This is a genomic window from Clostridium sp. (genome assembly GCF_050717545.1).
In the GTDB taxonomy this organism is placed as follows: Bacteria; Bacillota; Clostridia; order Clostridiales; family Clostridiaceae; genus Clostridium_AD.
Window position 1 is genome coordinate 57,672 of record NZ_JBOITN010000037.1, and the last position, 48,958, is coordinate 106,629.

At 33.4% G+C, this 48,958-nt stretch carries 64 protein-coding genes, 3 tRNA genes, 1 rRNA gene, 1 pseudogene and 1 other annotated feature (1 of these 70 running past the window's edge); of the genes and pseudogenes, 1 reads left to right on the forward strand and 68 read right to left on the reverse strand.

What is annotated here, in order from left to right; genetic code table 11:
* From rplM to ACREVX_RS13320, 61 genes are all read right to left on the reverse strand, one after another.
* A protein-coding gene (gene rplM, locus ACREVX_RS13020; RefSeq protein ID WP_431544622.1) for a 50S ribosomal protein L13 crosses the window boundary here: on the reverse strand, positions 1-99 show its 5' portion. It extends 336 nt beyond the left edge of the window; only the first 99 of its 435 coding nucleotides appear in the window; its start codon is at positions 97-99; its stop codon lies beyond the left edge, outside the window.
* 162 nt (positions 100-261) lie between these two features.
* Positions 262-996: a tRNA pseudouridine(38-40) synthase TruA gene (gene truA / locus ACREVX_RS13025; RefSeq protein ID WP_431544623.1), complete on the reverse strand. Its 735-nt coding sequence runs from the start codon at positions 994-996 to the stop codon at positions 262-264.
* A 62-nt stretch (positions 997-1,058) separates the two neighbouring features.
* Positions 1,059-1,862 (reverse strand): energy-coupling factor transporter transmembrane component T family protein, encoded by an 804-nt coding sequence (locus ACREVX_RS13030; protein WP_431544624.1) that lies wholly within the window; start codon positions 1,860-1,862, stop codon positions 1,059-1,061.
* 78 nt (positions 1,863-1,940) lie between these two features.
* On the reverse strand, positions 1,941-2,795 hold the full coding sequence (locus ACREVX_RS13035; RefSeq protein ID WP_431544625.1) for an energy-coupling factor transporter ATPase: 855 nt from the start codon (positions 2,793-2,795) through the stop codon (positions 1,941-1,943).
* Complete coding sequence (locus ACREVX_RS13040; protein ID WP_431544626.1) at positions 2,780-3,625, reverse strand: energy-coupling factor transporter ATPase; 846 nt, start codon at positions 3,623-3,625, stop codon at positions 2,780-2,782. The genes ACREVX_RS13035 and ACREVX_RS13040 overlap by 16 nt, the downstream gene beginning before the upstream one ends.
* A 79-nt stretch (positions 3,626-3,704) precedes the next feature.
* Positions 3,705-4,046 (reverse strand): 50S ribosomal protein L17, encoded by a 342-nt coding sequence (gene rplQ, locus ACREVX_RS13045; protein WP_216149136.1) that lies wholly within the window; start codon positions 4,044-4,046, stop codon positions 3,705-3,707.
* Positions 4,047-4,058: 12 nt separating this feature from the next.
* Positions 4,059-5,006, reverse strand: a complete 948-nt coding sequence (locus ACREVX_RS13050) for a DNA-directed RNA polymerase subunit alpha (RefSeq protein ID WP_431544627.1) — start codon at positions 5,004-5,006, stop codon at positions 4,059-4,061.
* A 62-nt stretch (positions 5,007-5,068) separates the two neighbouring features.
* Positions 5,069-5,689: a 30S ribosomal protein S4 gene (gene rpsD / locus ACREVX_RS13055; protein WP_431544628.1), complete on the reverse strand. Its 621-nt coding sequence runs from the start codon at positions 5,687-5,689 to the stop codon at positions 5,069-5,071.
* A gap of 33 nt (positions 5,690-5,722) precedes the next feature.
* On the reverse strand, positions 5,723-6,115 hold the full coding sequence (rpsK, locus tag ACREVX_RS13060) for a 30S ribosomal protein S11 (RefSeq protein WP_431544629.1): 393 nt from the start codon (positions 6,113-6,115) through the stop codon (positions 5,723-5,725).
* Positions 6,116-6,130: 15 nt separating this feature from the next.
* Positions 6,131-6,499: a 30S ribosomal protein S13 gene (gene rpsM, locus ACREVX_RS13065; protein WP_431544630.1), complete on the reverse strand. Its 369-nt coding sequence runs from the start codon at positions 6,497-6,499 to the stop codon at positions 6,131-6,133.
* Between the two features lie 148 nt (positions 6,500-6,647).
* On the reverse strand, positions 6,648-6,761 hold the full coding sequence (rpmJ, locus tag ACREVX_RS13070; protein WP_007062395.1) for a 50S ribosomal protein L36: 114 nt from the start codon (positions 6,759-6,761) through the stop codon (positions 6,648-6,650).
* Positions 6,762-6,776: 15 nt separating this feature from the next.
* Positions 6,777-6,995, reverse strand: coding sequence for a translation initiation factor IF-1 (infA, locus tag ACREVX_RS13075; protein WP_431544631.1), 219 nt, complete (start codon positions 6,993-6,995; stop codon positions 6,777-6,779).
* A 7-nt stretch (positions 6,996-7,002) separates the two neighbouring features.
* Positions 7,003-7,284, reverse strand: coding sequence for an RNA-binding protein (locus ACREVX_RS13080; RefSeq protein WP_431544632.1), 282 nt, complete (start codon positions 7,282-7,284; stop codon positions 7,003-7,005).
* 14 nt (positions 7,285-7,298) lie between these two features.
* A complete protein-coding gene (gene map / locus ACREVX_RS13085) occupies positions 7,299-8,045 on the reverse strand; it encodes a type I methionyl aminopeptidase (RefSeq protein ID WP_431544633.1) in 747 nt (248 codons plus the stop codon).
* Positions 8,042-8,695 (reverse strand): adenylate kinase, encoded by a 654-nt coding sequence (locus ACREVX_RS13090; RefSeq protein ID WP_431544634.1) that lies wholly within the window; start codon positions 8,693-8,695, stop codon positions 8,042-8,044. The genes map and ACREVX_RS13090 overlap by 4 nt, the downstream gene beginning before the upstream one ends.
* Before the next feature lie 22 nt (positions 8,696-8,717).
* Complete coding sequence (gene secY, locus ACREVX_RS13095) at positions 8,718-9,998, reverse strand: preprotein translocase subunit SecY (RefSeq protein WP_431544635.1); 1,281 nt, start codon at positions 9,996-9,998, stop codon at positions 8,718-8,720.
* Positions 9,999-10,439: a 50S ribosomal protein L15 gene (gene rplO, locus ACREVX_RS13100; RefSeq protein WP_431544636.1), complete on the reverse strand. Its 441-nt coding sequence runs from the start codon at positions 10,437-10,439 to the stop codon at positions 9,999-10,001.
* Positions 10,440-10,455: 16 nt separating this feature from the next.
* Entirely contained in the window at positions 10,456-10,635 is a 180-nt protein-coding gene (gene rpmD, locus ACREVX_RS13105; protein WP_431544637.1) for a 50S ribosomal protein L30, read from the reverse strand.
* 12 nt (positions 10,636-10,647) lie between these two features.
* The gene (gene rpsE / locus ACREVX_RS13110; protein WP_431544638.1) at positions 10,648-11,145 is read right to left on the reverse strand and encodes a 30S ribosomal protein S5; all 498 of its coding nucleotides are present in this window, start codon (positions 11,143-11,145) and stop codon (positions 10,648-10,650) included.
* A gap of 17 nt (positions 11,146-11,162) precedes the next feature.
* The gene (gene rplR, locus ACREVX_RS13115) at positions 11,163-11,525 is read right to left on the reverse strand and encodes a 50S ribosomal protein L18 (protein WP_431544639.1); all 363 of its coding nucleotides are present in this window, start codon (positions 11,523-11,525) and stop codon (positions 11,163-11,165) included.
* A 20-nt stretch (positions 11,526-11,545) separates the two neighbouring features.
* The gene (rplF, locus tag ACREVX_RS13120) at positions 11,546-12,085 is read right to left on the reverse strand and encodes a 50S ribosomal protein L6 (RefSeq protein ID WP_431544640.1); all 540 of its coding nucleotides are present in this window, start codon (positions 12,083-12,085) and stop codon (positions 11,546-11,548) included.
* 196 nt (positions 12,086-12,281) lie between these two features.
* Entirely contained in the window at positions 12,282-12,680 is a 399-nt protein-coding gene (rpsH, locus tag ACREVX_RS13125) for a 30S ribosomal protein S8 (RefSeq protein ID WP_431544641.1), read from the reverse strand.
* A gap of 32 nt (positions 12,681-12,712) precedes the next feature.
* Positions 12,713-12,898, reverse strand: a complete 186-nt coding sequence (locus tag ACREVX_RS13130; RefSeq protein WP_431544642.1) for a type Z 30S ribosomal protein S14 — start codon at positions 12,896-12,898, stop codon at positions 12,713-12,715.
* 15 nt (positions 12,899-12,913) lie between these two features.
* Positions 12,914-13,456 carry a 50S ribosomal protein L5 gene (rplE, locus tag ACREVX_RS13135; RefSeq protein WP_431544643.1) on the reverse strand — a complete coding sequence of 181 codons (543 nt, stop codon included), beginning with the start codon at positions 13,454-13,456 and terminating at the stop codon, positions 12,914-12,916.
* A 22-nt stretch (positions 13,457-13,478) separates the two neighbouring features.
* Positions 13,479-13,802, reverse strand: a complete 324-nt coding sequence (gene rplX / locus ACREVX_RS13140; protein WP_431544644.1) for a 50S ribosomal protein L24 — start codon at positions 13,800-13,802, stop codon at positions 13,479-13,481.
* 17 nt (positions 13,803-13,819) lie between these two features.
* Positions 13,820-14,188 carry a 50S ribosomal protein L14 gene (gene rplN, locus ACREVX_RS13145; protein WP_431544645.1) on the reverse strand — a complete coding sequence of 123 codons (369 nt, stop codon included), beginning with the start codon at positions 14,186-14,188 and terminating at the stop codon, positions 13,820-13,822.
* Positions 14,189-14,224: 36 nt separating this feature from the next.
* Positions 14,225-14,479 carry a 30S ribosomal protein S17 gene (rpsQ, locus tag ACREVX_RS13150; protein ID WP_431544646.1) on the reverse strand — a complete coding sequence of 85 codons (255 nt, stop codon included), beginning with the start codon at positions 14,477-14,479 and terminating at the stop codon, positions 14,225-14,227.
* A 21-nt stretch (positions 14,480-14,500) separates the two neighbouring features.
* The gene (gene rpmC / locus ACREVX_RS13155) at positions 14,501-14,713 is read right to left on the reverse strand and encodes a 50S ribosomal protein L29 (protein ID WP_216306415.1); all 213 of its coding nucleotides are present in this window, start codon (positions 14,711-14,713) and stop codon (positions 14,501-14,503) included.
* A complete protein-coding gene (gene rplP, locus ACREVX_RS13160) occupies positions 14,703-15,146 on the reverse strand; it encodes a 50S ribosomal protein L16 (protein ID WP_431544647.1) in 444 nt (147 codons plus the stop codon). Before rplP ends, rpmC begins: the two co-directional genes overlap by 11 nt.
* A 25-nt stretch (positions 15,147-15,171) precedes the next feature.
* Complete coding sequence (rpsC, locus tag ACREVX_RS13165) at positions 15,172-15,837, reverse strand: 30S ribosomal protein S3 (RefSeq protein ID WP_431544648.1); 666 nt, start codon at positions 15,835-15,837, stop codon at positions 15,172-15,174.
* Between the two features lie 16 nt (positions 15,838-15,853).
* On the reverse strand, positions 15,854-16,189 hold the full coding sequence (gene rplV / locus ACREVX_RS13170; RefSeq protein WP_431544649.1) for a 50S ribosomal protein L22: 336 nt from the start codon (positions 16,187-16,189) through the stop codon (positions 15,854-15,856).
* A 21-nt stretch (positions 16,190-16,210) separates the two neighbouring features.
* Entirely contained in the window at positions 16,211-16,492 is a 282-nt protein-coding gene (rpsS, locus tag ACREVX_RS13175) for a 30S ribosomal protein S19 (protein WP_216306419.1), read from the reverse strand.
* Between the two features lie 63 nt (positions 16,493-16,555).
* Positions 16,556-17,389 (reverse strand): 50S ribosomal protein L2, encoded by an 834-nt coding sequence (gene rplB / locus ACREVX_RS13180; protein ID WP_431544650.1) that lies wholly within the window; start codon positions 17,387-17,389, stop codon positions 16,556-16,558.
* A 54-nt stretch (positions 17,390-17,443) separates the two neighbouring features.
* Positions 17,444-17,737: a 50S ribosomal protein L23 gene (rplW, locus tag ACREVX_RS13185; protein ID WP_216157302.1), complete on the reverse strand. Its 294-nt coding sequence runs from the start codon at positions 17,735-17,737 to the stop codon at positions 17,444-17,446.
* A complete protein-coding gene (rplD, locus tag ACREVX_RS13190; RefSeq protein ID WP_431544651.1) occupies positions 17,737-18,357 on the reverse strand; it encodes a 50S ribosomal protein L4 in 621 nt (206 codons plus the stop codon). Before rplD ends, rplW begins: the two co-directional genes overlap by 1 nt.
* A gap of 23 nt (positions 18,358-18,380) precedes the next feature.
* The gene (gene rplC / locus ACREVX_RS13195; RefSeq protein ID WP_431544652.1) at positions 18,381-19,010 is read right to left on the reverse strand and encodes a 50S ribosomal protein L3; all 630 of its coding nucleotides are present in this window, start codon (positions 19,008-19,010) and stop codon (positions 18,381-18,383) included.
* A gap of 120 nt (positions 19,011-19,130) precedes the next feature.
* The gene (rpsJ, locus tag ACREVX_RS13200) at positions 19,131-19,439 is read right to left on the reverse strand and encodes a 30S ribosomal protein S10 (RefSeq protein WP_500861857.1); all 309 of its coding nucleotides are present in this window, start codon (positions 19,437-19,439) and stop codon (positions 19,131-19,133) included.
* A 408-nt stretch (positions 19,440-19,847) separates the two neighbouring features.
* Positions 19,848-21,041 (reverse strand): elongation factor Tu, encoded by a 1,194-nt coding sequence (gene tuf, locus ACREVX_RS13205; RefSeq protein WP_431544653.1) that lies wholly within the window; start codon positions 21,039-21,041, stop codon positions 19,848-19,850.
* A 45-nt stretch (positions 21,042-21,086) separates the two neighbouring features.
* Positions 21,087-23,150, reverse strand: a complete 2,064-nt coding sequence (fusA, locus tag ACREVX_RS13210) for an elongation factor G (protein ID WP_431544654.1) — start codon at positions 23,148-23,150, stop codon at positions 21,087-21,089.
* Positions 23,151-23,223: 73 nt separating this feature from the next.
* A complete protein-coding gene (rpsG, locus tag ACREVX_RS13215) occupies positions 23,224-23,694 on the reverse strand; it encodes a 30S ribosomal protein S7 (RefSeq protein WP_431544655.1) in 471 nt (156 codons plus the stop codon).
* A 145-nt stretch (positions 23,695-23,839) separates the two neighbouring features.
* On the reverse strand, positions 23,840-24,220 hold the full coding sequence (gene rpsL / locus ACREVX_RS13220) for a 30S ribosomal protein S12 (RefSeq protein WP_431544656.1): 381 nt from the start codon (positions 24,218-24,220) through the stop codon (positions 23,840-23,842).
* A gap of 115 nt (positions 24,221-24,335) precedes the next feature.
* Positions 24,336-24,578 carry a ribosomal L7Ae/L30e/S12e/Gadd45 family protein gene (locus ACREVX_RS13225; RefSeq protein ID WP_431544657.1) on the reverse strand — a complete coding sequence of 81 codons (243 nt, stop codon included), beginning with the start codon at positions 24,576-24,578 and terminating at the stop codon, positions 24,336-24,338.
* Positions 24,579-24,700: 122 nt separating this feature from the next.
* Entirely contained in the window at positions 24,701-28,234 is a 3,534-nt protein-coding gene (gene rpoC, locus ACREVX_RS13230) for a DNA-directed RNA polymerase subunit beta' (protein ID WP_431544658.1), read from the reverse strand.
* 20 nt (positions 28,235-28,254) lie between these two features.
* Positions 28,255-31,968 carry a DNA-directed RNA polymerase subunit beta gene (gene rpoB, locus ACREVX_RS13235; RefSeq protein WP_431544659.1) on the reverse strand — a complete coding sequence of 1,238 codons (3,714 nt, stop codon included), beginning with the start codon at positions 31,966-31,968 and terminating at the stop codon, positions 28,255-28,257.
* 262 nt (positions 31,969-32,230) lie between these two features.
* Positions 32,231-32,590 carry a 50S ribosomal protein L7/L12 gene (gene rplL / locus ACREVX_RS13240; protein WP_431544660.1) on the reverse strand — a complete coding sequence of 120 codons (360 nt, stop codon included), beginning with the start codon at positions 32,588-32,590 and terminating at the stop codon, positions 32,231-32,233.
* Between the two features lie 137 nt (positions 32,591-32,727).
* Positions 32,728-33,228 carry a 50S ribosomal protein L10 gene (gene rplJ, locus ACREVX_RS13245; RefSeq protein ID WP_431544661.1) on the reverse strand — a complete coding sequence of 167 codons (501 nt, stop codon included), beginning with the start codon at positions 33,226-33,228 and terminating at the stop codon, positions 32,728-32,730.
* A gap of 35 nt (positions 33,229-33,263) precedes the next feature.
* Positions 33,264-33,400: a sequence feature (ribosomal protein L10 leader region), on the reverse strand.
* Between the two features lie 37 nt (positions 33,401-33,437).
* Positions 33,438-34,127 carry a 50S ribosomal protein L1 gene (gene rplA, locus ACREVX_RS13250; protein ID WP_431544662.1) on the reverse strand — a complete coding sequence of 230 codons (690 nt, stop codon included), beginning with the start codon at positions 34,125-34,127 and terminating at the stop codon, positions 33,438-33,440.
* A gap of 58 nt (positions 34,128-34,185) precedes the next feature.
* Positions 34,186-34,611 (reverse strand): 50S ribosomal protein L11, encoded by a 426-nt coding sequence (rplK, locus tag ACREVX_RS13255; protein WP_431544663.1) that lies wholly within the window; start codon positions 34,609-34,611, stop codon positions 34,186-34,188.
* Between the two features lie 75 nt (positions 34,612-34,686).
* Entirely contained in the window at positions 34,687-35,208 is a 522-nt protein-coding gene (gene nusG / locus ACREVX_RS13260; RefSeq protein WP_431544664.1) for a transcription termination/antitermination protein NusG, read from the reverse strand.
* Positions 35,209-35,253: 45 nt separating this feature from the next.
* Positions 35,254-35,478 (reverse strand): preprotein translocase subunit SecE, encoded by a 225-nt coding sequence (gene secE, locus ACREVX_RS13265; RefSeq protein WP_431544677.1) that lies wholly within the window; start codon positions 35,476-35,478, stop codon positions 35,254-35,256.
* 37 nt (positions 35,479-35,515) lie between these two features.
* Positions 35,516-35,665 carry a 50S ribosomal protein L33 gene (rpmG, locus tag ACREVX_RS13270; protein ID WP_071614647.1) on the reverse strand — a complete coding sequence of 50 codons (150 nt, stop codon included), beginning with the start codon at positions 35,663-35,665 and terminating at the stop codon, positions 35,516-35,518.
* A 215-nt stretch (positions 35,666-35,880) separates the two neighbouring features.
* Positions 35,881-37,074 (reverse strand): elongation factor Tu, encoded by a 1,194-nt coding sequence (gene tuf / locus ACREVX_RS13275; protein WP_431544653.1) that lies wholly within the window; start codon positions 37,072-37,074, stop codon positions 35,881-35,883.
* Positions 37,075-37,157: 83 nt separating this feature from the next.
* Positions 37,158-37,233 (reverse strand) — tRNA-Thr (locus tag ACREVX_RS13280).
* Positions 37,234-37,242: 9 nt separating this feature from the next.
* Positions 37,243-37,317: transfer RNA gene (locus ACREVX_RS13285), tRNA-Gly, on the reverse strand.
* A gap of 70 nt (positions 37,318-37,387) precedes the next feature.
* Entirely contained in the window at positions 37,388-38,005 is a 618-nt protein-coding gene (sigH, locus tag ACREVX_RS13290) for an RNA polymerase sporulation sigma factor SigH (protein ID WP_431544678.1), read from the reverse strand.
* Between the two features lie 99 nt (positions 38,006-38,104).
* Positions 38,105-38,614: an NYN domain-containing protein gene (locus ACREVX_RS13295; protein WP_431544665.1), complete on the reverse strand. Its 510-nt coding sequence runs from the start codon at positions 38,612-38,614 to the stop codon at positions 38,105-38,107.
* 8 nt (positions 38,615-38,622) lie between these two features.
* Positions 38,623-39,363, reverse strand: a complete 741-nt coding sequence (gene rlmB, locus ACREVX_RS13300; RefSeq protein WP_431544679.1) for a 23S rRNA (guanosine(2251)-2'-O)-methyltransferase RlmB — start codon at positions 39,361-39,363, stop codon at positions 38,623-38,625.
* Positions 39,364-39,956: 593 nt separating this feature from the next.
* Entirely contained in the window at positions 39,957-40,376 is a 420-nt protein-coding gene (locus tag ACREVX_RS13305) for a Mini-ribonuclease 3 (protein WP_431544666.1), read from the reverse strand.
* 109 nt (positions 40,377-40,485) lie between these two features.
* Positions 40,486-41,181, reverse strand: coding sequence for a 2-C-methyl-D-erythritol 4-phosphate cytidylyltransferase (ispD, locus tag ACREVX_RS13310; RefSeq protein ID WP_431544667.1), 696 nt, complete (start codon positions 41,179-41,181; stop codon positions 40,486-40,488).
* 25 nt (positions 41,182-41,206) lie between these two features.
* Positions 41,207-42,310 (reverse strand): PIN/TRAM domain-containing protein, encoded by a 1,104-nt coding sequence (locus ACREVX_RS13315; RefSeq protein WP_431544668.1) that lies wholly within the window; start codon positions 42,308-42,310, stop codon positions 41,207-41,209.
* Positions 42,311-42,426: 116 nt separating this feature from the next.
* Positions 42,427-42,900, reverse strand: a complete 474-nt coding sequence (locus ACREVX_RS13320; RefSeq protein ID WP_431544669.1) for a CarD family transcriptional regulator — start codon at positions 42,898-42,900, stop codon at positions 42,427-42,429.
* 146 nt (positions 42,901-43,046) lie between these two features.
* Between ACREVX_RS13320 and ACREVX_RS13325 the strand changes: the two genes are divergently transcribed.
* Positions 43,047-43,451, forward strand: coding sequence for a nucleoside triphosphate pyrophosphohydrolase family protein (locus tag ACREVX_RS13325; RefSeq protein ID WP_431544670.1), 405 nt, complete (start codon positions 43,047-43,049; stop codon positions 43,449-43,451).
* Between the two features lie 61 nt (positions 43,452-43,512).
* Here the strand turns inward: ACREVX_RS13325 and ACREVX_RS13330 are convergent.
* The 7 genes and pseudogenes from ACREVX_RS13330 to rrf form a co-directional block, all read right to left on the reverse strand.
* Positions 43,513-43,860: pseudogene (locus ACREVX_RS13330) on the reverse strand (helix-hairpin-helix domain-containing protein); the annotation flags it as partial.
* Positions 43,826-43,948, reverse strand: a complete 123-nt coding sequence (locus tag ACREVX_RS13335; protein WP_431544680.1) for a hypothetical protein — start codon at positions 43,946-43,948, stop codon at positions 43,826-43,828. The pseudogene ACREVX_RS13330 and the gene ACREVX_RS13335, both read right to left, overlap by 35 nt.
* Positions 43,949-44,062: 114 nt before the next feature.
* Positions 44,063-46,504: an ATP-dependent Clp protease ATP-binding subunit gene (locus tag ACREVX_RS13340; protein WP_431544671.1), complete on the reverse strand. Its 2,442-nt coding sequence runs from the start codon at positions 46,502-46,504 to the stop codon at positions 44,063-44,065.
* 219 nt (positions 46,505-46,723) lie between these two features.
* Positions 46,724-47,965, reverse strand: a complete 1,242-nt coding sequence (locus tag ACREVX_RS13345; RefSeq protein ID WP_431544672.1) for an aminopeptidase P family protein — start codon at positions 47,963-47,965, stop codon at positions 46,724-46,726.
* A 320-nt stretch (positions 47,966-48,285) separates the two neighbouring features.
* Positions 48,286-48,522, reverse strand: coding sequence for a hypothetical protein (locus ACREVX_RS13350; protein WP_431544673.1), 237 nt, complete (start codon positions 48,520-48,522; stop codon positions 48,286-48,288).
* A 254-nt stretch (positions 48,523-48,776) separates the two neighbouring features.
* Positions 48,777-48,851: transfer RNA gene (locus ACREVX_RS13355), tRNA-Asn, on the reverse strand.
* A gap of 5 nt (positions 48,852-48,856) precedes the next feature.
* A 5S ribosomal RNA gene (rrf, locus tag ACREVX_RS13360) occupies positions 48,857-48,958 on the reverse strand; the annotation flags it as partial.

A 48,958-nucleotide genomic window follows, 5' to 3' on the forward strand; every position in this document is an offset into this window, starting at 1 on the left:
TGCTATTTGACTTGCTGCTCTTCCTAAAACTTTTCCTTCTACATCTACAACGAACCATTTTCTTTCTACTTCTAGTGGTTTTGCTAAGTATGATTTCATTATTTTCCCTCCCTGAACTTTTAACAATTAAAACTCTATGCTAAAGATCCGGGGCTAGTGGATCTTATACACGATATTTTATACAAACATTAATAAGTATAATACATTCTACCAGGTGTGTCAATGTTTTTAGACATGATATTAGATTTAAATGTTTTTATTTTAATAAAAAACTTCTTCCAAACATAATCCATTGGGTGGAACAGATTTTCCTGCCCTTGATCTCTCTTTTGATTCAATTATATCCTTAATCTCGCTTGGTTTTATTTTACCTTCCCCAACTCTAATTAATGATCCAACTATTATTCTAACCATATTGTATAGGAAACCGTCAGCAGCAATATATATTTTAATCATATCTTTATCTCTTATGACATCTAGCCTAGATATAGTTCTTATAGAAGTTTTCACGGAACTTCCTAAATTTTTAAATGCAGAAAAGTCATGTGTACCTATAAAATAGAATGCCCCTAATTGCATAATCTCTGCATCTAATATTCTTTGGTGGTGATATATGTAATTGCGACCTACTGCAGCATACACACGCCTATTAATTATTGTATAACTATATAGTTTTCCTGTACTATTATATCTTGCATGAAAATCCATTGGCATATCAAAAGAGTTCCTTATCACAATATCTTTGGGAAGCTGGCTATTAATAGCTCCCGCAAATTTTTCAACAGGTATTTTACTATTAGTATAAAAATTGCCTGTATAACCTTTTGCATGAACTCCAGCATCTGTTCTACTAGAACCTGTAATTAAAGCTCTTTCACCTATGATCCTCTCAATAGCAGTCTCTACCTTTTCTTGAATCGTCATGACATTATTTTGCCTTTGCCATCCGCAATAGTTCGTTCCATCGTATTCTATTATAAGCTTTATATTTCTCAAAGAGTCACGCCCTTTTCTAATTATAGCTAGAATTTAATACTACTTAGTACCTTATTAGAATACTACGTTCTGCTAAAAATGGTAATAAAAAATAGCACTGAAAAAGCAAAACTTGCAATATAATCATTATTCGTTATCTTTAACTCTTTCATCCTAGTTCTTCCTTCTCCACCCTTATAACATCTTGATTCCATAGCCATTGCTAATTCATCTGCCCTTCTAAATGAACTTATAAATAATGGAACTAAAATAGGAATTAGACTTTTAGCCCTACTTATTAAATTTCCAGACTCAAAATCAGCACCTCTTGCCATTTGTGCTTTCATTATCTTATCAGTCTCATCCATAAGAGTAGGAATAAACCTTAATGCTATAGTCATCATCATAGCAAGTTCATGAGCTGGCACGCCTATTCTCTTAAAAGGGTTTAGAATACTTTCAATACCATCAGTTAACTCTATTGGGGACGTTGTAAGTGTTAGTATTGACGTTCCCATAATTAAAAATACTAATCTAATAATCATAAATGCGGCAATAACTAAACCTTCTTTATAAACTTTTATAAAATGCCACTGAATAAGTGGAAGGCTTCCATTTCCACTAGTCATAAATATATTTAATATTGCAGTAATGAGCAATAAAACTAAAATAGGCTTTAACCCATTATAAATATACTTAAAGGATAGTTTAGCTATTAGTATTGTTACCACTAAAAATGTAAATATATATAAATATCCCACAAAATTATTCACCAAAAATAGGTTAATAATAAATAATACAGATATTAGTATCTTAAATCTTGAGTCCAATTTATGTACAAAAGAGTCGCCTGGTATATATTGACCTATTGTAATATCCTTGATCATACAAATTCCTCCAATGTGTTTTAAAAAGCACATATTACTGTTATATATATGATACCTTCTTCGGGCAAAGTATTTATACTAGTTTGTTTTGAGTATCTTAAGCAATTCTTCTTTAGCTTTTTGTATTGTAAATATATCAGAAGATAAATTAAATCCTTTATTGTGCAGCTCGCGAATAAGATATGTTACTTGTGGTACTGCTAGGCCCACGCTTTCTAGAATTTCTACTTGTCTAAATATTTTCTGGGGCGTTCCGTCCAAGATACATTTTCCATTATCCATCACTAAAATTCTATTAGCAACCTTAGCTACATCTTCCATGCTATGTGATACTAAAATTATAGTCATGTCATTCTCATTGTAAAGATCAAGAATTTTTCCTAGAATATCATCTCTACCCTTGGGATCAAGACCTGCTGTAGGTTCATCTAAAATTAGAATTTTGGGCTCCATAGCTATTACGCCAGCAATGGCTACTCTTCTTTTTTGACCACCACTTATTTCAAAAGGTGACTTATCCTTATACTGCTGATAATCCAGACCTACGATTTTCATAGCCCTTTGAACTCTTTTATTTATCTCATCATTATCTAGACCTAAGTTTTTAGGTCCAAAAGCAATGTCTTTTTCAATAGTTTCTTCAAAAAGCTGGTATTCAGGATACTGAAATACTAGTCCAACTTTCTTTCTTACATTTGTAAGTTTCACATTTTTCTGAGTTATGTCTATGTCATCAATTAACAATCTTCCTGCTGTTGGTTTTAATAATCCATTTATATGTTGTATCAGAGTAGACTTTCCAGAACCTGTATGCCCAATTAGTGCTATAAATTCTCCTTGCTTTATCTCTATGGACACGTCATCTATAGCTTTTTTTTCAAAAGGAGTTTTCGCCATATATATATATGATAAATTTTCTATTTTAATTGACATAATGCATTCACCATCTCATCTATAGTTAATATATCTGATCCTATATTAATACCATTTTGTCTAAGTTCATATGCAAGTTCTGTTACTTGCGGAACATCTAATCCTATTTTTTTCATAAGAGATACATTCCTAAATATTTCTTTAGGTATTCCATTCATCACAACTTTTCCATTATCCATAACTACAATTCTATCAGCCTCTACTGCTTCTTCCATATTATGAGTTATTAAGATTATTGTTATGCCATATTTTTTATTTATCTCTTTTATAGTGCGCATAACTTCCTTTCTCCCAAATGGATCCAGCATAGCTGTTGGTTCATCGAAAACAATACATTTTGGCATCATAGCAAGAATACCTGCAATAGCTACTCTTTGTTTTTGACCACCTGAAAGTAAATGTGGAGCATGTTTTCTGTATTCATACATTTGTACATTTTTTAAAGCTTCGTCTACTCTTTTTCTAATCTCCTTAGGTTCTAGTCCTAAATTTTCAGGTCCAAAAGCTACATCCTCTTCTACAATAGTTGCAACAATTTGATTATCAGGATTTTGAAATACCATTCCTGCTATATTCCTAATGGGCCATAAATTATTTTCGTCGGAAGTTCTTAGTCCATCTACATAGACCTCCCCCGCCGTGGGCACTAGTAGAGCATTTATATGTTTAGCAAAAGTTGATTTACCTGATCCATTATGTCCAAGTACTACCAAAAACTCACCCTTATTAACCTCTAAATCTAATCCATCAATGGCTACTTTAGGCTGTTCTTCTTCACTATGAGGGTACTTATAAACAAGTTTATTACATATAACCATTTTTTCACCCATAAGTGTCACTCCCTACGTTTATAAATATGAATATGAAAATAGGGATTAAGTTTGTTCTCACTTAATCCCTTTGATCAAACTATACTAATTCTATTATACTCATTTCTGCTGCGTCGCCTCTTCTTGGACCCATTTTCATTATTCTAGTATAGCCGCCATTTCTCTCGGCATACTTAGGTGCAATATTGTCAAATAGATCTTTAACAACACTTTCTTCAGTAATAAATGCAAGTGCTTGCCTTCTAGCATGAAGATCTCCTCTTTTTCCAAGAGTTATCATTCTTTCAGCAAATTTTCTAGTTTCTTTTGCTCTAGTTACAGTAGTTTCAATTTTACCATACTTCAACAAATTAGTTGCAAGACTTCTAAACATTGCAATTCTTTGATCAGTGGCGCGTCCTAATTTACGGTACATTGCCATGTGCGTTCCTCCTTACTCTTCAGTTAGTTTTAAGTTCAAACTCAAAGCTTGAAGTTTTTGTTCTACTTCTTCAAGTGATTTCTTACCTAAATTTCTAACCTTCATCATATCATCCATTGATCTTTCTGTTAGTTCCTGAACTGTATTAATACCAGCTCTTTTTAAGCAGTTATAACTTCTAACAGAAAGGTCAAGTTCTTCTATAGTCATTTCAAGAACTTTTTCTTTCTTATCTTCTTCTTTTTCAACCATTATTTCAACATTATCAGCATGATCTGTTAATGTCATAAATAATTTAAAGTGTTCGATAAGTATTTTAGCTGATAAACCAATGGCTTCATCTGGTCTAATTGTTCCATTAGTCCAAATCTCGATAGTTAATTTATCATAATCAGTAATTTGGCCTACTCTAGTGTTTTCTACAGAAAAATTTACTCTTTTGACTGGTGTGTAAATTGAATCCACAGGAATAGTAGCAATAGCTAATTCATCTGTCTTGTTTTTAGCCATAGACACATATCCTCTACCTCTATTAACAGTTAATTCCATATATAATCTAGCTTCATCATCTAATGTTGCAATATGTAAATCGTCATTAACGACCTCTATATCTCCATCAGTATTGATATCTGCTCCAGTAACAACACCTGGTCCTTTAGCATCAATATAAATTGTCCTAGGACCTTCTCCAGTCATTTTTAATGCTAAGCTTTTAATGTTTAGAATTAATTCTGTAACATCTTCCTTAACACCTTTAACTGTGGAAAATTCGTGAAGTACTGTATCAATCTTAACTGCACTTGTAGCAACTCCTGGCAATGAAGAAAGAAGAATTCTTCTTAATGCATTACCTAAAGTTATACCATAACCTCTTTCAAGTGGTTCAATAACAAACTTACCATAAGATCCATCTTCAGCTGTTTCTACACATTCTATTTTTGGCTTTTCAATTTCTAACATAATAAACCCTCCTTTTTTTTATTGGCAACTTATTATGAGGGCAACTGATTCTATATTAATGACTATTTGCTGTATAATTCGACGATTAACGTTTCATTAACAGGAACATCTATATCTTCCCTAGTTGGTTGTGATAAAACTTTTCCTTCGAATTTCTCTAAGTTAGCTTCTAACCAATTTGGTAAAGTTTTAGGGTTTTCAAGGAAAACCTTAAATTTCTCAGTAGCTCTGCTCTTTTCACATGCAGATACTACTTCATTTGCTGTTAAACTGTAAGAAGGAATATCCACCTTTTTACCGTTAACTAAGAAATGTCCGTGAGTTACTAGTTGCCTAGCTTCTTGTCTTGAATTACCGTAACCTAATCTATAAACTACGTTATCAAGTCTCACTTCTAGAAGTCTTAATAGGTTTTCACCTGTTATACCCCTTAACTTGTCAGCCTTTTCATAATATCTTCTAAATTGACTTTCAAGTATTCCGTATATTCTCTTAGCCTTTTGTTTTTCTCTTAATTGTAATCCGTAATTGGACATTTTCTTCTTACTCTGTCCGTGTTGTCCTGGTGCATAGCCTCTTCTGGCAAATGCACATTTATCTGTAAAACATCTATCACCCTTAAGGTTTAGCTTCATGCCTTCTCTTCTACAAAGTCTACAAGTAGCTCCAGTATATCTTGCCATTCAAATTACACCTCCTATTTACTATCCTATTAATTAGACTCTTCTTCTCTTTGGTGGTCTACATCCGTTATGTGGAATTGGAGTAACGTCTTTGATTAATGTAATTTCTAATCCAGCTGCTTGAAGTGATCTAATTGCTGCTTCTCTACCGCCGCCTGGTCCTTTAACAAATACATCAACACTTTTTAAGCCATGTTCCATAGCAGCTTTTGTTGCAGCTTCTGCTGCCATTTGGGCTGCAAATGGAGTGCTCTTTCTTGATCCTCTAAAACCTAGTCCACCTGCACTAGACCAAGACAAAGCATTACCAGCTACATCTGTAAGTGTAACGATGGAATTATTAAAAGTAGACTTTATGTGTGCACAACCATGCTCAACATTTTTTCTTTCTTTTTTTCTTCTACTTCTTTTAACTTTCTGAGCCATATTATTCCCTCCTTACTATTTCTTCTTACCGGCCATTGTTTTTTTAGGGCCTTTTCTTGTTCTAGCATTAGTTTTAGTTTTTTGTCCTCTCACTGGAAGACCTTTTCTATGTCTTATTCCTCTATAACATCCAATCTCCATTAACCTTTTTATGTCTAGTGCAACTCTTCTTCTTAAGTCACCCTCGATTAAAAAGTTCTTTTGAATGTATGTTCTTAGTTCATTAACTTCCTCTTCAGTTAAATCCTTAACCCTTGTATCAGGATTAACTCCTGTTGATTTAAGAATTCCCTGAGATTTTGTTAAACCTATACCAAATATATATGTTAAACCTATTTCTACTCTTTTTTCCCTTGGTAGGTCAATACCTGCTATTCTTGCCATTTACTGTTTACACCTCCCACGTACTTGTTGTTCCAATTTTATCACATCTTTAACTTAAAAACGATGTTATAAACATTTATTATTAATATTAACATTTAAGCTACTTTACTTTGTAAATAAAACCTACTAATATTTGCAAATAAACCCATTAACCTTGTTTTTGTTTATGCTTAGGATTTTCACAGATAACCATTACTCTTCCTTTTCTTTTTATAATTTTACATTTTTCACACATAGGTTTAACTGATGGTCTTACTTTCATAGCTAACCCTCCTTATTACTTGTCTCTCCAAGTTATTCTCCCACGATTCAAATCATATGGGGAAAGTTCTACTGTAACCTTATCGCCTGGCAATATTCTTATAAAATTCATTCTTAACTTTCCTGAAATATGAGCTAGTATTTTATGCCCACTTTCAAGTTCAACTTGAAATATTGCATTCGGCATAGTTTCAAGCACAACACCTTGCATTTCTATTATATCATCTTTTGACATAAGGTAATCAAACCTCCTTACCATTCTCTGCAGACTGCAAAAATATTTTAATTTTAGAATTAGTGACCTCTTTTTTAGATAAAATTATACTTCTAATTTCTTCAGCAACGGTATCCGTAAAATTTAGATGTTTAACCTTCTTTTTCTTAGGTTTCTCAATCCTTCTTAACTCTCCATCAGAAATATACACATATTCATTATCAAGTATTCCTACCACAACAAAACTTTTATGCATATCTCTTCCCGCCTTAGAATTTACCACCTTACCTACAAGGCTATTTTTCTCCAAATCATTCACCTCTATTAGTTCAAAGTTAATATTTCAGGACCATTTTTTATAATAGCAACAGTATTTTCATAATGTGCAACTAAGCTGCCATCTCTTGTTACTACCGTCCACTTATTAGACTTTACTTTGACATAATGCTTTCCTATATTTATCATAGGTTCGATTGCAAGTACCATACCATGAACTAACTTAGGACCTTTACTCGGAGCACCATAATTAGGAATCTCTGGATCTTCATGCATTGATGTTCCAATTCCATGACCTACAAAGTCCCTAACTACAGAGTATCCATGGCCCTGCGCATAACACTGAATTGCAGCAGATATATCTGATAACCTATTGCCGATTATAGCTTTTTCAACACCCTTGAAGAAACTATTTTTAGTAACTTCAATTAGCATCGAAGCTCCACTAGATATTTTGCCTACCGGAAAAGTTCTAGCTGCATCTCCATGATATCCATTTAATATGGCACCACAATCTATGCTAATTATATCTCCTTCAAGTAAAATCCGGTTAGTTGGAATTCCATGAACCACTTCATCATTAACAGATGTACAAATGGAAGCTGGAAATCCATAATATCCCTTAAAAGATGGTTTAGCACCCTGATTTATTATGAACTCTTCAGCTAATTTATCAAGTTCTGCAGTGGTTATTCCAGGTTTTATTTCACTCTGAATTAGTGCAAGAGTATCTGCAACCACTCTGCCCGCACATCTCATAAGTTGAACTTCCATATCACTTTTTATGCTTATCACTTCTCTAACGCTCCTAAGACACCACAGATATTTTCAAATACACTATCAATTTCAAGCGCCCCATTAACTACTGATAACAATTTCTTATCATCATAATACTTTATCAATGGTAGTGTTTGAGCCTCGTATATGTCTAGCCGTTCACTAACGGTCTCCTCAACGTCATCAGCTCTTTGCACAAGATCACTTCCACACACATTACATTTTCCGTCAACTAGTGGCGGATTAAATTTAATGTGGAAGCTAGCACCACAGTTAAGGCAAACTCTTCGACCAGTCATTCTATTAAGAATGAACTCTCTAGGAATCTCTATTAATAACGCAGTATCAAGGGAGTGACCCTTTTCGTCTAATATAGTTTTTAAAGCCTCACCTTGGTTAACAGTTCTAGGATAGCCATCTAGCAAAAACCCATTTTTGCAATCTTCATTATTTAACCTATCCTTGATTATATCTATAGTCAATTGATCAGGAACTAAATGTCCCTTATCAATATGTTTCTTAGCTTTGATTCCAAGTGGAGTTTTTTCTGAAATATTCTTTCTGAATATGTCCCCCGTAGATATATGTGGTATGGAGAACTTCTCACTTATAGATTTTGCTTGAGTTCCTTTTCCGGCTCCCGGAGGACCTAACAAGATTATCCTCATAGAATCATCTCCTGGTAATAATTTATTTAAGGAATCCTCGATAATGACGCATTACTAATTGTGACTCAAGTTGCCTTAATGTTTCAATTGCAACATTTACCATAATTAATAACATTGTGCCACCAAAGTATATACCTTTAAAGTTTGTATATGAATCTACGATAATAGGAAATATCGCTATAACAGCCGCAAAAGTTCCTCCCAGTATAGATATTTTTGTAAGTACCATATCTATATACGTTGCTGTATTCTCCCCTGGTCTAATGCCTGGTATAAATCCTGATGATTTATGCATATTTTCAGCCATTTCATCAGGTTTAAATGTTACCTGAGTATAAAACCATGTAAAGAATACTATTAATACAAAGTATACCAATGAATACTTCCAACTATTTCTTTCAAATATACTCCAAGGACTCCCTACAATGAACTTAGCAATTGCAGATGTCGGTTTAAGCTGAGCTATTGTTTCTGGGAATGTCATTACTGACATAGCAAAAATTATACCGATAACTCCAGATGCATTTACATTGATTGGAATATGTGTTGATTGCCCTTTAAAAACTTTGTTTCCAACAGCTTTTCCTGCATATTGAACTGGAATTCTTCTTTCACCTAAACTTGCGATTACTACTGCAACTAATAACGCTGCAGCAATTACAACAAACATTATAACCTCTACAAAATTTACATTTCCAGCCTTCTGAAGTGCAGCGATTTTATACGCTGTGGCAGGTAATCCAGATATAATATTGATAAATATTATTAATGAAACACCATTACCAATGCCTTTACATGTAATTTGCTCACCTATCCACACCAAAAATGTTGATGCAGTTGTCATCGTTAGTATCACTAAAAATATGGTTAGACTAGATGTATCTGAGAATGCTCCAGTGCCTGATATAATTGCATACATACCAAAAGCTTGCAATGCACCAAGTACTATTGAAGCATATCTAGTAAAATCTTGTATTCTCTTGCGTCCTTCAATACCTTCTTTAGAAAGTTGTTCTAAATATGGAATTGCTATTACAAGTAATTGCATTATAATTGATGCATTTATGTATGGGCCAACACCCATAGCAAAAATACTAAATTTACCAAACGCACCACCTGAAAGCATATCATAAAAACTTAATAATGTGCCTCCATTACTAGTTAAACTTCCAAGTTTGCTAGCATCTACACCTGGAACAGGAATAAAAATACCCAATCGCATAATTACAACCATAAGTAGTGTGAATATCATACGTTTCTTTAAATCAGGGACTTTCCAGGCATTACGTAGGGTTGATAACACTTATATCACCTCGATTTTTCCTCCAGCAGCTTCAATTTTCTCAACTGCTCCTTTAGAGAACTTTGATACCTTTATAGTTAAGTTCTTTTCTAAATTACCATTTCCAAGTATCTTAACTCCATCATACACTTTTCTTATAATTCTTTTCTCTAAGAGCAATTCTGGTGTAATTTCTGTACCATCTTCGAATATATTCAGTCTATCTACATTTATACAAGAATATTTTTTTGCAAAAATATTAGTAAACCCTCTTTTAGGTAACCTTCTGTATAAAGGCATTTGACCTCCTTCAAATCCTGGTCTAGTTCCACCACCTGATCTTGAGTTTTGTCCATCTTGACCTCTTCCTGCAGTTTTTCCCCAACCTGAACCTGTACCTCTACCGATTCTCTTTGGAGATTTTTTTGAACCTTCCGCAGGTCTTAACTCATGAAGTTTCATGTCAACACCTCCTCGTTTATACTTGTTCTACGTTTATTAGATATATAACTTTATTAATCATACCTTTGATCTGAGGAGTTTCCTCGTGCTCAACACTTTTTCTTATTTTTCTCAATCCTAAAGAATTAATTGTAGCAATATGTTCTTTCTTTCTACCTATTAAGCTTTTAACCAATGTTATTTTAACTTTAGCCAAGGTTTTCCCCTCCTATCTTAAAATTTCTTCTACAGTTTTACCTCTTAATTTAGCAACGTCTTCCGCTGTTCTTAACCTTGATAAACCATTTATAGTAGCATTAACTACATTTGTTGCATTACTAGAGCCTAGAGATTTAGCTCTAACATCTTTCAATCCTGATAATTCTAGAACCGCTCTAACTGGACCACCAGCTAAAACTCCAGTACCTTCAGCACCGGGCATTATATGAATAATAGAAGTACCGAACTTACCATCAATAGTATGTGGAATTGTTGATCCAACCATAGCTACGTTTACTAAATTCTTCTTAGCATCTTCTATTCCTTTTCTAATTGCTTCAGGAATTTCTACAGATTTACCCATTCCAACTCCAACGTGTCCGTTTTCGTCTCCAACAACAACTAGTGCGCTGAATCTGAAGTTTCTTCCACCTTTAACAACCTTAGCAACTCTGTTTATATTAACTACTTTTTCTTTAAGGTCTAATATGCTAGGATCTATTTTCATGTGTTTCCCTCCTTCTCTTAGAATTTAAGTCCGGCCTCTCTTGCTCCCTCAGCTAGAATTTGCACTCTGCCGTGGTATACATATCCGCCTCTGTCAAATACTACTTCTTCTATTCCTTTTTCAAGTGCTCTTTCAGCAACCATTTTACCAACTAATTTTGCTGCTTCTTTATTACTTCCTATTTTTTGTTCGAAAGCTTTATCAACGCTTGAAGCAGAAACTAATGTGATTTTAGCAACATCATCTATTACTTGAGCATATATGTTCTTTTCACTTCTATATACAGCTAATCTAGGTCTTTGTGCTGTACCAGAAATTTTCTTACGAACTCTAAGATGACGCTTAACTCTTGACTTTTGCCTATCGTCTTTCTTGAACACATCATTCACTCCTTCCTACTTTATTTACCTGTTTTACCTTCCTTACGTCTGACAATTTCGCCAGCATATCTAATTCCTTTTCCTTTGTAAGGTTCTGGTTTTCTCCAAGTTCTAATTTCTGCTGCAACAGATCCAACTAATTGTTTATCAATACCTTTTACTATTATCTTGTTAGCATCTGGTAATATAAATTGGATTCCTGCAACTGCATCTATTTCAACTGGATGTGAATATCCAAGATTTAATGTTATTTTAGCTCCCTTTAATTGAGCTCTGTAACCAACTCCAACTAACTCAAGTGTTTTTTCATATCCTTCTGTAACACCAATAACCATATTGTTTATTAATGATCTCGTAAGTCCATGAAGAGCTCTATGCTCTTTTACATCACTTGGTCTTGTAACTACCACAGTATTGTCTTCCATAGCTATATTCATTTTATTACTCATGTTTTGAGTTAGCTCACCTTTTGGTCCTTTTACATTAACAACATTAGTTGGTGAAACTGTAACAGTTACTCCATTAGGTATAACTACTGGAAGTCTTCCGATTCTTGACATACTTACACCTCCTGTATTCTTTTCAGGGCACATAACAATCATTAACTGCTATGCCTCATATATTCGTTTTAAGTACTATTCAATTACAAATTGTCTAGTATCTATATACTTTAAGCACACAACAAACTTGTTTTTCTCTAAATTATCTATTATTACTATGTACATAACAAAACTGTTATGTCTTAGAATTATTAGACTACCAAATATAACAAATAACTTCTCCGCCTAGGCCTAGTTTCCTAGCCTCTCTATCTGCTACTAAACCTTTTGAAGTTGATATTATAGCAACTCCTAGTCCGTTCAATACTTTTGGAATATCTTCATTTTTAGAATACACTCTTAAACCAGGTTTAGATATTCTCTTAAGTCCTGTGATAACTCTTTCCTTTTTTTGACCATACTTCATTGCAAGTCTCATCATTGGAACAACGCCATCGTTATATTCTTCTATGTTCTTAAGGTATCCCTCTTGAAGCATTATATTTGCAATTTCCTTCTTTATAGTTGAAGAAGGTACTTCTACTACTTCGTGTCTAACAACATTAGCATTTCTTATACGTGTTAGCAAGTCTGCGATTGGGTCAGTCATAACCATTTTTCGTGCCTCCTTTCATTAAAATGTTCTAATTACCAACTTGCTTTTCTGCAACCAGGAATTTCTCCCTTATGTGCAAGATCTCTAAAACAGATACGGCATATACCAAATTTTTGTAATACCGAATGTGGTCTTCCACATAGTCTGCATCTTGTATAAGCTCTAGTTGAATATTTAGGTTCTTTTTTCCATTTCTCTATTAAAGCCTTACGTGCCATATGTTTACCTCCTTATTATTGAGCAAATGGCATTCCAAGGAATCTTAATAATGCTCTTGCTTCCTCGTCTGTCTTCGCAGTAGTAACAAATATTATATCCATTCCTCTTATCTTATCAATTTTATCATATTCAATTTCAGGGAATATAAGTTGTTCTTTAACACCGATAGCATAATTTCCTCTTCCGTCAAATGATTTAGAAGAAGCTCCTCTAAAATCTCTAACTCTAGGTAATGCAACGTTCATTAATTTATCAGCAAATTCGAACATTTGAGCCTTTCTTAGCGTAACTTTACAGCCAATTGGCGTATTTTCTCTTAATTTGAAGTTAGCTATAGATTTCTTAGACCTAGTTATAACTGGTTTTTGACCTGCAATAATTTGCATATCACTAACAGCTGCATCTAAAACCTTAGAATTGTCTTTAGCTTCTCCAACTCCCATATTTAAAACTATCTTTTCAAGCTTAGGTACTTCCATTATATTTTTATAACCGAATTTTTCCATTAACGCCTGAACTACTTCATTATTATACTTTTCTTGTAGTCTTGAACTCATATGTTAAACCTCCTTTCAGGGATTAAAATGTTTCATCACATTTTTTACAAACTCTTACTTTAGTTCCATCTTCTAAAATCTTGCTGTTTATTCTTGTTACATTTTTGCATTTTGTACAATATAGCATAACTTTTGCGCTATTTATAGCTGCTTCTCTGTGAGTTATTCCACCTTGCATGTTTTGTTTGCTTGGTTTCTGATGTTTTGTAATTACACTAACATCTTTAACTAAAACTTTACCAGTTTTAGGATATACAGCTAAGACTTCGCTTATTTTGCCTTTGTCTTTACCTGAGATAACCATTACTGAATCTTTCTTTCTTACGTGCACTTTTTTAACTGCCATGTTAGACACCTCCTATCTTATAGAACTTCAGGCGCTAGTGATAAAATCTTAGTGAAGTCTTTATCCCTTAACTCCCTTGCAACAGGTCCGAATATACGAGTACCTTTTGGGGTTTTATCGTCTTTTATGATAACAGCTGCATTATCATCAAATCTTAGATATGTTCCATCGGCTCTTCTTAAACCTTTTACAGATCTAACTATAACAGCTTTAACAACTTCACCTTTTTTAACAACTCCACCTGGTGTTGCACTTTTTACGCTGGCAACAATTGTATCACTGATGTTTCCCCATTTTCTATGCGAACCACCTAGAACTCTAATACACATAATTTCTTTTGCGCCAGAATTGTCTGCAACTTTTAATCTTGATTGCTGTTGTATCATATCAAATACCCTCCTTTCAGTTGTTGAACTGAAACATTATTTCGCTTTTTCAACTATTGCAGTAATTCTCCATCTTTTATCTTTAGATAAAGGTCTAGTTTCCATAATTGAAACTTTATCGTTAATTTTAGCTTCATTATTTTCATCATGAGCTTTAAATTTTGTTGTTTTATTAATTATCTTTCCGTATAATGGATGACGAACTTTTGTCTCAATTGCAACAACTACAGTCTTATCCATTTTATCAGAAACTACCCTACCAGTTCTTGTTTTCCTGTTATTTCTTTCCACAAGAGTAACCTCCCTTCAGTTTTACTGTTCAAAAGCCTTTATTTCTTCTTGCCTAATGATCGTCTTAATTTGGGCTATAGATTTTTTAACCTGTTTAATTCTCATAGGGTTTTCTAATTGCCCTGTAGCTAACTGAAATCTAAGGTTAAATAATTCCGCCTTTAAATCAGACATTTTTACTAGCAAGTCTTGAGGATTACTTTGTCTTAATTCATTTAATTCATTAGCCTTCAATGACTTCACCACCCATTTCCTCAAAATCTTTTCTAGACACAAACTTAGTCTTAATTGCAAGTTTGTGTGAAGCAAGTCTCATTGCTTCCCTAGCCGCTTCTTCTGTTACCCCTGCAATTTCGAATAAGACTCTACCTGGTTTAACAACTGCTACCCAATACTCAACTGATCCTTTACCAGAACCCATACGAGTTTCAGCTGGTTTTTCAGTTACTGGCTTATCTGGGAATATTTTTATCCAAACTTTACCGCCTCTTTTTACTTCTCTATTGATAGCAACTCTGGCAGCTTCGATTTGATTACTTTTAACCCAACCACATTCCATAGCTTGTAATGCATAATCACCGTATGCAATGAAGTTTCCTCTTGTAGCTTTTCCTCTCATTCTACCACGTTGAACCTTACGATGTTTAGATCTCTTAGGCATTAACATGTCTTATTCCTCCTTCCTTACACTTCTATACGCTTGCTTCTTCCTTAACGATTTTCTTTGTAGGAAGAACTTCGCCTCTATATACCCAAACTTTTACACCAATCTTACCATATACTGTATCAGCTTCTGAGAATCCATAATCTATATCAGCTCTCATTGTCTGTAATGGTATTGTACCTTCATGATAATGCTCAGTTCTAGCTATTTCTGCTCCGCCAAGTCTACCAGCGCAAGCGATTTTAACTCCTTTTACTCCAGATCTCATAGCTCTTTGAATAGTTTGTTTCATTGCTCTTCTAAAAGAAATTCTCTTTTCTAATTGAGAAGCAACATTTTCTGCCATTAATTGAGCGTTGTTTTCAGCTTGTTTAACTTCAACTATGTTAATTAAAACATTTTTATCAGTTACAATTTTTTTCATATCAAGCTTTATAACTTCAATACCAGAACCACCTCTACCAATAACCATTCCAGGTTTTGCAGTGTGTATATTAATTTTAACTCTTTTTGCAGCTCTTTCAATTTCGATTTTGGAAATTCCAGCTGTGTAAAGTTTGCTTTTCAAGAATTCTCTAATCTTGAAATCTTCAACAAGATTATCTGCAAAATTCTTTTTATCCGCATACCATTTAGAACTCCAGTCTTTTATTACACCAACCCTAAAGCCGTGTGGATGTACTTTTTGTCCCACGCTATATTCCTCCTTCTTATAATCTCTCTGTAACTATTATAGTTACATGGCTAGATCTTTTTTTTATTCTATAAGCTCTTCCTTGTGCACGTGGTCTGAATCTCTTAAGTGTTGGACCTTGGCATGCATAAGTTTTTGCAACATACAATCTATTAATATCCAAATTCAAATTGTTTTGTGCATTTGCTACAGCTGATTTAAGAACTTTAGTTACTACTTCAGCTGCATTTTTTGGAGTAAATTGTAATATAGCAAGAGCTTCATTTACATTTTTACCTCTTATTAAATCAAGAACAATCCCGATTTTCCTTGAGGACGTTCTCACATATTTAGCTATAGCTTTAGCCTCCATGTTTGTTTCCTCCTTCCCACACTATCTTACTTTGCTTGTTTTTTCTCTAACAATGTGTCCTTTAAATGTTCTAGTTAACGCGAATTCTCCTAATTTATGTCCAACCATATCTTCTAAAACATAAACTGGCACATGTTTTCTTCCATCATGCACTGCGATAGTATGCCCTATCATTTGCGGAAAAATAGTAGAACTTCTTGACCAAGTCTTTATTACTTTTTTCTCGCCATTTTTGTTCATTTCATTTATTCTGTTTAGCAGAACTTCTTGCACATAAGGTCCTTTTTTTACTGATCTACTCACTTTAGTGGCCTCCCTTCATACACAATGAACATAGTTTCGAAGAGGAATTAAATTCTCCTGAAACTATTTTCTATTTTTTCCCTTAACAATAAATTTGTCAGAGTATTTTTTAGTCTTTCTAGTCTTATAACCAAGTGCTGGTTTACCCCAAGGAGTCATCGGACTAGCATGCCCTACTGGTGACTTACCTTCTCCACCACCATGTGGATGATCGTTCGGATTCATTACTGATCCTCTGACCGTTGGTCTAAATCCTAGATGTCTTTTTCTTCCTGCTTTACCTATGTTAACAATATCATGAGTTAAATTAGAGACTGTTCCTATAGTAGCTCTACAGTTTAATCTAATATATCTTACTTCTCCACTTGGAAGTCTTACTTGAGCATATTCTCCTTCTTTAGCCATAAGCTGAGCTGAAGAACCCGCTGATCTTACAAGTTGAGCACCTTTACCAACCTGAAGTTCTATATTATGAATAGTAGAACCAAGTGGTATATTAGCTATTGGAAGTGTGTTTCCAACTTTTATATCTGCATCAGCTCCTGATACAATTACATCTCCAACTTTTAATCCAACTGGAGCAATTATGTATCTTTTATCACCATCAGCATATACAACAAGTGCTATGTAAGCAGATCTATTTGGATCATACTCAATTGTAGAAATTTTTGCTGGAATACCATCTTTAGTTCTCTTAAAATCAATTATTCTATAACTTTGTTTTGCTCCACCACCTCGGTGACGAACAGTTATTTTACCTTGATTATTTCTTCCACCTGATCTTTTTGTGCTTCTAAGAAGTGATTTTAATGGCTTATCTGATGTTATTTCTGCAAAATCAGACATAGTCATATTTCTTCTAGAAGGTGTGGTGGGTCTAAATTTCTTAATCGCCATGTGATTTCCCTCCTTATTTCGCTTTTCTGGCTTCTGCCAATACCTGCTTAATAATTACATTCCGTCAAAAAACTCAATTGTTTTGCTTTCTGTTGTTAAAGTAACAATAGCTTTTTTGAAGTCAGCTCTTTTTCCAATGTGAACTCCAACTCTTTTAGTTTTACCTATATTCCTTAGTGTTCTTACATTTTCAACCTTAACTCCAAATACATCTTCTACGGCTTTTTTAACTTGAGTTTTATTGGCGTGAATATCAACTATAAAGGTGTATTTTTTATCTGCCATTACAGCCATACTTTTTTCAGTAATTACTGGTTTTCTTATAATATCATGGCTAGTTAATTTCATTATATATACACCTCCTCAATTTTAGATACAGCATCCTTTGTAACTATGAATTTTTCATATTTTAGTATGTCATAAACATTCAGATTATTTACTGGTGTAACTCGTACTCCAGGTATATTTCTTCCTGATTTATAGATGTTTTCATCTGATTTTTCAACAACTATTAAAGTTTTTTTAGCATCAAAAGCTTTTAAAACTTCGAGCATTGCTTTAGTTTTTGGTGCATCAAATTCTAAACTATCTATAACTATCATTTCATTTTCAGCAACTTTTGCTGATAATGCTGATTTGAATGCCACTCTTCTCATTGACTTTGGTACTGAAACATGGTAATCTCTTGGCTTTGGAGCAAATACTATACCACCATGTATCCATTGTGGTGCTCTAATTGAACCTTGTCTTGCTCTACCAGTTCCTTTTTGTCTCCAAGGCTTTATTCCACCGCCTCGTACTTCAGCTCTTGTTTTAGCTGATTGAGTTCCTTGTCTTTTATTTGCAAGCTGTGCTACTACAACTTGGTGCATAGCATCTGTATTGATTTCAACTCCAAATATACTTTCATTTAGGCCAATATCGCCAACTTTTTTTCCTTCTTTATTAAATAAATCTAATGTAAGCATTCTGCATCCTCCTTTCTTAAAAATTACGCTTTAACAGCGTTTCTTATTACAACTGTACCCTTTTTAGGTCCTGGTATTCCACCTCTAATTAATATAATGTTCTTTTCAGGCATTACTTTAACTATTTCAAGGTTTATTACTGTTGTATTAACATTACCCATATGACCTGGCATATGTTTGTTTTTAAATGTTTTTGATGGATCAGAAGATGCTCCCATTGATCCTGGGGCTCTATGGAACTTAGATCCATGACTCATTGGTCCACATGCTGCATTCCATCTTTTAATTACTCCTTGGAATCCCTTTCCTTTAGAAATTCCTGATACATCAATTTTATCTCCAGCAGCAAATATATCTGCTTTAAATTCTTGACCTACCACATAAGCACTTGTATCTTCCATTCTAAATTCTTTTAAGAATCTTTTTAAAGATGTTCCTGCTTTAGTAAATTGTCCTTGCATTGGTTTGTTGACTAATTTTTCTCTTATGTCTCCAAAACCAACTTTAATTGCACTATAACCATCATTTTCAACAGATTTAATTTGAACCACAACGCATGGACCTGCTTCAACAACTGTTACTGGAACGACTTTTCTATTCTCATCAAATATTTGAGTCATACCAAGTTTTTTACCCATTATACCTTTTTTCATGAAAATACACCTCCTACTTATTAGCGGACCACAAATGTGATCATAACAGTTAGTAATAGTAATCTATTACTTACACACAGTAAATTATACCTGTACGTTTCATCGCACTTCTATGTACGCTTATAATTTTATTTCGATATCAACACCAGCTGGTAAGTCTAATCTCATTAATGCATCAACAGTTTTAGGTGATGGACTAATGATGTCTATTAGTCTCTTATGAGTTCTTATTTCAAATTGCTCTCTTGAATCCTTATATTTATGTGGAGATCTTAACACTGTAATTATGTCTTTTTCTGTAGGTAGTGGTACTGGACCAGCTACTTTAGCTCCTGTGCTTTTTGCTGTTTGAACAATTTTCTCAGCAGATTGATCTAATATGTTATGATCAAAAGCTTTTAATCTAATTCTAATTTTTTGCTTTATCATTATTATTTCCTCCTTTTCATTGTACGCCTACTTCTTGCGCACAACAGCGGATGTTCTGTAAACTGTTCCGGGTGTTGCATACAATAAGTGAATGGAACAAACCGCAGGAACTCCGTCGCCCGATTCTAGATCAGGACATGCTCGGTGAAGAATTACCCGGAAGTCCGGCAACCTCTTACCTCATCGCTGTTACCACATTACAACTATTCAAGTATACAACATAACTTATACTTTGACAAGTATTTTTTCATATTAATTTATAATTTTTACTATTTAATATTTCATCATGCAATTTCACATAAGTTTTACAGCATGCAAAAGGAGAAGAGCGTCCCCTTCTCCTTAATAATAAAAGCCTTTATTATTTTAAAAATATCATATGATTATTATATTAATGTTTAGAAATTACTATTTAACTATTGAAGTAACAACTCCTGAACCTACTGTTCTTCCACCTTCTCTGATTGCAAATCTTAATCCCTCATCCATTGCTACTTGAGTGATTAATTCAACATTCATGTCTATGTGATCTCCTGGCATTACCATTTCCATTCCGTCTGGTAATTTTATTGATCCTGTTACATCAGTTGTTCTGAAATAAAATTGTGGTCTATATCCATCGAAGAATGGTGTATGTCTTCCGCCTTCTTCTTTTTTAAGAACATATACTTGACCTACAAATTTAGCATGTGGATGTATTGAACCGGGTTTTGAAAGTACTTGACCTCTTTGAATATCAGCTCTTTGTACTCCTCTTAATAATGCTCCAATATTATCTCCTGCCATTGCTTGATCTAGAAGTTTTCTGAACATTTCAACTCCTGTACATACAACTTTTCTTTTATCTTCGCTTAATCCAACAATTTCAACTTCTTCTCCAACTTTAAGTATTCCAGTTTCAACTCTTCCTGTTGCAACTGTTCCTCTACCTGTAATTGTGAATACATCTTCTATTGGCATTAAGAATGGTTTGTCTGTCGCTCTTTCTGGTGTTGGAATATACGCATCTACTGCTTCCATCAATTCATATATACATTTTGATGCTTCTTCATCTGTTGGGTTTTCTAATGCTTTTAATGCTGATCCTATTATTACTGGAATATCATCTCCTGGGAAGTCATACTCACTTAATAATTCTCTTACTTCCATTTCAACTAGTTCTAATAATTCTGGATCATCTACCATATCAGCTTTGTTTAAGAATACTACAATGTAACCTACTCCAACTCTGCTTGCAAGTAATATATGCTCTCTTGTTTGAGGCATTGGACCATCTGCTGCACTAACAACTAGGATTGCTCCATCCATTTGTGCTGCTCCTGTAATCATGTTCTTTACATAATCTGCATGTCCTGGACAATCAACATGTGCATAATGTCTGTTTTCTGTTTCATACTCAACATGTGCTGTGTTAATTGTAATTCCTCTTTCTCTTTCCTCTGGTGCCTTATCAATCATGTCAAATTTTGATGCCTGTGCTAAACCCTTAGTTGCGAGTACTGCTGTTATTGCAGCTGTTAATGTAGTCTTGCCATGATCCACGTGTCCTACTGTTCCAATGTTTACATGTGGCTTGTTTCTTTCAAATTTTACCTTTGCCATTTTATATTCCTCCTTATATTTGCATATTATCTTATAGTCTTTTTATTATTTAACACCTATAACTTGTTCTTGGATGCTCTTTGGTACTGGTTCATATGCAGCAAATTCCATACTGTATACTCCTCTACCTTGAGTTCTTGATCTAAGTGTTGTAGAATAGCCAAACATTTCAGATAATGGAACCATTGCTCTAATTATTTGAGCTCCTGCTTGAGCTTCCATTCCCTCTATTCTACCTCTTCTTGAATTAATATCTCCCATAACATCTCCCATATACTCTTCAGGAACTGTTACTTCAACTTTCATTATTGGTTCTAATAATACTGGATCAGCTTTTGCCATACCAGCCTTGAACGCCATAGAACCAGCAACCTTAAATGCCATTTCATTTGAGTCAACATCATGGTAAGATCCATCAACTACTTTAACTTTAAAGTTAAGAACTGGGTATCCACCAAGAATACCGCTCTTAGATGCTTCTTTAATTCCGTTCTCAATTGGAGAAATAAATTCTTTCGGAATAGATCCACCTACAGTAGCATTTTCAAATGAATAGGCTTCCGTAGTTGGTATTAACTCTATCCAACAGTGACCGTATTGTCCACGTCCACCTGATTGTTTAATGTATTTACCTTCTGCTTTAACTTGTTTTCTTATTGTTTCTTTGTAAGCTACTTGTGGTTTACCTACATTACATTCAACTTTAAATTCTCTTTGAAGTCTATCAACAATAATTTCTAAATGAAGCTCGCCCATACCACCAATTATTGTTTGACCAGTTTCTTGGTCAGTATAAGTTTGAAAAGTTGGATCTTCTTCAGAAAGCTTAGCAAGTGACATACCCATTCTTTCTTGACCAGCTTTTGTTTTAGGCTCAATAGCTACATGAATAACTGGATCTGGGAAAACCATAGTTTCAAACTTTATTGGGTTATCTTCATCACACAAAGTTTCTCCAGTAGTTGTATTCTTAAGTCCAATTATTGCACCTAATTCTCCTGCGCGTAATTCATCAACTTCTTCTCGATGATTAGCATGCATTTTAACTAGTCTACCAACTCTTTCTTTTTTACCTTTATTAGCATTTAATACGTATGTACCAGTTTTCATTACTCCTGAATACACTCTTGCAAAACAAAGTCTACCTACGAAAGGATCTGTAGCTATTTTAAATGCTAATGCTGCCATTGGTTCGTCATCACTTGGATGTCTTTCTATTGGTTCTTCAGTATCAATATCTTGACCTTTGATAGCTGGAATATCAAGTGGTGATGGCATATATTCTATAACAGCATCTATCATCATTTGAACACCTTTGTTTTTGTATGAAGAACCACAAATCACAGGTACTATGTCATTGTTAATAACACCTTTTCTAAGAGCTGCTTTTAATTCTTCTTCACTTATTTCTTCACCATCAAGATATTTCATCATAAGATCTTCATCTAGTTCCGCTATCGCTTCAACCATAGCTGCTCTATACTCTATTGTTAGCTCTTTCATATCTTCTGGAATTTCCGTTTCTTCTATTTGTGTTCCTAGATCATCTTTATAGACTTCTGCAACATTTCTAATTAAATCTATGATTCCTAGAAATCCTTCTTCTTTTCCTATTGGAAGTTGTATCGGAACTGCATTAGCATGTAGTCTTTCACGCATCATGTCAACAACTCTAAAGAAATCAGCACCCATTATATCCATCTTGTTAACGTATGCCATTCTTGGTACTTCATATTTAGTGGCTTGTCTCCACACTGTTTCAGATTGTGGTTCAACTCCACCCTTCGCACAAAATACGGAAACTGCACCATCAAGTACTCTTAGAGATCTTTCAACTTCAACTGTGAAATCTACGTGACCTGGTGTATCTATTATATTTATATTATAACCTTTCCAAAAACAAGTTGTAGCCGCAGAAGTTATTGTTATACCTCTTTCTTGTTCTTGAACCATCCAATCCATAGTAGCTCCGCCATCATGAACCTCACCAATTTTATGTGTTTTTCCTGTATAGAATAATATACGCTCAGTTGTTGTTGTTTTACCAGCATCAATATGAGCCATAATACCTATATTACGAAATTTATCTAAAGAATATTCTCTACCCACTGTTTGTTCCTCCTCTCAACGATGATTTTAAATTTGACAAAACTGTCTTGGCAAAGCCAAAACAGTTTTAGTATTAATACCTGTAATGAGCAAAAGCTTTATTAGCTTCAGCCATTTTATGAATATCTTCTCTCTTCTTTACTGCAGCTCCAGTATTGTTTGAAGCTTCAAGCAATTCATTAGCAAGCTTTTCTCTTGCATATTTCTCGCCCCTTTTGTCTGCAGCAATAAGTAACCATCTTAGTCCTAATGTTTGTCTTCTCTCAGGTCTAACTTCGATAGGCACTTGATAATTAGCTCCACCTATTCTTCTAGCTTTTACTTCAAGTAATGGCATAATATTAGCTAATGCTGCTTCAAAAACCTCTAAAGGTTCTTTACCTGTTTTTTCTTTAATTATGTCGAAAGCCTCATAACATATTTTCTGTGCTACTCCTCTTTTTCCATCTTCCATTACATTGTTTATTAACTTTGTAACGACCTTGCTATTGTACATTGGATCCGGTAATACATCTCTTTTCGCTATATATCCTTTTCTCGGCACTTTACTTCCCTCCTTAATAATTTTACTTAACTCATAGGTACTCGATATCTCTACCGCAAAGCACTTTGTACTTCTGCAATTGTATGTAAATATAAAAATTATAATCTATATAAATGCTGAAGACATTGTACCTTAAATCAAAGCATTATTTTTTTTGCTTTGGTCTCTTAGTACCATATTTAGATCTACTTTGTAGTCTTCCTGCAACTCCAGCTGAATCTAATGTTCCTCTGATGATGTGGTATCTAACTCCTGGTAAATCCTTAACTTTTCCACCTCTTATAAGAACAACACTATGTTCTTGTAAATTGTGGCCTACACCTGGAATATAAGCAGTAACTTCAAAACCGTTTGTAAGTCTAACTCTTGCTACTTTTCTTAATGCTGAGTTTGGCTTCTTAGGAGTTGTTGTTTTAACTACTGTACAAACGCCTCTTTTTTGAGGACAGCTTTTTAATGCTGGTGCAGCTGATTTTGTTACTAATGTCTTTCTGCCTTTTCTAACTAATTGATTAATAGTTGGCATAATTTCACCTCCTCATTTTTATAAACTGATTTTCATTTATATCAATACTGCATAACATAACTAAAAAGCTATGTCACCGCATGATATATCTATATTATTTAGTTGCTAGCATTAATTAATCTTCAAGACTAAGTGCTGTTGCTGACGCAACATCTATATCACAAAGATTTCCTAGTTCTTTCATTGTGTCTACAAATATTATTTGCAGGGTATTAATTTTGGCTAGTTTTAGAATAGGATCAACAATACTACTATCAGCATCTTTGGCAACATACAAAACTTTACCCTTGCTATTCTTTAACGCTTTTAGGGTTTGTTTAACTCCAACGACCTTCTGACCTACGATTTTACCTACCATTTCTAACCTCCCTTTATAATTATAACCACAAGATCTATCTATTTAAGATGTATCTTGTCGATTTAAATCACACACAAGGTGTATTTTATCATTTTAGCAACACCCTGTCAACTAATTACAACTTATACTTCTAAATCATTTTCTATTTCTACTTTTTCTTCATCTTCAGTATTGATCTTTATAGTTCTATATCTTGTCATTCCAGTACCAGCAGGTATTAACTTACCAATTATTACATTTTCTTTTAATCCAAGTAATGGATCAATTTTACCTTTAATAGCTGCATCAGTAAGTACTCGTGTTGTTTCCTGGAATGATGCTGCTGACAAGAATGATTCTGTTGCAAGTGCAGCTTTTGTTATACCTAATAATGAAATCTTTCCAACAGCAGGTATGCCACCTTCAGATTCAATTTTAGAATTAGCATCTTCAAAAGCAAATATATCTACTAAGTTACCTGGTAGTAATTCAGTATCTCCAGATTCCTCAATTTTCACTTTTCTTGTCATCTGCCTAACAACAACTTCTAAATGCTTATCATTAATATCAACACCTTGAAGTCTATAAACTTTTTGCACCTCTGAAGACAAGTAATTCTTAACTCCTTGAACACCTTTGATTCTTAAAATATCATGTGGATTAACTGAACCCTCAATTATTTCGTCTCCAGCTTCAATTCTATCACCGTTTGCTACTTTTAATCTTGATCCAAAAGGTATGTCATAACTTAATTCTTCCCCTGCATCACCAATAACAATAACAACTCTCTTTTTCTTAGTATCTTCCATTTTGACTGTACCACAAACATCACTTACTATTGCAAGTCCTTTTGGCTTTCTAGCTTCAAATAATTCCTCAACTCTTGGAAGACCTTGAGTAATATCTGATCCTGCTACTCCACCTGTATGGAATGTTCTCATTGTAAGCTGTGTTCCTGGTTCACCTATGGATTGAGCTGCAATTATTCCTACTGCTTCTCCAATATTAATTTTCTGAGACGTTGCCATGTTCATTCCATAACATTTAGCGCAAACTCCAATTTTAGCCTTACATGTAAATACTGATCTAATCATAACTTTCTTCACACCAGAATTCTGAACTTCTTCTGCTAATTTAATGTCTATATATTCACCCTTAGGAACTATTACTTTTCCTGTTTTTGGATGGATAACATCTTCAGCAGAATATCTTCCAGTAAGTCTTTCAACTAATTGTTCAATTACTTCACTACCATCACAAATCTCTGATACTTCAAATCCTTCATTCGTTCCACAATCTTCATGTCTTACTATAACGTCTTGACAAACATCAACAAGCCTTCTTGTTAAATAACCTGAATCGGCTGTCTTAAGTGCTGTATCTGCATTACCTTTTCTAGCTCCATGTGTTGAAATAAAGTATTCTAATACACTAAGTCCATCTCTAAAAGATGCTCTTATAGGTAATTCAATTATTTTACCAGATGGATTAGCCATAAGGCCTCTCATACCTGCTAATTGTTTAATTTGACTCTTAGACCCTCTGGCTCCTGAATCAGCCATCATAAATATTGGATTGAATTTATCCAAACTATCCATAAGTGCATTTGCGACCTCTTCAGTAGTCTTAGTCCATTTTTCTATTACTCTTTGGTATCTTTCTTCCTCAGATATAAATCCTCTACGATACATTTTCTCTATTTTATCAACAGTTTCATCAGCATCTGCAAGCAATGCCTTTTTAGCTTCTGGAACTTGCATATCCGATGTAGCAACAGTAATTGCTCCAATTGTTGAATAGTGATATCCTTTTGCCTTTATCTTGTCTAACATCTTAGAAGTTTCTGATGGACCATATTTCAAGTAACATTTATCAATAATACTACCTAGATTTTTTTTACTTACTAGGAAATCTATCTCAAATTTAAGTTCATTTCCAGGAATACTTCTATCAATAAATCCTAAATCTTGAGGTATAGTTTGATTGAAAATTAATTTTCCTGGTGTAGTATCTATAATTTGCGACATACTAACACCATTAACAACACCAAACATTTTGACTTTAATCTTAGCGTGAATTTCAATATCTTTCACTTGATATGCCATTATTACTTCATCAGGTGATGAGAAAGCTCTTCCCTCACCCCTGGCACCATCTTTATCATTAGTTAAATAGTAAGCGCCTAGCACCATATCTTGAGTAGGTACACAGACCGGTTTACCGTCTGATGGTTTCATAATATTGTGTGCAGCAAGCATTAGGAACCTTGCTTCTGCTTGAGCTTCAACGGATAGAGGTACATGTACCGCCATTTGATCTCCATCAAAATCAGCATTATATGCTGTACATACAAGAGGATGTAGCTTTATAGCCCTACCTTCTACAAGTATAGGTTGAAAAGCTTGGATTCCTAGTCTATGAAGTGTAGGTGCACGATTTAATAGCACTGGATGGTCTTCGATTACTTCTTCAAGTACATCCCAAACTTGAGGCATAACCCTCTCTACCATTCTTTTAGCGCTTTTAATATTATGAGCAACGCCACTACCAACTAGTTTTTTCATTACAAAAGGCTTAAATAATTCTAAAGCCATTTCCTTAGGAAGCCCACATTGATACATTTTTAATTCTGGCCCAACAACAATAACTGAACGACCTGAGTAATCAACACGTTTCCCAAGTAAATTCTGTCTGAATCTTCCTTGCTTTCCTTTTAACATGTCAGATAGAGATTTTAAAGGTCTATTTCCTGGTCCTGTAACTGGCCTTCCTCTTCTTCCATTATCAATTAAAGCATCTACAGCTTCTTGAAGCATTCTTTTTTCATTTCTAACAATTATATCTGGGGCTCCCAAATCTAGAAGTTTTTTAAGTCTGTTGTTTCTGTTTATTACCCTTCTATACAAATCATTCAAATCAGAAGTAGCAAACCTTCCTCCATCTAATTGTACCATCGGTCTTAAATCAGGTGGTATTACTGGAATTACATCAATTATAATCCACTCAGGTTTATTTTTAGATTTTCTAAAAGACTCTGAAACATCTAGCCTTCTAATGCTTCTAATTCTTTTTTGTCCTGTACTTGTTTTTAGGTCTTCCTTTAATTCCTTAGATAATTCTTCTAAATTTATGTGTTGTAATAGTACTTTTACAGATTCTGCACCCATACCAGCTACAAAACTATCAGCTCCAAATTTATCTATAGCTTCTCTATATTCTTTTTCACTAAGAATTTGCTTTGTAAGTAGTGATGTTTCTTTGGGATCTAATACTACATATGAAGCAAAATATAAGATTTTTTCCAGTGATCTAGGTGACATATCTAAAATAAGTCCCATACGAGATGGTATTCCTTTGAAATACCAAATGTGAGATACTGGTGCAGCAAGTTCAATATGCCCCATTCTTTCACGTCTTACTTTAGATTTTGTAACTTCAACACCACATCTATCACAAACTATTCCCTTATATCTTACTCTCTTGTATTTACCACAGTGACATTCCCAATCTTTAATTGGACCAAATATTCTTTCACAAAATAGTCCATCTCTTTCAGGTTTTAAAGTTCTATAATTTATAGTCTCAGGTTTTTTAACTTCACCTTTTGACCATTCTCTAATTTGCTCCGGTGATGCCAATCCTATTTGAATAGCATCAAAATTATTAAATTCAAACAAGGGTACAGCCTCCCTTCATATTAATGTTCGTCATTAAAATCATTAAGTTCTAAGTCTTCACCAAAATCTTCTAATGGTACCTCATCATAATTTATTTCAACATCTACTTCCTCATCTTCGTCGATAAGTTCAATGTATTCTTCCGTAGGCGATTCAGGTGCTACATCTTCTGAACCTTCTATATTAACATTTAAATTTAATTCTTCCATTTCATCATCAACTGACTCTTTAAGTTTAATTTCTTCTAACTCATCAGTAAGAACTTTAACATTAAGACATAATGCTTGTAATTCCTTAATAAGAACCTTGAAGGACTCAGGCACGCCTGGTTCTGGAATATTCTCACCTTTTACAATTGCCTCATATGTTTTAACTCTACCGACAACATCATCAGATTTAACTGTTAAAATCTCTTGCAATGTGTGGGCTGAACCATATGCTTCTAGTGCCCAAACTTCCATCTCTCCGAATCTTTGACCACCAAACTGTGCTTTACCACCTAATGGTTGTTGAGTTACTAGAGAATATGGACCTGTTGATCTGGCATGTATTTTATCATCAACTAGATGATGTAGCTTTAAGATATACATATATCCAACAGTAACCCTGCTGTCTAATGCTTCCCCTGTTCTTCCATCATATAGATCAGTTTTCCCATCTGCATCATATCCTGCTTTAATTAAACACGCTTCAATTTCTTCCTCAAGCGCACCATCAAATACTGGTGTAGCAATATGCCAACCAAGTTCGCTAGCTGCCCATCCTAAATGAACTTCTAATACCTGACCTATGTTCATACGAGAAGGAACACCTAGTGGATTTAAGCATATTTGAAGTGGTCTTCCATCAGGTAAAAACGGCATATCTTCTACTGGTAATACTCTTGATATAACTCCCTTATTACCATGTCTTCCTGCCATTTTATCGCCGACAGATATCTTTCTTTTTTGAGCTATATAACATCTAACTAGTTCATTAACACCTGGTGGAAGTTCATCGCCATTTTCCCTAGTGAACACTTTAACGTCAACTATTATTCCAGCCTCGCCATGTGGTACCCTAAGTGAAGTGTCTCTAACCTCTCTTGCCTTTTCACCAAATATTGCTCTTAATAATCTTTCCTCTGCGGTAAGTTCCGTTTCACCCTTAGGAGTTACTTTGCCCACTAGGATATCTCCAGATCTTATCTCAGCTCCAATTCTTATTATTCCACCCTCATCTATGTCTTTAAGTGCATCTTCTCCAACATTAGGGATGTCTCTAGTTATTTCTTCTGGTCCAAGCTTGGTATCTCTTGCTTCTGATTCATACTCTTCAATATGAACTGAAGTGAATATATCATCGCGAACAAGTTCTTCAGATATTAGCATTGCATCCTCATAGTTATAACCTTCCCAAGTCACAAAACCAATGCGGATATTCTTACCTAACGCTATTTCTCCAAGGTCTGTTGAAGGTCCATCTGCAAGTACGGTGTTTATTTCAACCTTTTCGCCTTTATTAACTATAGGTCTCTGATTTATACAAGTACCTTGATTGGATCTTTTAAACTTAAGGATTTTGTAAACATCTAATCCATTATCTGTTTCTCTTCTTACTTTAATTTCGTTAGCACTTACATACTCAACTACTCCTGCATTCTTAGCTTTTGGAAGAACACCAGAATCTACTGCAGCTCTATATTCTATTCCTGTACCAACAATTGGAGCTTGTGATTTAAGTAGTGGTACTGCTTGACGTTGCATGTTGGAACCCATCAGTGCACGACTGGCATCATCATTTTCAAGAAATGGAATCATAGCTGTCGCAACAGAAACAATTTGCCTTGGGGATATATCCATAAGGTCAACTTCTTCACTTGGAACAACTAGTACTTCTTGCTTAGCTCTTACAGATATCTTTTTATCTAGAAAAATACCATCTTCATTAATTGGTTCACTTGCTTGTGCCACAAGATATGCATCTTCTTCATCTGCAGTCATGTAAATAATTTCATCTGTTACCACTGATGTTTTTTTATTTATTACTCTATATGGTGTTTCAATAAATCCATATTCATTAACTTTAGCATAACTTGCAAGTGAGTTAATAAGTCCTATATTAGGTCCTTCTGGAGTCTCTATAGGACACATTCTGCCGTAATGCGAGTAATGAACATCTCTAACCTCAAACCCAGCTCTCTCTCTTGAAAGTCCACCTGGTCCTAGTGCAGATAATCTTCTTTTGTTTGTAAGTTCTGATAATGGATTTGTTTGATCCATAAATTGAGAAAGTTGAGAACTTCCGAAAAATTCTTTTATAGCTGCAGCTACTGGCCTTATGTTTATAAGTGCTTGTGGTGTTATTCCTTCCTGGTCTTGAATTGTCATTCTTTCTTTTACAACTCTTTCCATTCTAGATAACCCTATTCTGAATTGGTTCTGTAAAAGTTCTCCTACAGACCTAATTCTTCTATTTCCCAAATGATCAATATCATCAATATAACCGATATCGTAAGTTAGTCCTAACTCGTAGCTCACTGTAGCATACATATCATCTTTAATTATATGTTTTGGTATCAATCTAGTTTTATTAGCTTTTATCTGTTCTTTAATTGATTCTTCATCAGTATTATTATCTAATATTTCTTTTAGTGTTGGGTAATGAACCATTTCTCGAATATTAAGATCAGATACATCAAAATTAACTACCTTATTAAGGTTGACAAAATGATTTCCTATAACTCTTAATACCTTATCCTCTACCTGAAGATCTACCACATTAATTCCTAAATTCTGAATCTCTAAAGCAACTTCTCTGTCTATCTTTTCATCTTTTTCAACTATAACTTCACCTGTAATAGGATTAACAATGTTCTCTGCAGCAATTTGGTTTGCAATTCTATGATTAATTGATAACTTTTTATTAAACTTATATCTACCAACTCTTGACAGATCATACCTCTTTGCATCAAAGAATAATGAATCAATAAGAGATACAGCACTATCCACTGTAGGTGGCTCGCCTGGTCTTAACCTCTTATATATTTCTATTAAAGCTTCTTCTCTTGTTTTAGTATTATCTTTTTCTATTGTAGCTTTTAATCTTTCTTCTTCTCCCAATAACTCATGTAAGTCTAAATCACTACCATTATCCATCATAGCTCTAGCCAATACACTTATAGGTAATTTTCTTGTTTTGTCAATTCTAATATACACAATATCATTAGAATCTGTTTCATACTCAAGCCATGCTCCTCTGTTCGGAATTACAGTAGCTGAGTAAAGTTTTTTACCTGTTTTATCAACAGAATAATTGTAGTAAACACCTGGTGATCTAACCAATTGACTTACTATAACTCTTTCTGCTCCATTAATAACAAATGTCCCTTGCGGTGTCATCAGTGGGAAATCTCCCATAAAGACTTCTTGCTCTTTGATTTCGCCAGTTTCATTATTACGCAACCTAACCTTAACCTTAAGTGGTGCTGCGTAAGTTGTATCTCTTTCTTTACATTGTTCTTCAGTATACTTGATATTATCGATATCAAGTTTATATCCTACGAATTCTAAAACAAGATTTCCCGTGTAATCTTGAATAGGATTTATATCGTCAAAAACCTCTTGAAGTCCTTCTTTCAAAAACCAATCATATGAATCTAACTGTATTTCAATTAAATTTGGCATATCAGTTACTTCACTTATTTTTGAAAAACTCATTCTTGTTCTTTTACCTAACTGGACAGGATGTACCATCAGCTTTCACCCCTTGCATAAACTAAAATAACCAAAAACACACTTTCCCCTAGGACATTATGCTTCTGGATTCACACATTCTTAATGTTATTATAACCACTTTTGTCAATTTAATTCACTTTAACCAGTAATTTCATTTTTTTCATATGCAAACTACTAATTTTCAATGCATTACGCTATATTATCATAATAATAATTCTATGTCAACATAAATCTTAAAAAAGGGCACTCTTATGTAAAAGTACCCCATTTTATAATAAAATTATTTTACTTCTGCTCCGCCGCCAACTTCTTCAATTTTAGCTTTGAATGCGTCTGCATCATCTTTACTAACTGCTTCTTTAATAGTTTTTGGAGCACCATCAACTATATCTTTAGCTTCTTTGAGTCCTAGACCAGTTAATTCTCTAACAACTTTAATAACTTTAATTTTGTTAGGGCCTGCACTAGTTAAAACTACATCAAATTCAGTTTTTTCTTCAGCGACAGCTGTAGCAGCTCCTGCAGCAGCAACTGGTGCTGAAGCACTTACGCCAAATTCCTCTTCGCAAGTTTTTACTAGTTCATTTAATTCTAAAACACTCATATCTTTTATAGCTTGAATAATTTCTTCTCTTGTCATTATAAATGCACCTCCGAATTTTTTTCATATATATGTTTTTTGTATTTACCTTTGCATTCGCTTTATTGCTTTTGCTAAAGTAATGATTGAAATCAGTTAAAAAAACTATCATGTATTCAAGAATAATATTAAAAATATTATTCTACTGATTCTTTTTGTTCTTTAATTGAATTCAATAAATATGCAAGATTTGATAATGGAGCTTTGAAGCTTCCAAGTAATTTTGCAATAAGTACATCTCTTGATGGTATTAATGCAAGCTCGTTAACCTGAGCGCTATCGAATATTTCGCCTTCGATTATAGCTGCTTTAAGTTCTAGCTTTTTGTTAGTTTTTGCAAATTCCTTTAAAACTCTAGCTGCAACAGTTGCATCTTCATATCCAAATGCTAATGAAATAGATCCTTGTAAGTAAGTTACTATATTTTCAATTCCTAGTTCCCTAGCTGCTAGAATAACTAAAGTGTTTTTGTAAACTTTATATTCTACCCCAGCTTCTCTAAGGTTTTTTCTTAGCACTGTATCTTCTTCTACATTAAGACCTTGATATTGGCTAAGTACTACACCTTTAGCTTTTGCTAATTTTTCTTTTATTTCTGCTACTTTCACTTCTTTTAATTGTCTATTTTTGCTTAACACTGTGTATCCACCTCCTACCAGTTTTTAACTGCTTTATGAAAAAATTAAAATCTCTCCGCAGATACGAAGAGACCTAATATTTGTACGCAAGTACATTTATTGGAATCCTCGGTAGGCATGTTGTCTTTTACGCTTTCGCACCTACTATCTACGGAATATTATTTATTTAACTTTAAACACTATAACATGTCTAAACCTGTTTGTCAATACTAATCTAATACTTTAGATTGATTAACTTTTATTCCAGGTCCCATTGTACTTGAAACCGATACTGATTTCAAATATTGTCCTTTAGCTGCTGCTGGTTTAGCCTTAACTACCGCTTCCATTAAAGCATGAAAGTTTTCAATTAATTTAACAGCTCCGAAAGAACTCTTACCAAGTGGTACATGAATTATAGAAGTTTTATCAACTCTATATTCAACTTTACCAGCTTTAATCTCATTTATTGCTCTAGTAACATCAAATGTAACAGTTCCTGACTTTGGATTTGGCATTAATCCCTTAGGTCCAAGCACTCTACCTAATTTACCAACAACACCCATCATATCTGGAGTAGCAACAACTATATCAAATCCGAACCAGTTTTCTTTTTGAATCTTATCAACTAATTCATCATTTCCAACGAAGTCTGCTCCTGCAAGTTCTGCTTCTTTAGCTTTATCACCTTTAGCAAAAACTAAAACTCTAACTGTTTTACCTGTTCCATGAGGAAGTACTACTGCACCTCTAACTTGTTGGTCTGCATGTCTTGGATCAACTCCAAGGCTTACAGCAAGCTCTATTGTTTCATCAAATTTAGCCTTAGATGTTTTCACCACAATTTCCATAGCTTCTGTTGGTGTATATAAAGCGGTTTTGTCTATAAGCTTAGCGCTTTCTATGTAATTTTTACCCATAATAGTATCCTCCTTCGTGGTAATAACGGTATTTACCTCCCACGTAATTATTAAAAATTTATTCTTCTACAAGTATACCCATACTTCTTGCTGTTCCAGCAATCATACTCATAGCAGCTTCAATTGATGCTGCATTTAAGTCTGGCATTTTAAGTTCAGCTATCTCTCTTACTTTAGCTTTAGAAACTGTAGCGATTTTAGTTTTATTTGGAACACCAGAACCACTTTCTAAACCAACTGCTTTCTTTAATAATATAGCTGCTGGTGGAGTTTTAAGTATAAAACTAAAAGATCTATCTTGATATACTGTTATTACTACTGGTATTATCATGCCTGCTTGATCAGCAGTTTTTGCGTTGAATTCTTTACAAAATCCCATGATATTAACACCGTGTTGTCCAAGTGCTGGTCCAACTGGTGGTGCCGGAGTAGCTTTCCCTGCAGGAAGTTGAAGTTTTATCATCCCTGTTATTTTCTTAGCCATGAATTTATACCTCCTATATTGTGGTAATCGGATTTAAAATCCTCCCACTTAATAAAACTTTCGCCTTATTAGTACCTAGTCTAATTTTTGTATCTGATTGAATTCTAGTTCAACAGGTGTTTCCCTGCCAAACATATTTATAAGTGCTTTTACTTTTTGCTTTTCCAAATGAATTTCTTGTATTAAAGCAACAAATCCTTCTAGTGGTCCAAATGTTACCTGTATGTTCTCACCTATTATATAGTCAACAACTATAGATTTTTCTGCTATTCCCATAGTTCTAACTTCTTCTTCAGTAAGAGCAACTGGTTTAGAACCTGGTCCTACGAACCCAGTTACACCTCTGGTATTTCTAACTATATACCAAGATTCATCTGTCATAAGCATTTTAACCATAACATAACCTGGAAATACTTTTTTAAAAGTTATTTTCTGTTTTCCATCCTTTACTTCAACAACTTCTTCCATAGGAACTTGAATGTCATGTACATATTCTTCAAGGTTTCTATTTTCAATCGCTTTTTCTAGGTTGACTTTAACTTTATTCTCGTAACCAGAATATGTATGTACGACATACCATTTAGCTTTATCTGCCATAGCTCAAGGGGTGGAGTTCTCCGCCCTCTACCTCCTTCCTTTACCTTATTTAAAGATTAGTTTATAGAGGTTATTAAACCCATAATCCAACAAACCTACAAAGATTACAAAAAGGAAAGAAAAAGTTGCCACTGCCAAAGTTGCCTTTTTAACATCTTGCTTTGAAGACCACGTTATTCTTTTCGCTTCTGCCTTAAGTTCCCTGAAAAATTTCACTATACCTTTTTGGTTTAATTTTTTCTTTTCTTTAACATTCCCAGTGACAGCCATTTTATTCACATCCCCACCGTTTTGTGTTTATGCTGTATTATTTTGTTTCTTTATGAAGTGTATGTTTGTGGCAGAACTTACAGTATTTTTTCATTTCTATTCTGTCTGGGTTATTTTTTTTGTTTTTCATTGTATTGTAATTTCTTTGTTTGCAATCATTGCAAGCTAAAGTTACTTTTACTCTCACAATCTACACCTCCCGGTTTTACATTTATTTAAGAAAGCTCATGCTTATTAAGCACTAAACCATCTTTAGCATTTTTTTGTTTTACTTAAACAATTTATCACAATTTAATACATATGTCAATGAATTAGTCAAAGACGTTTCATTTAATTAATAACTCATTTTACTTATACATGATCATATGTATTTTATGTTTTATTCTAAGTTTCTTATTTGTACTATTTAACTATTGAAGTAACAACTCCTGAACCTACTGTTCTTCCACCTTCTCTGATTGCAAATCTTAATCCCTCATCCATTGCTACTTGAGTGATTAATTCAACATTCATGTCTATGTGATCTCCTGGCATTACCATTTCCATTCCGTCTGGTAATTTTATTGATCCTGTTACATCAGTTGTTCTGAAATAAAATTGTGGTCTATATCCATCGAAGAATGGTGTATGTCTTCCGCCTTCTTCTTTTTTAAGAACATATACTTGACCTACAAATTTAGCATGTGGATGTATTGAACCGGGTTTTGAAAGTACTTGACCTCTTTGAATATCAGCTCTTTGTACTCCTCTTAATAATGCTCCAATATTATCTCCTGCCATTGCTTGATCTAGAAGTTTTCTGAACATTTCAACTCCTGTACATACAACTTTTCTTTTATCTTCGCTTAATCCAACAATTTCAACTTCTTCTCCAACTTTAAGTATTCCAGTTTCAACTCTTCCTGTTGCAACTGTTCCTCTACCTGTAATTGTGAATACATCTTCTATTGGCATTAAGAATGGTTTGTCTGTCGCTCTTTCTGGTGTTGGAATATACGCATCTACTGCTTCCATCAATTCATATATACATTTTGATGCTTCTTCATCTGTTGGGTTTTCTAATGCTTTTAATGCTGATCCTATTATTACTGGAATATCATCTCCTGGGAAGTCATACTCACTTAATAATTCTCTTACTTCCATTTCAACTAGTTCTAATAATTCTGGATCATCTACCATATCAGCTTTGTTTAAGAATACTACAATGTAACCTACTCCAACTCTGCTTGCAAGTAATATATGCTCTCTTGTTTGAGGCATTGGACCATCTGCTGCACTAACAACTAGGATTGCTCCATCCATTTGTGCTGCTCCTGTAATCATGTTCTTTACATAATCTGCATGTCCTGGACAATCAACATGTGCATAATGTCTGTTTTCTGTTTCATACTCAACATGTGCTGTGTTAATTGTAATTCCTCTTTCTCTTTCCTCTGGTGCCTTATCAATCATGTCAAATTTTGATGCCTGTGCTAAACCCTTAGTTGCGAGTACTGCTGTTATTGCAGCTGTTAATGTAGTCTTGCCATGATCCACGTGTCCTACTGTTCCAATGTTTACATGTGGCTTGTTTCTTTCAAATTTTACCTTTGCCATTTTATGTTCCTCCTTAATTTAGATAATAACACTTTCGCGTTCGTAAACTCATCCTAGTGTACTCTGTACGACCTTAATAGCTATGGAGCCCATAACCGGGATTGAACCGGTGACCTCCACCTTACCAAGGTGACGCTCTACCGACTGAGCTATATGGGCATTTAATTTTGGAGCGGGAAACGGGTCTCGAACCCGCGACACCCAGCTTGGGAAGCTGGTGCTCTACCACTGAGCTACTCCCGCCGACGTACAACTTAAAGCTATACACCAGTTATTAATGTTACTATTGTTTGTTTTTTTTGTCAATACATTTTTACCTTTTACTTAGACATTTCTCTAATTTTCTTTTTACTCTCTGAAGAGCATTGTCAATTGACTTTGAATGCCTATCTAAATCGCAAGCAATCTCTTGATAAGATTTACCATCTAAGTATGACATAAGTACTTCCATCTCAAGTTCTGATAAAACTTGGCCAATTTCGTTTTGGATGCTAATTACTTCTTCTCGACTTATTACTAATTCTTCTGGGTCAGTAATTTTAGAACCTGATAGTACATCTAGCAATGTTCTATCTGAGTCCTCGTCATATATTGGTTTATTTAAAGATATATATGTATTAAGGGGAATATGTTTTTGGCGAGTGGCTGTTTTTATCGCTGTAATTATCTGCCTCGTAACACAAATTTCTGCAAAAGCCCTAAAAGAAGACAATCTGTCAGCCTTAAAGTCTCTAATACCCTTATAGAGACCTATCATTCCTTCTTGATAAATATCTTCTTTATCAGCACCAATCAAAAAATATGACTTAGCCCTTGCCTTAACAAAATTCTTGTATTTGTTAATTAAATATTCTTGTGCACGAACATTACTGTTTTGTGCTTCAATTACTACTTCTTCATCCAATTTTTCTTCAAAGCATGAACTGTCCATATTGCCTATATTGATTTTTTCCAACAAATATCCCCTCCACACAAACCCTGTGACATATACATTATTATACCTTAGAGCAATTTATATAGTCAAGCGAATTCAACAGCTCCTTCGTATTTTTTCAAGTTTTTCCAATGTTTTTTCATCTATTCTCTCTTCTAAGCGATTTCTTTTTTCTAAATGATTTTTTTCAATGTTTATTTGAATTTTTTTCTGTGTGCTAATTACTTCGTGATAAAATTCAATTGAAGACATACGAATGGCACCTCTTTGAAATGTAACCTGCTGCTCAAGAGAGTCTGATGTAACAACGCAGACTTCAGATTTTCGTCCAATGTTGTTAACCATTCTTTCAATGTAATCATCAGCTGTTTCGCCTTCTTTTGTAAAAACTATAATTAAATCTCCTTGTTTTTCTTTTTTTTGAATGCTACCTTTAACCAATTGTGCATCAAAAACTATAAACATTTTATACCCTTTAAACTCCGTATAGTTTTGAAGGGAATCAATAAGTTGCGTGCGAGACGATTCGTAACTATAATCTTTTATCTTTTTAAGATTTGGCCAGCTATTTATAACATTATACCCATCAACAAAAATTGTTTTCACCTTTTATCTCATCTTATTTTTTGTTTCATAATTTCATACATTATTATACCACCAGCAACTGATGCATTTAAAGATGTTATTTTACCGACCATTGGTATTTTTACAAGCACATCACACTTTTCTTTTGTAAGTCTAGAAATCCCTCTGCCTTCACTTCCAATAACAAGGGCTACAGAACCAGTTAAATCTGTATTAAAAATATAATCTTGTGCATCCATATCTGCGCCATAAACCCATACTCCACGTTCTTTCAATTCCTGTATAGCTGCATTAATATTAGTTACCTTCACTATTTTCATATGTTCAATTGCACCAGCTGATGTTTTATACACCGTCGGCGTCGCTCCAACGTTTTTTCTCTTAGGTATTATTATGCCGTGGGCTCCACATACCTCTGCAGTTCTTATAATTGAGCCAAAATTGTGCGGATCTTCAATTTCATCTAATATAATCACAAAAGGCTTTTCTCCTTTTTCCTTAGCATATTCAAAAATATCATTTATTTCAAAGTATTTATAAGGAGTTACTATAGCAATTACTCCTTGATGTGATGAAGTTTGTGCCATTTGATCAAGCTTTCTTCTATCAACCTCTTTTGTAACTATACCTTTCTCTTTGGCTAATGCTAATACTACACTTATAGATCCAACCAAATCACCTTTGGCAATAAGAATGTATTCTACAGTTCTATCTGATTTTAGTGCTTCTATAACTGCATTTCTTCCTTCTATTAAATCTTCTCTCACAATTTTAGGTTCTAATTCTTCTTTAGGTCTACCATTTCTAGGATTTGTTTCTGATTTTTTGCTAGTAAAGTTTCTATTTTCTGATACATTTTCTTCTCCTTGTTTAGTTTTTCTAATATTCCCTCTACTATCGTCTTTATTTCTTGTAAATTCTCTACTTGACTTCGCACCATGATCACCAGTTCTATTTCTTTTAGAATCTCCAGAAGGTTTATCTTCTCTACTACTATAAAATTTATTATTTGATTTATTTCCTTGATATTTTTTGTTATCACTCATTTTAAATACCTCTCTTATTTTGTATATTTAATAACTTTTATATTCTCTAATTATATTATCTTATTTATTTTTGAGTAAAATCCCTTTTATACTGATTATATTATTCATAGATGTATATTGTTTATCTAATTCATTTGCCCATGTATTAGATAAACTTATTGTAATATATCGTAAAATACCCATTAACTTGCTTATTTTAAGCTTCTAACTTTTCTATTATTTCTCATATACCTCTTGACTATAACAAACTTTAACAACTGATTCCCTATTTTTTTAAAATATATGTATATCTCAGAAATTATCCCTAAGTATAATTACTAATCTTCTAATTTAAAATTTACAATCTTCTCAAGGATCTCATTTAACCTTTCATTTTTCTCACTTAGATACAAAAAACCCATTAAAGCTTCAAACCCCGTCGCCCACTTATATTCATTTAAATCGGCATTTTTAGGCGTTGTACCACTTTTCGCATTTCTGGCTCTTTTAAATATACCAAGTTCCTCTTGATCTAACCCCTCTATAAGAAACTTCATATACTCACTTTGACCATGTGCCTTTACATACTCAATTGCCTTAACATGGATTTTATGTGCATTCATATCCCTATTCTTTTCTACAAGATATGTTCTAATAAACACCTCATAAATTGCATCTCCCACTATTGCAAGTACTAATGGATTTAATTGTTTAACTTGTTGAATTGTGAATTTGCCTTTTAAAATATTGAATTCCATATTTACTCTCCTTCTTCCACTCAGAATAACAAAAAATATAAAACTCACCCTATTTTAGGGCGAGCTTTACTATTTGTAGTTATTAATTGATGCCCTATCAAATGTAACACTATATTATACTAATTTTTTTTAATATTTGTTGCCCTATATCTAAGTCTTCAGGTGTTGTAACCTTTATGTTATTGTAGCTACCTTCATAAAGGTATACCCTATTACCGTATTTTTCAACTACCATTGTATCATCTGTTACCATAATACCATCATTATTAATTCTTTCATGGCAATCTAAGATAAGTTCATACTTAAAAGCTTGGGGTGTTTGAACACAGAAAAACATTTCTCTACTGGGTGCTTTCATAGAAAATCCGCAGGAGTCTTTCATCTTAATAGTATCTTTTGGAATCACTCCACAAGCAGTTGCACCATATAACTCAGCATAAATTACCGCATTTTCAATAATAGATTCATTTATAAAAGGTCTAGCTCCATCATGAATAAGTACAATATCACAATTTCTTAAAGCTTTTAGACCATTAAGCACAGAATGTTGTCTTTCCTTGCCACCAATAACTACATCTTTAACTTTTATAAAATTATATTTTTCAACTATTTCTTCTCTACAATATTCAACTTCACTTTCTGCCGCCACTATAATAATTTCATCTATACAATTACACTGCGTAAAAGCTCTTAGAGTATAGTATAAAATTGGATACCCCTCAATATGTAAGTATTGTTTATTAATAGATTGACCCATCCGTCTTCCTTTGCCAGCCGCCAAAATTATGGCACAGTTTCTACTCATAAAAACCCCCATCTACCCAATATGGTTAACTTTTCAATAAAGAATCCTTATTTTTAGCAAAAATCATCCTACCCGCCGCAGTCTGTAGTACTGACGTTACAATAACAACTATGTTTTCACCAATATATCGTCTTCCACCTTCAACAACGATCATTGTTCCATCATCCAAATACGCTATACCTTGACCTGATTCTTTTCCGTCTTTCATCACTTGTATCTTCATTTCTTCTCCTGGTAAAACTACTGGTTTTACTGCATTTGCGAGTTCATTAATATTTAAAACTGGAACCCCTTGAAACTCAGCTACCTTATTAAGGTTAAAATCATTTGTAATTACCTTACCATTTAAAACTTGAGCTAATTTCAATAGTTTGCTATCCACTTCTGCAATTTCTGGAAAATCCTTTTCCCAAATTTCAACTTCAATATTAAGCTCCTTTTGAATTTTATTAAGTATGTCAAGTCCTCTTCTTCCTCTATTTCTCTTAAGCCCATCTGACGAATCAGCAATATGCCTAAGTTCCTCTAATACGAATGTTGGTATTACTAAAGGCCCTTCAACAAAACCCGTTTGACAAATATCAAATATTCTACCATCAATTATTACTGATGTATCTAGCACCTTTGGGTTTTCATTAGTAAAACCCTTTATTTTCTTATCCTTGTACCCATTGCTTTTTTTGGTGGTTGTAAAAAAAGCTAATATTTCATCTCTTTTCCTAGCGCAAATATCTGCTCCTAATGCTGCCATTATAACTGTAAAAATGACAGCAATAATATTCCATATAGGCGATTGATATTTAAATAGTCCTGCAAATAAGGATGCAATGACAAGGCCTATTATTGCTCCACCTGTTCCAAATATTATTTGAGCCGTTGGCATTTTTTGTGTGCTTTTTTCCACATAATCCATAAATTTCATAATAAAAGATACTATTACAGGAGATACTAAAAATAAAATAACCCCAAAAATTATAGTAGAAAAAATAATGAATATTATTCCCTGAACTCCATTTTTAAAATACTCAAGTTCACTTAAATAACTTGTACTTAGAAGCATTACGCCTATTAAATATCCTAGAATTAGTCCTATGATTGTAAACAACCCTCTTAAAATTTTTTTTAGCAAAAACTTCACCTCCCTTTAAATTATTAACACTTATTTGAATTAATATCCCGCTATTATCTAATATATACTATAAACTTGTGTATTTCAATAAAATCTGTAACACAATTAACAATTTGTTAAACTAAATCTCTTATTTTACATAATGCTTGCTCCATGTTGAGCCCAAGCACTAACATTATTTCACTAGCCACCATTCCTTCTACCCTTTCTAAAATCTTTTCCTCTCCTGGTGGAAGCATATCTTGCCTCTTTAGATAATATAAATCCCTAATTACCTCGCACATTTTTAGAGTATCTCCACTTTGTATTTTTTTCTTGTTACCCCTGTATCTGTTATTCCAATTACTTTCTATCCCTTGTGCCTGATTTGATATTGTATTTAGAATTGATTCCAATTCTATTTTACTTAAAATGTATCTTATTCTATGATTTTCAATCTTATCTATTGGAATCATAAAGTTCATATCATCCAAAAAAAGATATATATTTACATATTTATAATACATATTAGACCATTCCCTCATATCTATATCCTGTATATAACCTGCACCATAATCCGCTATAAACACTTTTTGGCCAATATTTAACATAACATTCCCCCTATCAATAAATCTCTTGTTGATTTATTATATATTCATAGGGTTAAATATGTACTTAATATATTGACAAAAACATAATATAAAACCTATAATTAAGATAATATCGTTAGATAAATCTTTATAAGGAGTTGAACTTAATGAAAGATTGTATATTTGATAATTTTCAAAACTCTGTTGATGAATCCTTAATAAGGCATCGAAGTATTTTAGATATAGTTACTAAACTTCAAGAGTCTGGGGCAAGAGTCAATCGAGCTGTTGCAAAATCTGTTACCAATTGTGGATGCATTAACGTAGAAGCAAAAAAACAGCATAATCCCGATAATATAGATGATTTGGATTTAGACACCCTAAGTTCTTTAATTGATAATCATATGCAAGGTAGCCTTTGCGAGAACTGTAGAGAAGTTATAGAAAAAGAACTGGGGAATAATCTTTTTTATATTGCTTCCTTATGTAATCTTGTAGACTTAAATCTATATGATGTTCTTTTAAAAGAATATAACAAGATTAGCACTTTAGGTAAATATACTATGAGGTAGCAAACGTAGCACAAAATAAGTTAAAACTCATTTTGTGCTATATTTGTTTATCTAGCATAAATTATTCCTTTAACCTTCTTAATCTATTTTTAATTGTTTTTGCTCTTGCTTCACTAATACCTTCTACTCTGTCAAGTTGTTTATATGATGCTTCCATTATAGCTTTAAGTTTTTTAAAGTGCTTAACTAAATTTTCTATAACATTTACAGGTATTCTAGCTATTTTATTTAGCATCCTATATCCTCTTGGAGAAATTAAAGTGTCAACTAAAGGAACCCCTATATACCCAATAATTCTAGATCTAAAATCTAAATCTAATAGATCTTCTGAGCTCATATTTTCTATTTGTCCATATAACTGCCTATAACTCATATCATTTTGACAATAATTCCTTATGAGCAAGATTCTGAGCTGTCCTATGCCTTGTTCCAGTTTCAAATGTTGGTATTGTAGAACTTGGAATAAGTTGAGTATTCGCATACAATATCTTTTTCAAATCGCTACTATTGTAATTTTAAATTTTCTTTGTATAAATTAAAAAACCACTCAAGAGTGGTTTAAAAAAAGTTATTCTTCCCAATTATATACTTTTTAATATATATAAACAACATTAAATATGCAAAGGCTTAAAGAGCAATTCACTATTTTCCATAATAACACTTACATTATCACCTTTAACAATCCTACCATTAAGTATCTCCTCAGAAAGTTTATCCTCTACTTGTCTAGTAATTTCTCGTCTAAGTGGCCTAGCTCCATAGATGGTATTATAACCCGATTTAGCCAAGTGTTTTTTAGTATCCTCATCAAAAATAATATTAATTTCAAGTTCTTTAAGGCGATTGGTCACCGACCTAAGCATTATCTCGACTATTTTATATAAATCATCGTGATCTAGTGAATGAAATACAATAATATCATCTATTCTGTTTAGGAATTCGGGTCTAAATGAAAGTTTTAACTCTTCCATAATGTTTTCTTTCATTTTATCATATTCTGAGTTTAGATTATTTTCTTTTATGTCAAACCCTAAATACTTTTGCTTTTTCAATGTAGATGCACCTACATTAGATGTCATTATGATTACTGTGTTCTTAAAATCTACTGTTTTCCCTCTGCCATCTGTTAGCCTCCCATCTTCTAATATTTGAAGCAAAATGTTAACTACATCCGGATGTGCTTTTTCAATTTCATCAAAAAGTATAACTGAATATGGATTTCTCCTCACCTTTTCTGTTAATTGACCACCTTCATCAAATCCTACATATCCTGGTGGTGAACCCATAAGCCTTGAAACAGTATGTTTATCCATATATTCCGACATATCTATTCTTATCATGTTGTTCTCATCACCAAACATAGCATCAGCTAAAGCTTTTGATAATTCCGTTTTCCCAACACCTGTTGGTCCTAAAAATATAAATGATCCTATAGGTCTTTCAGGATCCTTTAATCCTACTCTTGCACGTCTTATAGCCTTTGAAATAGATACGACCGCCTCACTCTGCCCTATTACTCTCGTATGGAGCACATCTTCTAATTTTAATAACCTCTCTGATTCTTTTTGCGTCAATTTCTCTATAGGAATATGAATCCATCTTGATACCACATTAGCAATTTCAATTTCAGTAACTATTAGTTTTTCCGCTTGATTTTGAGTTATCCAATTATTTTTAAAATTATATAACTTATCCTTTAATTGTTTTTCAGTATCTCTTGTTTTAGCTGCCTTTTCAAAATCCTGTACTGATATAGCATCAGATTTTTCTTTTAAAATTTTATCTAACTCTTCCTCTAAATTCTTTAAATTTGGTGGAGCAGTCAAATTCTGAATTCTTACTTTTGCTCCAGCCTCATCTATAAGGTCAATTGCTTTATCAGGTAAAAATCTATCTGATATATATCTGTGTGACAAACTAACAGCTGCCTCAAGAGCGCCGTCAGTAATCTTTACTCTATGATGTGCCTCGTACTTATCTCTTAATCCCTTTAATATTTCGACAGCTTCCTGTTTACTTGGCTCTCCTACAATTATAGGCTGGAACCTTCTCTCAAGTGCTGAGTCCTTTTCAATATGCTTTCTATATTCATCTATAGTCGTTGCACCTATACATTGAATTTCCCCTCGAGCAAGCGCCGGTTTTAATATATTAGATGCATCAATTGCCCCCTCAGCTCCTCCTGCTCCAATAATAGTATGGATTTCATCTATAAATATAATAATATTGCCTGCTACTAATATCTCTTTCATAACCTTTTTAAGCCGTTCTTCAAACTCGCCTCTATATTTCGAACCTGCAACCATTGACGATATATCTAAAGTAATAACTCTTTTATCCTTTAAAATCTCAGGAATACTGCCTGATGCTATTCTTTGTGCAAGACCTTCTGCTATAGCAGTTTTACCTACACCCGGCTCCCCAATAAGGCATGGATTATTTTTCATTCTTCTACACAAAATTTCCAAAAGCCTTTGGGTTTCATCATCTCTTCCTATAACAGGGTCAAGTTTGCCTTCTCTAGCCATTTCAGTTAAATCCTTACCAAAATGATCTAATGTAGTTGTAACATGCTTTTGTTTTTCTCCTGATGAGCTTCCTTTTGGATTATCCTCAGAGCACCAATTGTTTAATATATCATTTCTTAGTTTATTAAAATCAACTCCTAAGTTATCTAAAATCGTATATGCAACACCTTCTGATTCTTTAATTAATGCCAGTAAAATATGTTCAGGACTAATATAGTTATGATTTAAATTTCTTGCTTCTAAAAGACTTAATTCTAGTAATCTTTTTGTCCTTGGCGTTAGAGGAATCTCATTCCTACGCATTTCTACGTCCCCTTCACCCTCATACTCCACTACTAATTTTTTTACCGCCTCAGATGAAACTCTCATATCATTTAATGATTTCTTACATAAACCATCTTGTTCCCTTAAAACTCCGAGAAGTATATGCTCCGTACCAACATAGCCATGTTTTAATTGTTGCGCCTCTTCTTGGGCATATACCAAAACCTTTTGTGCTCTTTCTGTAAATTTATTAAACATCATATTTAAATACCTCACTTGCAATGAATTTGCTTATAATTTTAATTATACCCAATTTCCTTGCAATAATTACATAGTATAATAGACTTATGTAATTATTTAATAAAAAAACATCATATATTTTCTATTTGGAATTCCTTTTTCATACTCGTTAGAAAAAATTAGTAATAAAATAGAAAGGCTTATCACCTTTTTTTAAGAGGATAAGCCTTTCTATTACATCTACTTTGACATAAACCTTTCAATATCTTCCACTGTTTTAATAATTTGTTTTGAAAGATTTTCGCATCCATTCTGTGTAATTAATATATCATCCTCTATTCTAATTCCAATACTCTCTTCCTGTATATATAGTCCTGGCTCATTAGTTAATAACATCCCTGCTTTTAATTCAATATCTCTACTTCCTACATCATGGGTATCTAGACCCAAATAATGGCTTACACCATGAAAATAATACTTAGGTAGTTCACTAGCTTCTTTAATAAGGCCTAGTTCCTTGCAACCAGCCACAAGTGCCTTCTTAGCCGCTTCGTTTAAAACTGAGAACATTACACCAGGTTTTGCAATTGCTACAACCGCTTCTTGAGCTCTAAGTACTACATTATATACTTGTTTTTGTCTTTGAGTAAACTTTCCATTAATAGGAAATGTACGACTTATATCCGCATTATAATATTTATATTGAGCTCCCAAATCAAACAGAATTAATTTACCGTCTTCAAGTTCACTTTTGTTTTCCACATAATGAAGTATAGTAGCATTTTTACCTGAAGCCGCTATAGTTTTAAATGCATAATCTGTTACACCACTACTTTTCAATATAAAATTAAAGTATGCCTCTAATTGATACTCTGTCATACCTACTTTAGCATTTTTCATTAGTGATTTTATACCTCTATCCGTTATATCAATGGCTTTCCTAATTAATGAAATTTCTTCTTCTGATTTAATAACCCTAAGATCTGATATTTCATTATATATATTTTTTACTATTAAATATGGGTATCTTTCCACTGCAGCCTTAGCAAATCTTTGTGATGAAGTTGTTGATATATGAAATTCTTGCCTCTCAAGATCTAAATATAAATCTTCTATTTTGTTTCTATCTAAAATTGATCCAAAGGTTTCCTCAAATTTTTCTAGAAATTTAATGTTTTCTATACCTGAAATTTCTTTTGCCTCGATCTCACTAATTTTTTCTCCTACCCATCTGGCCATAATAGAATCACTTTTCTCTATAAATAATGTTTCTTCAACTTTACCATTTGTCTTTACTAACATTAAAATCATTTTCTCTCTATTAATTCCTGTTAAATAATAAAAATTTCTATTTGGTGTAAATTCATATGTTTCATCGCCTGATTTATATGGAGCTTGACCAGCAAACATCAATGTTATAGATTTTTCTTCTAACTTATCCCATAATTTTTTTCTGTTTTTAGAAAATAATGTATTTTCCATTTCAATCCTCCTGTAAGTATTTATATTTTCTATTTATCTTTATAACATAACACTCGCTTAAAATAATTTCAATATTTTTTAGAATAATCAATTGCCTTATATGCTTATATATAAAATAATTCTAAAATGGAGACCTTGACGTCTTACTGTTAATTAACGTGTTTTCAAAGCAATCCATAAGATAATACTTACTTAAAATAAAATCAAAAAAACAAATGCTTAAGGTTTGCCTCTAACATTTGTTTTATTAAAACATTTCAATATTGTTAATAAATGGTCCTATACATAGAATCCATTTTAGTTTTATACCTAATGGATCTTTATGTTTTTTTTTGAGATGTTATATAGTATTGCCCACCTTGCGTACCTCCTTGGGTTACAACATCAAAAGCATTGTTTTCTAACATTTTACACAATATTCTCATTTCCTCAGGGTCTTTCATTTTTGAAGTAATTGTAAATTTATCATTTTGTTTAATTAGACTCATATAATCATGAATACTGCTGTAATCACTTAAATTGATATCTCCAGGAATGTCTAATTTATATTCAGACATTTATTTCTCCCCCTTTTTTTATATATATCATTAGTTTTTGTAATTTTAAATAAATTATGCGTATTGTCATAATATTTTATATTGCCAAAATCATGTGCTAAATATAAAAAAAAAGTATCAATAAGCAAATATTAATAATTTTACATTATTAATATTTGCTTATTGATACTTTCTATGTAATATTTCTTTATAATAATATTTTATAATTTTCTATAAAATAAAAAAAGCTAATAATTAGCTTTTTTTAGATAAAATGGCTCCGCGAAAAGGATTTGAACCTTCAACCTATCGGTTAACAGCCGAGTGCTCCACCGTTGAGCTATCGCGGATTATTACCTGGCGACAACCTACTCTTCCACAAGGTCACCCCTGCAGTACCATCGGCGCATTGAAGCTTAACCTTCGTGTTCGGTATGGGAACGGGTGTTACCTTCAT

Coding starts and splice junctions, on each gene's coding strand:
- rpsH (WP_431544641.1), bottom strand. CDS start 12,680: ATGGTTATGACTGACCCAATCGCAGACTTGCTAACACGTATAAGAAAT.
- ACREVX_RS13320 (WP_431544669.1), bottom strand. CDS start 42,900: ATGTTAAATATTGGCCAAAAAGTGTTTATAGCGGATTATGGTGCAGGT.
- nusG (WP_431544664.1), bottom strand. CDS start 35,208: ATGGCAGATAAAGCTAAATGGTATGTCGTACATACATATTCTGGTTAC.
- rplV (WP_431544649.1), bottom strand. CDS start 16,189: ATGGAGGCTAAAGCTATAGCTAAATATGTGAGAACGTCCTCAAGGAAA.
- ACREVX_RS13345 (WP_431544672.1), bottom strand. CDS start 47,965: ATGGAAAATACATTATTTTCTAAAAACAGAAAAAAATTATGGGATAAG.
- rpmJ (WP_007062395.1), bottom strand. CDS start 6,761: ATGAAAGTAAGACCATCAGTTAAACCTATGTGTGAAAAATGTAAAATT.
- rplD (WP_431544651.1), bottom strand. CDS start 18,357: ATGCTTACATTAGATTTATTTAATAAAGAAGGAAAAAAAGTTGGCGAT.
- rplL (WP_431544660.1), bottom strand. CDS start 32,590: ATGACAAGAGAAGAAATTATTCAAGCTATAAAAGATATGAGTGTTTTA.
- sigH (WP_431544678.1), bottom strand. CDS start 38,005: ATGGACAGTTCATGCTTTGAAGAAAAATTGGATGAAGAAGTAGTAATT.
- rplQ (WP_216149136.1), bottom strand. CDS start 4,046: ATGGCAATGTACCGTAAATTAGGACGCGCCACTGATCAAAGAATTGCA.
- ACREVX_RS13225 (WP_431544657.1), bottom strand. CDS start 24,578: ATGGTAGGTAAAATCGTAGGTCAGAAGGTCGTTGGAGTTAAACAAACC.
- rplX (WP_431544644.1), bottom strand. CDS start 13,802: ATGGCAGTTAAAAAAGTGCACGTAAGAAAGAAAGATTCAGTAATGGTT.
- ACREVX_RS13050 (WP_431544627.1), bottom strand. CDS start 5,006: ATGTTAGAAATTGAAAAGCCAAAAATAGAATGTGTAGAAACAGCTGAA.
- infA (WP_431544631.1), bottom strand. CDS start 6,995: ATGTCAAAAGATGATATAATAGAAATGCAAGGTGTTGTGCTTGAAACT.
- ACREVX_RS13340 (WP_431544671.1), bottom strand. CDS start 46,504: ATGATGTTTAATAAATTTACAGAAAGAGCACAAAAGGTTTTGGTATAT.
- rpsD (WP_431544628.1), bottom strand. CDS start 5,689: ATGGCAAGATATACTGGAGCTACTTGTAGACTTTGTAGAAGAGAAGGC.
- ACREVX_RS13305 (WP_431544666.1), bottom strand. CDS start 40,376: ATGGAATTCAATATTTTAAAAGGCAAATTCACAATTCAACAAGTTAAA.
- ACREVX_RS13130 (WP_431544642.1), bottom strand. CDS start 12,898: ATGGCACGTAAGGCTTTAATAGAGAAATGGAAAAAAGAACCTAAATAT.
- ispD (WP_431544667.1), bottom strand. CDS start 41,181: ATGAGTAGAAACTGTGCCATAATTTTGGCGGCTGGCAAAGGAAGACGG.
- rpsL (WP_431544656.1), bottom strand. CDS start 24,220: ATGCCAACTATTAATCAATTAGTTAGAAAAGGCAGAAAGACATTAGTA.
- rplP (WP_431544647.1), bottom strand. CDS start 15,146: ATGTTAATGCCTAAGAGATCTAAACATCGTAAGGTTCAACGTGGTAGA.
- rpsM (WP_431544630.1), bottom strand. CDS start 6,499: ATGGCAAGAATAGCAGGTATTGACCTACCAAGGGAAAAAAGAGTAGAA.
- rplA (WP_431544662.1), bottom strand. CDS start 34,127: ATGGGTAAAAATTACATAGAAAGCGCTAAGCTTATAGACAAAACCGCT.
- secE (WP_431544677.1), bottom strand. CDS start 35,478: ATGGCTGTCACTGGGAATGTTAAAGAAAAGAAAAAATTAAACCAAAAA.
- rplE (WP_431544643.1), bottom strand. CDS start 13,456: ATGAGTTCAAGACTACAAGAAAAGTATAATAATGAAGTAGTTCAGGCG.
- ACREVX_RS13090 (WP_431544634.1), bottom strand. CDS start 8,695: ATGAGGATAATCTTGTTAGGTCCTCCGGGAGCCGGAAAAGGAACTCAA.
- tuf (WP_431544653.1), bottom strand. CDS start 37,074: ATGGCAAAGGTAAAATTTGAAAGAAACAAGCCACATGTAAACATTGGA.
- ACREVX_RS13030 (WP_431544624.1), bottom strand. CDS start 1,862: ATGATCAAGGATATTACAATAGGTCAATATATACCAGGCGACTCTTTT.
- ACREVX_RS13035 (WP_431544625.1), bottom strand. CDS start 2,795: ATGTCAATTAAAATAGAAAATTTATCATATATATATATGGCGAAAACT.
- rpsJ (WP_500861857.1), bottom strand. CDS start 19,439: ATGATAAAGCAAAAAATTAGAATTAGATTAAAAGCTTTTGATCATAAC.
- rplF (WP_431544640.1), bottom strand. CDS start 12,085: ATGTCAAGAATCGGAAGACTTCCAGTAGTTATACCTAATGGAGTAACT.
- rpoB (WP_431544659.1), bottom strand. CDS start 31,968: ATGGTACATCCTGTCCAGTTAGGTAAAAGAACAAGAATGAGTTTTTCA.
- rplN (WP_431544645.1), bottom strand. CDS start 14,188: ATGATACAACAGCAATCAAGATTAAAAGTTGCAGACAATTCTGGCGCA.
- ACREVX_RS13350 (WP_431544673.1), bottom strand. CDS start 48,522: ATGTCTGAATATAAATTAGACATTCCTGGAGATATCAATTTAAGTGAT.
- rplO (WP_431544636.1), bottom strand. CDS start 10,439: ATGAAACTTCATGAGTTAAGACCTGCGGAAGGTTCAAAAAAATCTCCA.
- rplC (WP_431544652.1), bottom strand. CDS start 19,010: ATGAAAAAAGGTATAATGGGTAAAAAACTTGGTATGACTCAAATATTT.
- ACREVX_RS13325 (WP_431544670.1), top strand. CDS start 43,047: ATGAAAGATTGTATATTTGATAATTTTCAAAACTCTGTTGATGAATCC.
- rplK (WP_431544663.1), bottom strand. CDS start 34,611: ATGGCTAAGAAAATAACAGGGATGATAAAACTTCAACTTCCTGCAGGG.
- ACREVX_RS13040 (WP_431544626.1), bottom strand. CDS start 3,625: ATGGGTGAAAAAATGGTTATATGTAATAAACTTGTTTATAAGTACCCT.
- rplB (WP_431544650.1), bottom strand. CDS start 17,389: ATGGCGATTAAGAAATTTAGACCCACCACACCTTCTAGAAGAAATATG.
- rpsK (WP_431544629.1), bottom strand. CDS start 6,115: ATGGCTCAGAAAGTTAAAAGAAGTAGAAGAAAAAAAGAAAGAAAAAAT.
- tuf (WP_431544653.1), bottom strand. CDS start 21,041: ATGGCAAAGGTAAAATTTGAAAGAAACAAGCCACATGTAAACATTGGA.
- rplW (WP_216157302.1), bottom strand. CDS start 17,737: ATGAAATTAACTAGCCATGATATTATAAGAAAACCAGTAATTACTGAA.
- rpsE (WP_431544638.1), bottom strand. CDS start 11,145: ATGAAAATAGATCCTAGCATATTAGACCTTAAAGAAAAAGTAGTTAAT.